The following is a 57,671-nucleotide window of genomic DNA, read 5'->3' on the forward strand; positions in this document are numbered from 1 at the left end:
TTACATTCCGAACCCGGAAGCTAAGCCTTTCAGCGCCGATGGTACTGCAGGGGGGACCCTGTGGGAGAGTAGGACGCCGCCGAACAAATTTTGGGGAAAGCCCCGCACCAGATCGTAGAAATACGGTCACGGTGCGGGGCTTTTTCGCGTTGGTGGACTGCCGGGGCCCGCCCTCGTGCGGGAGGAGTTTCGAGGCGGGCGCAGAAGAGGGGCCGCCGACCCTTTCAGGTCGCCGGCCCCGGTCACAAGCCGTCCGCCTACAGTCGCCCTGCTGCCTTCATTTCGAGATAGGCGTCGGCCAAGGCCGGGGCCAATTCGTCCGGAGTGGCGTCGACGACTGTCACGCCATGGCGCATCAATTTCTCCGCGATGTGGCGGCGCTGCTCCTGGGTCTGGCCCGCTGCGGCGGATTCGTAGACTGCGTCGATCTCTCCTCGACCCGCTGCCATCTGCTGGATGTGGGGGTCGGCAACCGAGGCGACCAGAACAGTGTGCCGTCGAGTGAGCTGAGGCAGTACGGGAAGCAGGTCCTCCTCCGTCGCCGCCGCGTCCAAGCCGGTCAGCAGGACGATCAGCGACCTGCGCGGTGCGTGGGTCAGGGCCGCCGCGCTGAGGCCACGCGCGTCCGTCTCGATCAGCGAAGGTTCGAGCGGGGCCATGGCGTTGACGAGAGCGGGCAGGAGCTCGCCTGCGGCTCGGCCCTGAACCTGGGCGCGTACCCGACGGTCGTAGGCCAGGAGGTCGACACGGTCGCCGGCTCGTGACGCGAGCGCGGCGAGGAGCAGTCCGGCGTCCATCGCGGCATCGAGCCGGGGAACGTCGCCGACGCGGCCCGCCGATGTGCGGCCCGTGTCGAGGACGATCAGGACGTGTCGGTCACGCTCAGGGCGCCAGGTGCGTACGGCGACGTTGCCTCGGCGGGCGGTGGCGCGCCAGTCGATGGAGCGGGTGTCGTCGCCCGGTACGTACTCGCGGAGGCTGTCGAACTCGGTGCCTTCGCCGCGGGTCAACACGCTGGTGCGGCCATCGAGTTCACGGAGCCGGGCCAGCCGGGACGGCAGGTGTTTGCGGCTGGTGAACGGTGGCAGGACGCGCACGGACCAGGGCACCTGGTGGCTGCCCTGCCGGGCGGCAAGGCCGAGGGGCCCGTACGAGCGGACCGTGACGCGGTCCGCCTGGCGGTCACCGCGTCGGGTCGGCCGCAGCACCGTGGACAGGCGGCTTCGTTCGCCGGCCGGGATGGTCAACCGGTGCCGGGACACGGCCTCGTCTGCGCCTGCGGGCCAGCTGCTGGGCGGCCAGGCGTCCCTGAGCTGAGCACGCAGTCGGCGCGACGACGGGTTGGTGACCGTGAGAGCGACTTCGGCCTTGTCACCGAGCCGAACTGACGTATCACCAGTTCGAGTGAACTGGAGCTTGCGCACTGGCGCGGCGCAGGCGTAGTCGCACAGAATTGCGAGTGCAAGGGGGGCGTTGACCGCCAGCATTCCGGTCCAGCCCGGGGCGAAGACGCCGACCGGGATGGACCCGAGGGCGGCCAGGAGTGCTGAGCGTCCGGTGAGGGCCATGGTGTCGCCTCAGCGGGGCACGGGGACGTGGGCGAGGACCGTGGTGATGACGGAGTCGGCGGTGACGCCCTCCATCTCGGCCTCGGGGCGAAGTTGGATGCGATGACGAAGCGTGGGGAGCGCGAGGGCCTTCACATCGTCCGGGATGACGTAGTCCCGGCCGGTGAGCCAGGCCCAGGCGCGGGCGGTGGAGAGCAGGGCGGTGGCGCCTCGGGGGGAGACTCCGAGGCTGAGCGAGGGGGATTCACGCGTGGCACGACAGATATCGACGACATAACCGGTGATCTCTGCCGAGACCGAGGTCTTGGCGACGGCGGCGCGGGCTGCTTCGAGGTCGGCGGGGCCGGCGACAGGGCGTATGCCCGCTGCCGCGAGGTCACGGGGATTGAAGCCGTCCGCGTGACGCGCCAGCACGTCTATCTCGTCCTGGCGTGAGGGCAGCGGGACCGTCAACTTCAGCAGGAAACGGTCCAGTTGCGCCTCAGGCAGGGGGTATGTGCCCTCGTACTCGACCGGGTTCTGGGTGGCGGCCACCAGGAACGGGTCGGGCAGGAGGCGGGGGGTGCCGTCCACCGTGACCTGGCGCTCCTCCATCGCTTCGAGGAGGGACGACTGTGTCTTGGGCGGGGTGCGGTTGATCTCGTCCGCGAGCAGCAGATTGGTGAAGACCGGACCGGGCTGGAAGGAGAACTCCGAGGAACGGGCGTCGTAGATCAGGGAGCCGGTGACGTCGCTCGGCATCAGGTCGGGGGTGAACTGGACGCGTTTGGTGTCGAGTTCGAGGGACGCGGCCAGCGCACGTACCAAGAGGGTCTTGGCGACGCCGGGCACACCTTCGAGCAGCACGTGGCCGCGGCAGAGGAGGGCGACGACGAGGCCGGTGACGGCGGAGTCCTGGCCGACCACGGCCTTGGAGATCTCGGCGCGCAGGGCTTCGAGGGAAGCGCGGGCGCTGTCCGGGTCCGCTGCGGTCTCCGGGGTGCGGTCGCTCATGAAGTGCGTACCTCTCTTTCGAGGGCGTCCAGTTCGTCCGCGAGGCGGACAAGTGCGGTGTCGTCGGCCGGTGTCGGGCCGAAGAGCAGGGAAAGGGGGTCACGGCCGGCGGGGAGCCGGGCGGAGACGGCCGGCACGAGGACCTCGGGATGGTGCGCCGCCGAAGCGGCCACGCCGAGGAGGGGGGCCAGTCGGGTGCGGGTGGCCGCGCGGAGGGTGTCTGCGGCGCGGTCGCGTGCATGGGCCTTGCGGTAGAGCCGGGCGCGCCCCTCCGTCGCCTCGGACGCGCGGATGGCGACCGGGAGGTGTTCGGTGACGAGAGGGCCCAGGCGGCGGGCTCGCCAGAGAGCGGCGAGTACGGCGGCGAGGGCGAGTTGGAGGGTGGCCCAGCGCCATCCGGCCGGGATCAGATCGAAGAAGGAGCGGTGGCCGCCATCGGTGGCCGATGTGTCACCCAGCGAGGGGAGGTACCAGACCAGATGCTGACGAGTGCCGAGCAGGTGGAGGGCGAGCGAGGCGTTGCCCTCTTCGTCGAGACGGTGATTGAAAAGGATGTCGGGGGCGCCGAGCAGGACGGTGTCGCCTTCGCCACGGGCGGACGTGGTCAACACGGTGGGCAGACCGTTGACCGGGTAGCAGCCGTCGGTGTTCTCGTCCGGGGCGGCGTAGCGGACTCCGCCGGCGTCGGCGCGGCCTGCCCGGTTGGCGGCGGGCTCGGTGCAGCCGGGGTCGCGCGGCTTGACGGTGGCCGAGCCCTCCGCGCGGATGCCGGGGGCGAGGACGTCCAGGGACGGCGATTCGGGGGCGATGAGGACGGTCCGGCCGCCGGAGTCGGCGGTGGCGGCGCGCAGCCGACGCTGCTGGCCCTCGGTCAGCAGGTCGGGGACCGTGATCAGGAGGGTGGTGTCGGGGCCGGCCGCGGCCGTCGCCTCGTCGAGCGTGGTCACCACACGTGTGGAGACGCCCTGCTCCTTGAGGAGTTGGGCCACGGCGCGGCTGCCGTACTCGTCGGCGGAGCGAGGGTCGAGGCTGCCGTGCCGGGTGTCGGAGTGCATCGCGGCGAGGGTGATGGCGCCCGCGATCAGGACGGCGAGGGCGAGCAGCAGCCCGCGGGTACGGGTCCACAGGTGCCGGGGCGTGGCCGATGTGGAGGTGGGGGCGGCCGTCGTGGCGGTCATCCGGCAGCTCCCTGGGCCGCGGTGCGCAGCGCGGGCTTGGTGCGTTCGAGATCCTGGTCCAGATCGCGCAGCAGGAGGTACGCCGCCTCGTCGGCGGTGCGGCCGCCGTATGTGACGTCGTCGAACGTGCGGGCTGCCGTACGCAGTCGGTCCGCGTGGCCGGGCAGGGGGCGGCCGGCTTCGGCGGCGGCCTCGTCGGCGGTCCGGCCGGGGCGCGGGTCGAGCAGGGCGCGCTCCTCGAGTGAGCGGACGATGGCGCGCATCCGTTCCTGGACGGCGTCGTTCCAGCGGCGGGCGGTGGCATGCGTCTCGGCCGCGGCGCGGTGGTCGGCGGCGCTGCGCGGGCGGTCGTCGAAGATGGTGCCGCCCGTGGTGATGGCCCGCTGTGGTGTGCCGAGCCGCCACCAGAGTGCGCCGATCAGCGCGAGGACGGCGACCACGATGACGACCAGACCGAGCGGGCCCCCGGGGGTGGCGCCGGAGGCCGAGTCGAAGATCGAGGCGATCCAGTCCCAGAACTTGTTCACGGCTCGCTGGAGGAGGCTAGGGTCGTGCTGGTGGTACGCCGGATCGGACAGTTCGCGGTGCGCGGCCTCGCGGGCCGCGTCGCGCGGAACGTCCACCGGCGGGCCACCGGATGCTCCGTTGAGCAGTCGTGCCGTTATGAAGCCCCCCGCTTCTGACACTGCATCAGCTCCCGGGGTTGGTGTGGCCGGGAATGCCTGCGGCGCGGGCCAGTTCGAGGTCGAGCGCCTCGCGGCGGATGCGCTGGTCGATGTAGAGCAGCGCGGTGACGCCACCGACGAGCGGGTAGGTGACCGCCGCCGCGATCACGCCCCCGATGCCGGAGATGATCAGGTAGGACCAGCCGAAGTCGGGGGCGTTGCCGTTGAGGATGGTGTCGAAGGAGCTGCTGTCCACCATCATCGCGATCGCGGCGAAGGGCAGCTCGATGATCATGGCGACGATCACGGCCAGGAGCCACGCGAGCATGGTGATGCCGAAGATGCGCCACCAGGAGCCGTTGGTCAGCTTGGCGGAGCGGCGCAGGGACTGGGCGATGCCCTGACGTTCCAGCATCAGGGCCGGTCCGGCGAAGATGAAGCGGACGTACAGCCAGAGGGTGACCACACAGGCGGCGAGGCCGCCGAGCGCGGCCAGGGCGGCGCCGCCACCCCCGCCCAGGAGCACTCCGGGAAGGATGCCGACGGCGGTGATCGCGGCGAACGCGACGATCAGCAGGCCGAACAGACCGCACAGGCTGAGCAGCCGCGGGCGTGCCTCGGCCCAGGCGTCACCCGGGCTCACCGTGCGGCCCAGCACGGAGCGACTGGCCACCAGGGCGAGGACGGCCGTCGTGAACAGGGTGGCGAGCTGGCCGATGATCAAGGGAGGCGTCAGGCTGAGCAGGCTGGACTGCAGCGAGTCCAGGGCCTGGTTGATGGCCTGGGCGCCGGTGGCGTGTGGGTCGATCGTGGTGGGCGTCGGCAGAAGGAACCGGGTGGCGGCGAGCTCGGCGACCTGGGCGAGCACCGCGACGGCCAGCGTCAGACCGAGCACGGTGCGCCAGTGGGCGCGGGCCGTGGAGACGGCACCGTCGAGGATCTCGCCGACACCCAGCGGGCGCAGCGGGATGACGCCCGGCTTGGCGGCAGGGAGACGGCCGTAGTTCTGGTTCCAGTTGGTGCCCGGAGGGCGGAACTGCCCCGGCACCTGTCCCCAGCCGCCAGGCCCCTGCTGGGGGCCGGCCCAGCCGGGAGGCTGCGGCGGAGGGGTGTGACTGGGGCCCGGAGAGGACCACTGGGCGGCCGGGGGCTGCTCCTGGGACCACTTCGAGGAGGCGTGGGCCCGCTCCGGCGGGTCGGAGACCGGGGGTGTGCCGGAGTTCTCGCCGTCGGAAGAGGCAGATCCGGGCGGGGCCCAGCCCGGAGAGTCGTTCACGGTCGTCCACCTCGTGGATTGGTCGCGGATCCGGCCGTACGAGCCGATTCCTTCGGGTTGACTGCCATCGTGCCATGGCGATCCCGGCCATGGACGAGCCCCTGTATCTCGTTCGCACCTTCATTTGTCGGTGGCTCACGGGGCAGACTGGGCGAATGGCTGATCAGGACGTGCGAACGACCATGGGGCCCGGACCTTCGGGGATACCTTCGCTGCGCTGGGACGAGCCGCCGGAGGGCCCCGTGCTGGTCCTCCTGGACCAGACCCGGCTGCCCGCCGAGGAGGTGGAGCTGGTCTGCACGGACGTGCCGGGCCTGGTGCGGGCCATCCAGACACTGGCGGTACGCGGAGCTCCGCTACTCGGTCTCGCCGGGGCGTACGGGGTGGCGCTCGCCGCGGCGCGCGGCTACGACGTGGACGAGGCCGCCGAGCACCTCGCCGGGGCGCGGCCCACCGCGGTCAACCTCGGGTACGGGGTACGGCTGGCGGCCGGGGCGTACCGGGCGGCGGTCGAGAAGGGCGCCGGGCCGGCGGAGGCCGGGGCGGCGGCGCTGACCGCGGCCAAGGAGCTGCACCGCTCGGACGCCGAGGGCAGTGAACGGATGGCCCGGCACGGGCTTGCGCTGCTCGACGAGCTGATGCCGGGCGGCAGCCACCGCATCCTCACCCACTGCAACACCGGCCGGCTCGTCTCCGGCGGCGAGGGGACTGCCTTCGCGGTGGCGCTGGCCGCGCACCGGGAGGGGCGTCTGAGGCGGCTGTGGGTGGACGAGACGAGGCCGCTGTTGCAGGGCGCGCGGCTGACGGCGTACGAGGCCGCCGGGAGCGGAATGGCGTACAGCCTGCTGAGCGACAATGCGGCCGGCTCGCTGTTCGCCGCCGGTGAGGTGGATGCTGTCCTCATCGGAGCCGACCGGATAGCCGCCGACGGCTCGGTGGCGAACAAGGTGGGAAGCTATCCGCTCGCCGTGCTCGCCAAGTACCACCACGTGCCGTTCATCGTGGTCGCGCCGGTCACCACGGTGGACCTCCGTACCCCCGACGGCGCTTCGATCGAGGTCGAGCAGCGTCCCGGCCAGGAGGTGACGGAGTTCACTGTCCCGCAGATTCCGGGGGGTGGCTGGGGGTCCGGTTCCGGGCTGCCCGTGGCACCGCTGGGGACGCAGGCGTACAACCCCGCCTTCGATGTGACACCGCCGGAACTGGTCACGGCGATCGTCACGGAGGAGGGTGTCCTGTCCCCGGTGACAGGCGGCGGGCTGAGCGAGCTGTGTGCCAGGTCACGCCAGGTAACGATTAGCTAATGGGATGATGACGTTTATGAAGGGACGCGTCCTTGTCGTCGACGACGACACCGCACTGGCCGAGATGCTCGGCATTGTGTTGCGTGGAGAAGGTTTTGAGCCGTCGTTCGTAGCGGATGGCGACAAGGCACTGGCGGCATTCCGTGACGCCAAGCCCGACCTGGTGCTGCTCGATCTCATGCTGCCCGGACGGGACGGCATCGAGGTCTGCAGGCTGATCAGGGCCGAGTCGGGTGTGCCGATCGTCATGCTCACCGCGAAGAGCGACACCGTGGACGTGGTGGTCGGCCTGGAGTCCGGGGCCGACGACTACATCGTGAAGCCGTTCAAGCCGAAGGAGCTGGTGGCCCGGATCCGGGCACGACTGCGCAGGTCGGAGGAGCCGGCGCCCGAGCAGCTCGCCATCGGCGATCTGGTGATCGACGTGGCAGGACACTCGGTGAAGCGGGACGGGCAGTCGATCGCACTGACCCCGCTCGAGTTCGACCTGCTGGTCGCGCTCGCCCGCAAGCCGTGGCAGGTGTTCACTCGAGAGGTGCTCCTCGAACAGGTCTGGGGCTACCGCCATGCGGCCGACACCCGCCTGGTCAATGTGCATGTCCAGCGGCTCCGCTCGAAGGTCGAGAAGGACCCCGAGCGGCCGGAGATCGTCGTGACCGTCCGTGGTGTCGGTTACAAGGCAGGACCGAGCTGAGATGACCCAAGTGGCTGGGCGCAAGACGTCCTGGGGCGGCCGGTTGCTCCAGGACGGAGCGCCCGGCGGTCCGGTGCTGCGGCTCGTCGTGCGCTGGCTGCGGCGCCCGCTGCTGCCCGCCGCGCGGCTGTGGCGGCGCAACATTCAACTGCGCGTGGTCGCGACCACCCTGCTGATGTCGCTCGGCGTGGTCGTGCTGCTCGGGTTCGTGGTCATCGGCGCGGTGCGCAACGGCCTCCTCGAAACCAAGGAGAAGGCGGCGGAGAGCCAGTCCGCCGGCGGGTTCGCGGTGGCGAAGGACAAGGTGGGCACGCCCGTCACGGGTGGCTCCGACGATCCCGCGTCGGGCGGGCGCGGCTCCGGCTCCTCGGTGAGCTGGCGCAACGACCTGGTGACCCAGCTCGCCAGCAGCGGCCAGGGCGCCTTCTACGTGGTCGCCCTCGGCTCGGCGTCGTCCGACTCGGCGTCCAGCAACCGCGGCCCGCGCGCCTCCGGGTACGTGGATCCCCGGGCCAGCGTTCCGCAGAGCCTGCGGGACGACGTCGACGCGGGCACCGGCGCGTTCAAGACGTACACCTCGATCAAGTTCACCGACGGCCAGGAGGCCGAGCCCGGGCTGGTCGTGGGCACCCGCCTCAAGGACGTCGACGGGCAGTCCTACCAGCTGTACTACCTCTTCCCGCTGGCGCAGGAGGAGAAGTCGCTCACCCTGGTCAAGACGACCCTGGCGACGGCCGGACTCTTCGTCGTGGTGCTGCTCGGGGCGATCGCCTGGCTCGTCGTGCGCCAGGTGGTGACGCCGGTACGGATGGCGGCCGGAGTGGCCGAGCGGCTCTCCACCGGCGTCCTCAGAGAGCGGATGAAGGTCACCGGTGAGGACGACATCGCCCGGCTCGGCGAAGCCTTCAACAAGATGGCGCAGAACCTCCAGGTCAAGATCAACCAGCTGGAGGAGCTGTCCCGCATGCAGCGGCGGTTCGTCTCCGACGTCTCGCACGAGCTGCGCACCCCCCTGACGACCGTACGGATGGCGGCCGATGTCATCCATGAGGCGCGTGTCGACTTCGACCCCGTCACGGCCCGCTCGGCGGAGCTGCTCGCCGGGCAGCTCGACCGGTTCGAGTCGCTGCTCGCCGACCTCCTGGAGATCAGCCGGTTCGACGCCGGTGCAGCGGCCCTGGAGGCCGAGCCGATAGACCTGCGCGAGGTCGTGCGCCGCGTCATCGAGGGCGCCGAGCCGCTCGCCGAGCGCAAGGGCACCCTGATACGCGTGTCGGGCGACGAACAGCCCGTGGTCGCCGAGGCCGACGCCCGCCGGGTCGAGCGTGTGCTGCGCAACCTGGTGGTCAACGCCGTGGAGCACGGCGAGGGCCGCGACGTCGTGGTGCGTCTCGCGGCGGCCGGCGGCGCCGTCGCCGTCGCGGTGCGGGACTACGGCGTGGGACTCAAGCCCGGCGAAGCCACCCGGGTCTTCAACCGCTTCTGGCGCGCCGACCCGGCCCGCGCCCGTACCACCGGCGGCACCGGCCTCGGCCTGTCGATCGCCGTCGAGGACGCCCGGCTGCACGGTGGCTGGCTGCAGGCCTGGGGTGAGCCGGGCGGCGGATCCCAGTTCCGCCTGACCCTGCCGCGTACCGCGGACGAGCCGCTGCGCGGATCGCCGATACCGCTGGAGCCGGAGGATTCGCGGGCCGCCCGCGAACGGGCCAAGGCCGAGGCCACGGCCGGACAGGCGCAGGGCAACCGGCTCTCCACCGTGCCGACGCCGCGCCTGGACCGTTCGGCCCTTCCGGTGCCGCCCACCGCCCCGGCGCGCCCGCGCACCACGGGGCCGGCGGCCAGCCCGGCGGGGATGCCGGGCGGCGGCGGGTCCCGGGTGGTGGGTCGGTTCGGCGAGCCGGAACACAGCGCGCGGCCGGACGCGGAGCGCGCCGACGACACGGCGGGCGGACAGCTCACGGACGCCAGTGAGCAGGAGGGATCGGCCCGTGGGCGCTGACCGGGGGAGGGCCCGCGGCAAGCTGCTGGGGCCGGTGGTGGTGCTGGGCTGCGGCTCGCTGCTGGTGTCGGGCTGTGCGTCCATGCCGAGCAGCGGCGACGTCCACTCCGTCTCGGCATCCCAGCGGGCCGACTCGCAGGTGCAGGTGTACGCCGTGCCGCCGCGGCCCGGTGCCGAGCCCAACGAGATCGTCGCCGGTTTCCTCGAAGCGATGACCAGCGACGACCCGCAGTTCGCGATGGCCCGCCAGTATCTGACCGTGAAGGCCGCGAAGGACTGGCAGGCCGACCAGGTCACCGTCCTGGCCGAAGGCCCCGATCCACAGCCCGACCGGACGGGGGACCGGGGCGCCGACTCGACCGGCTTCAGCTTCACGCTCTCCGGCAAGACCATCGCGACCGTCGACAAACAGCGCGCCTACCAGCCGGCCAAGCCGCAGGCGGCGTACAGCCAGACCATCCACCTGGTGCGGCAGAGCGGTCCCGACGGCATCAGCAAGGAGTGGCGCATCGACGCGCTGCCGGAGGGGCTGCTCCTCGGTCAGTCCGACTTCCAGCGCATCTACCGCTCCGTCAACAAGTACTACTTCGCTGCAGGACAGGACCGTCTCGTCGCCGACCCGGTGTACGTGCGCCAGCGCACCGACCCCGAGACGCAGATGAACCTCATCACGCAGACGGTGCAGTCGGTTCTCGACGGCCCCACCAGATGGCTTGAACCGGTCGTCACATCGAAGTTTCCCTCGGGAACGGCGCTGAAGGGCGACACCAAGTCCCTGGCCTTCGACGACCGCAACGCGCTGAAGATCCCGCTGAACGAGCGGGCCTCCAACGCCGGTGAGGCGCTGTGCAAGCGGATGGCCGCGCAGCTCCTGTTCACCCTGCGGGACTTGACCACGACCCGGGTCGGCTCGGTGGAGCTCGACCGGGCCAACGGTTCGCAGCTGTGTGTCCTCAGCGGCGACCAGGCCGAGACGTACGCGCCCGACCGCATGTCGACCAGTCCCGGCCAGTACTTCGTGGACGCCGGCGGCCATGTCGAGCGCATGCGCGCCGACGCGGGCTCGGACGGCTCGGGCAGCCCCGCGCACGGGGCGAGCGGTCCCGATGACGGGGACGGCTCGGACGACTCCGACTCGGTGGTGACGGAACCGGTGCAGGGCCCGTTCGGCAAGGGCGCGCAGCAGGTGCGTACGGTCGCTGTCTCGCGGGACGAGAAGCGGGCGGCCGGCGTTTCGGCGGACGGCAGGTCGCTGTTCGTGGCCCCGCTCGCGGCCGGCGGTGAACTGGTGCGTACGTCGGTGACCAGCGCCGGCAAGGACGCCAACGGTGGCCTTTCGGCGCCGAGTTGGGACGGCCGGGGTGATCTGTGGGTGGCCGACCGCGATCCGGCCAAACCGCGGCTGCTGCGGCTCGCGCAGGGCACGGGACAACCCCAGGTGGTCGACGTGGCCGGTCTCGGCGAGGGGCGCATCCAGCAGGTGCGCATGTCGGCGGACGGCGTGCGGGCCGCGCTGCTCGTCCTCCAGGGCGGGCGTACGACACTCCAGATGGGCCGGGTCGAGCGCAGTGACGACGGTGCCGACAGCGTGCTCTCGGTGGTCGGGCTGCGGCCCGCGGCGCCGCAGATGGAGGACGTGGCCGCGGTGTCCTGGGCCGGGCGCAGCCGGCTGGTCGTGGTCGGCAAGGAGGTCGGCGGGGTCTCGCAGCAGCTGCGCTATGTGCAGACGGACGGCTCCACGTCCGCGGCCGGGACTCTGCCGAGCGTCAACAAGGTGACGGATGTGGCCGCCACGGACGACGACCGGATGCCTCTGGTGGCGCATTCCCAGGAGGACGGCATCGTCCGGCTGCCGCCGGGCGCGAACTGGAAGACCGCGGTCAAGAAGGGCTCCGCGCCCGCCTACCCCGGCTGAGCCGCCAAGGTGCCCCGGAAGGGAGCGGGCTGGCCTTCCTGGGCCGGGGTGCGGCCGGTTGGCCTTCCCGGGCTGGGATGGCGGGGCGTTCAACGGGGTGGGCCTGCCTGCCCTTGATGGCCCGCGGACTGGTCCGAGCCAGGTTGTCCACAGGGATGGTCCGGGCCGCCCTGCCCGTTGTCCACAGGGATGGTCCGGTCCGCGCTGCCCGTTGTCCACAGGGATGGTCCGGTCCGCGCTGCCCGTTGTCCACAGGGGTGGCACGGTGTGGCCCCCTTGGGCACAGTGGAGGTCATGCGGGGGTGGTGGCGGGAGTTCTCCGGGCTCGTGCTGCCGACTGCCTGCGGCGGTTGCGGCGAGCAGCGGACGGCGTTGTGCGAGCGGTGCCGGTTGGCGCTGCTCGGCGCGCGGGTACGCCGGGTGCGCCCGGCGCCCGAGCCCGCCGGGCTGCCACCGGTGTACGCGGCGGCGCGCTACGAGGACGCCGTGCGGGCGATGCTGCTCGGACACAAGGAGCGGGGCGCCCTCGGCCTCGCCGGGGTGCTCGGACAGGCTCTCGCCGCTGCGGCGCGGGCGGCCGCGGGGCGAGCGGATCCCGGCGGAGAAGGGGCCGGCGGGGAGGGATTCGACGGGGAGGGAGCAGGCGGGGAGGGGTCCGAGGGGCGGGGGCCCGGCGGAGAGGGGCCCGGATGGGCGGGGCCGCTGGTGCTGGTTCCTGTGCCGTCCTCGCGGCGCGCGGTGCGGGCCCGCGGACACGACGCGACCCGCCGAATGGCCCTCGCGGCCGCCGCGGAGCTCAGGCGCACCGGGACCGACGCCCGGGTCGCCGCGGTCCTGCGGCAGCGCCGCGGCGTGGCCGACCAGGCGGGCCTGAGCGCCCCGCAGAGGCTCGCGAATCTCTCCGGAGCCCTGACGGTGGCGAGCGGGGGCGCGCGCCTGCTGGCGGGCGGCCAGGTGGTCCTGGTGGACGACCTGATGACCACGGGTGCCTCGCTCGTGGAGGCGGCCCGGGCGGTGCGTGGGCTGAGCTCGGGCGCCTCGCTCGTGGAGGCGGCCCGGGCGGCCCGGGAACCGGGGGTACGGGAACCCCGTATGGGTTTACAGGACAGAGATGGATGCCTCAGGCAGGGAATTCCGGGATTTTCACTGCCGGGACCCACGCATCATCGGCGGAGAACAGGGGAGGCGCAGAGCGATGCAGGCCAACCGCCGCCCGTGGCAGCGGTTGTCGCGGCCACTCCGGAATCGTTCGCGATAAACCGGAACTGACCGGGAATCTGCATCGTTGCAGGTAGCGAGAGGAGAGAAACACCTGACTGGAGGTACGTGCCAGTAGCGGGTGCCGACATCGCGTCGGGCGAGCTATGTTCGGTTGTGAGGAATGGCGAAAGCCCGTTCACTTAATGCACGGCTGAGCTTCGGCGCGTTTTCACTTACCCCCGACGGGGTGGGGTGGGGATCTTCTCGACGGGGGAGGAGGAGGTGATACGTCACCGAGTCCGAGGCTCCGGCACTCACCGGGGCCTGGTGCAAAAGGGAGCAGCTCCGCGTTGAGGCGGAGCGATCCGGGAACGGAGTTCTGCGTGGACATCGTCGTCAAGGGCCGCAAGACCGAGGTGCCCGAGCGGTTCCGCAAGCACGTGGCCGAGAAGCTGAAGCTGGAGAAGATCCAGAAGCTCGACGGCAAGGTAATCAGCCTCGACGTCGAGGTGTCCAAGGAACACAACCCGCGGCAGGCGGACCGTTCGGACCGGGTGGAGATCACCCTCCACTCGCGGGGTCCGGTCATCCGCGCGGAGGCGGCGGCGGCGGACCCGTACGCGGCGCTGGACCTGGCGACCGGCAAGCTGGAGGCGCGGCTGCGCAAGCAGCACGACAAGCGGTACACGCGCCGCGGCAACGGCCGGCTCTCGGCCGCCGAGGTCGTCGACGCCGTGCCGGGTGTGGCGGAGCTGAACGGCAACGGTGAGCTCGTGGCCACCGCGAAGGACGAGAGCGTGCCCACCACGAGGATCGGCACGCTCGAAGTGCAGGGCGAAGGCCCGCTGGTGGTGCGCGAGAAGACGCACACCGCGGCCCCCGTCACGCTCGACCAGGCGCTCTACGAGATGGAGCTGGTCGGGCACGACTTCTATCTGTTCGTCGACGCGGAGACGAAGCAGCCCAGCGTCGTCTACCGGCGACACGCCTACGACTACGGCGTCATCCACCTGGAGACCGACCCGCTCGCGGGCGAGGACGCGAGCGGCGCGGGCGGTGCCCTGGGCGGCTGACCCCGCCCGGCGAGAACCACGGCCGCAGCGGCCGGCCCGCGCGCTGAACGCTCGCGGACGGCGTGCCGTACCAACGAGTGGTGGTGCCCCTGGAGCGCTTGTGCGCCCCCAGGGGCACCATCGTGCGACCACTGGATCACCTTTCTGACGGCCGGGCATGAAATCATGGCGTCGCACGTCAACCGCAGCTCCCAGGAGCGTGGTTGGGCAGCACACCAACGCGGGCCACGGCCTTCAGGGGGAGGAACGATGGCGGACAGCTTCGGGCCGGTACACGGCGGTTCCCGTGCCGACAGCCCGAACGGTGGGGAGTTCGACAACGGCATGGACACCGGAGGCTCCCGCAAGGAGCCGATCCGGGTCCTGGTGGTGGACGACCACGCCCTGTTCCGCAGGGGCCTGGAGATCGTGCTGGCCGCGGAGGAGGACATCCAGGTCGTCGGCGAGGCGGGCGACGGCGCGGAAGCGGTGGACAAGGCGGCCGACCTGCTGCCGGACATCGTCCTCATGGATGTCCGCATGCCGCGGCGCGGTGGCATCGAGGCCTGCACCTCCATCAAGGAGGTGGCCCCCAGCGCGAAGATCATCATGTTGACGATCAGCGACGAGGAGGCCGACCTCTACGACGCGATCAAGGCCGGCGCGACCGGCTACCTCCTCAAGGAGATCTCCACCGACGAGGTGGCCACCGCGATCCGGGCGGTCGCCGACGGGCAGTCGCAGATCAGCCCCTCAATGGCGTCCAAGCTGCTCACCGAGTTCAAGTCGATGATCCAGCGCACCGACGAGCGCCGCCTGGTGCCCGCGCCCCGGCTCACCGACCGCGAGCTGGAGGTCCTCAAGCTCGTCGCGACGGGGATGAACAACCGCGACATCGCCAAGCAGTTGTTCATCTCCGAGAACACGGTGAAGAACCACGTGCGCAACATCCTGGAGAAGCTCCAGCTGCACTCCAGGATGGAAGCCGTGGTCTACGCGATGCGCGAGAAGATCCTGGAGATCAGATAGCGAGCGCCGCGGTCAGCGCGGCCGCCTCCTGAGGCGACCCGGCCCGCTCGATCCGTACGGCGTCGCATCCCACCCACGCGGCTGCCTCCAACAGGGCCTGGGCCATGGGCCGTACGGCCTTCGGCGAGGCCAGCGAGACCTGCCGTGCCACCAGGGTGCGACCCTCGCGCGCCGGGTCGACCCGGCCGATCAGTTTGCCGCCGGAGAGCAGCGGCATCGCGAAGTATCCGTGGATCCGCTTGGGTTTGGGGACGTACGCCTCCAGACGGTGGGTGAAGCCGAAGATCCGCTCGGTACGGGCGCGCTCCCAGACCAGCGAGTCGAACGGCGACAGCAGGGTGGTGCGGTGGCGGCCGCGCGCCACGGTGGCCAGCGCCTCGGGGTCGGCCCAGGCCGGCTTGGACCAGCCTTCCACGGTGACCGGCACCAGACCCGAATCGGCGACCACCGCGTCGAACTGCTCGCCCTTGAGCCGGTGGTAGTCGGCGATGTCCGCCCGGGTGCCGACGCCGAGCGACTGCCCGGCGAGCCGCACCAGGCGGCGTACGCACTCCGCGTCGTCCAGGTCGTCGTGGAGCAGAGCGTCCGGGATGGCGCGCTCCGCGAGGTCGTACACCCGCTTCCAGCCGCGCCGCTCGGTGCAGACCACCTCGCCGTACATCAGCGCCCGCTCGACGGCGACCTTCGAGGCCGACCAGTCCCACCACTCGCCCTTGTTCTTGGCGCCGCCCAAGTCGGTTGCCGTGAGCGGGCCTTCGGCGCGCAGCTGCTTGATCACCTGCTCGTAGACGCCGTCCGGCAGCTCGTGGCCCCAGTGCGGCCGCGAGCGGTAGGCGCGGCGGCGGAAGGCGAAGTGCGGCCACTCCTCGACGGGCAGGATGCACGCGGCGTGCGACCAGTACTCGAAGGCGTGGCCGCCGCTCCAGTACGCCTCTTCGACGGGTGTGCGGCCGATTGCGCCGAGGCGGGCGTAGGCGACGAGTTCGTGCGACCGGGCGAGCACGGAGATGGTGTCGAGCTGAACCGCGCCGAGGTGGCGCAGAACCCCGCGCACCCCGCCCCTGCGGTCGGCCGCGCCCAGGAGGCCCTGGGCGCGCAGGGCGATCCGGCGGGCCTCGTCGGCGGACAGTTCCACGGCGGGGAGCGGCAGGCTGGTCATGCTCCGCACGATAGTGGCCGCCACTGACAGCGCCCCGGGGCCGGCCCGGGATGCCGGGCGCCGTGCGCGCGAGCCGCGGCGGGTGCCGCCCCCGTGTTCCGGGCGCCGTGCACGCGAGCCGCAGCGGGTGCCGCCCCGTATTCCGGGCGCCGTGCGCGCGAGCTGCAGCTGGGCTTCCCTCACGCGCCTCCGAGCCGCTCGCCGTGCGCGCGAGCTGCAGCTCGGCTTCCCTCACGCGCCCCCGAGCCGCCCCATTTCCTTCGCAGCCCGGCACCTTCGGGGAGTCCCGTCCGTTGTCGTGACAGCAGACCTCCCGGCGCGGCCGGGTCCTCGCATACGATGACCGTTGCTGTACCCACACCCACTAGCCACTCGACCGCGCCAGGCCCGACCGGCAAGGAGACCAACCCCCGTGTCCGTCCTCTCAAAGATCATGCGTGCAGGCGAAGGCAAGATCCTGCGCAAGCTGCACCGCATCGCGGACCAGGTCAACTCCATCGAAGAGGACTTCGTCAACCTCTCCGACGCCGAGCTGCGTGCCCTCACCGACGAGTACAAGCAGCGTTATGCGGACGGCGAGAGCCTGGACGACCTGCTCCCCGAAGCCTTCGCGACCGTGCGCGAGGCCGCCAAGCGCGTCCTTGGCCAGCGTCACTACGACGTCCAGATGATGGGTGGCGCCGCGCTGCACCTCGGCTATGTCGCCGAGATGAAGACCGGTGAGGGCAAGACCCTCGTCGGCACGCTGCCGGCGTACCTGAACGCACTGTCCGGCAAGGGCGTGCACCTGATCACGGTCAACGACTATCTGGCCGAGCGCGACTCCGAGATGATGGGCCGGGTGCACAAGTTCCTCGGCCTGGAGGTCGGCTGCATCCTGGCCAACATGTCGCCCGCCGAGCGTCGCGCGATGTACGCCTGTGACATCACGTACGGCACGAACAACGAGTTCGGCTTCGACTACCTGCGCGACAACATGGCGTGGTCCCAGGACGAGCTCGTCCAGCGCGGCCACAACTTCGCGATCGTCGACGAGGTCGACTCGATCCTGGTCGACGAGGCCCGTACGCCGCTGATCATCTCCGGCCCGGCCGACCAGGCCACCAAGTGGTACGGCGACTTCGCCAAGCTGGTGACGCGCCTGACCAAGGGCGAGGCGGGCAACCCGCTGAAGGGCATCGAGGAGACCGGCGACTACGAGGTCGACGAGAAGAAGCGCACCGTCGCCATCCACGAGCCGGGCGTCGCCAAGGTCGAGGACTGGCTGGGCATCGACAACCTCTACGAGTCGGTGAACACCCCGCTCGTGGGTTACCTGAACAACGCCATCAAGGCGAAGGAACTGTTCAAGAAGGACAAGGACTACGTCGTCATGGACGGCGAAGTCATGATCGTCGACGAGCACACCGGCCGTATCCTCGCCGGCCGCCGCTACAACGAGGGCATGCACCAGGCGATCGAGGCGAAGGAAGGGGTGGACATCAAGGACGAGAACCAGACGCTCGCCACGATCACCCTCCAGAACTTCTTCCGCCTCTACAAGCGCCACGACCAGCAGGGCAAGGAAGAGCCCGGTCTGTCCGGCATGACCGGTACGGCGATGACCGAGGCCGCCGAGTTCCACCAGATCTACAAGCTGGGCGTCGTGCCGATCCCGACCAACCGGCCCATGGTCCGCAAGGACCAGTCGGACCTGATCTACCGCACCGAGGTCGCCAAGTTCGAGGCGGTCGTCGACGACATCGCCGAGAAGCACGAGAAGGGCCAGCCGATCCTGGTCGGCACCACCTCGGTCGAGAAGTCCGAGTACCTCTCGCAGCAGCTCTCCAAGCGCGGCATCCAGCACGAGGTGCTCAACGCCAAGCAGCACGACCGTGAGGCGACGATCGTCGCCCAGGCCGGCCGCAAGGGCGCCGTCACCGTCGCCACCAACATGGCCGGACGAGGCACCGACATCAAGCTCGGCGGCAACCCGGACGACCTGGCCGAGGCCGAGCTGCGCCAGGCGGGCCTCGACCCGGTCGAGCACGTCGAGGAGTGGGCCGCCGCGCTGCCCGCCGCCCTGGAGAAGGCCGAGCAGGCCGTCAAGGCCGAGTTCGAAGAGGTCAAGGACCTCGGCGGCCTGTACGTGCTGGGCACCGAGCGCCATGAGTCGCGCCGCATCGACAACCAGCTGCGTGGCCGTTCCGGCCGTCAGGGCGACCCGGGCGAGTCCCGCTTCTACCTGTCGCTCGGCGACGACCTGATGCGCCTGTTCAAGGCCCAGATGGTCGAGCGCGTGATGGCGATGGCCAACGTGCCGGACGACGTGCCGATCGAGAACAAGATGGTGACGCGTGCGATCGCGTCCGCCCAGTCGCAGGTCGAGCAGCAGAACTTCGAGACCCGCAAGAACGTCCTCAAGTACGACGAGGTGCTCAACCGGCAGCGCGAGGTCATCTACGGCGAGCGCCGCCGCGTCCTGGAGGGCGAGGACCTGCACGAGCACGTGCGCCACTTCATGGACGACACGATCGATGCCTACATCCAGGCCGAGACCGTCGAGGGCTTCGCCGAGGAGTGGGACCTGGACCGGCTGTGGGGCGCCTTCAAGCAGCTCTACCCGGTGAAGGTCACCGTGGAGGAGCTGGAGGACGCGGCGGGCGACCGGGCGGGCATCACCGCCGAGTTCATCGCCGAGTCGGTCAAGGACGACATCTACGAGCAGTACGCCTCCCGCGAGGAGCAGCTCGGCTCCGACATCATGCGTGAGCTGGAGCGCCGCGTGGTCCTCTCGGTCCTCGACCGCAAGTGGCGCGAGCACCTCTACGAGATGGACTACCTCCAGGAGGGCATCGGCCTGCGGGCCATGGCGCAGAAGGACCCGCTGGTCGAGTACCAGCGCGAGGGCTTCGACATGTTCAACGCCATGATGGAGGGCATCAAGGAGGAGTCGGTCGGCTACCTGTTCAACCTGGAGGTCCAGGTCGAGCAGCAGGTCGAGGAGGTCCCGGTCGTGGACGCCGCGCTCACCGACGGCCCCTCGCTCACCAAGGAGGACATCCCGGCCGCGCGTCCGGAGATCCGGGCCAAGGGCCTCGACGCCCCGCAGCGCCCGGACCGGCTGCACTTCTCGGCGCCGACGGTCGACGGCGAGGGCGGCATCGTCGAGGGCGACTTCGACAACGGTGACGACGAGCCGGGCCGCGCCGAGGGCGACGGCCTGACGCGCGCGGAGCGCCGCAAGGCGCAGAAGACGACGGGTGGGCGGCGCCGCAAGAAGTAGGTTGGCGCTACGACGTTCGAGGGGCTCGGCACCGGGGTGGTGCCGAGCCCCTCGACGTGCCGGCGCGGGTGGGCCGTGCGGGGCCCCTCGATCGTGTTGGTACCGGGGCGGGTGCCGGGCCTCGATCGTGTTGGCGCCGGGGTGGATGCCGGGGCCCCCAGAGGCGGGGCCGGGGTGGATGCCGGGGTCCTCAGAGGCGGGGCCGGGGTGGATGCCGGGGTCCTCAGAGGCGGGGCCGGGGTCTGGGGTGAAGCCTCCGGGGTCTGCTTTCGGGTGCGGGCCGGTGGGGGCCGGTGGCGCAGTTCCCCGCGCCCCTGGTGGGGTGGCGCCGGGCCTCGACGAGGTCGGCAGCGTTGGGCGTCGGGCAGCCGGCTGCCGGCGCTGGAGAGGCGGCCAGGCCCCCCGCATCGCCCCGCACGGAGTGGTGCCGGCGTTACGGACGGGGGCCGGCCGCCTCGTCGTTCTGCCGACGCGGGCGGTGCTGCCCCTGTTTACGCCGGGACGCGTTCGCCGCCCAGCTCCACCGCGGCGCAGCGCCAGCGCAGGTCGGCGCCCTGTTCCAGGCGGAAGGCCATGGCGCGTACCTGCTCGCCCGCCGCGATGCAGGCGGCCGCCTCGACGATGCCGCGGGCCGGCGGGGCCGCGCGGCAGGACCGTACGACGGGGCGGGCGCCGCGGGTGCGGAAGGGGGTGCCCGGGGCGAGCCGCACCAGCTGTTCGTACGCCTCACCGACCGTCAGGCCCAGCATCCAGTGCACCGGGCGTTCGCCGCTGAGCACCGCGAGCAGTTTCTGCGCGAACAGTTCGTGCGGCGTCAGTCGCTGCGGCCGTCGGCTCCCGGTACCGCCGGGCCTGCGCTGATCGTCGCGTCCTGCCGGCCCGGTCGTGGTCCTGCTCATGGCTGCCGCCCCCTTCGATTCCCATGGGTCGATACCCATGGGTAACTTCTGTTGGGGATCTTGTACGGGGACGGCGGGAGCGTCCGCAAGGACGGAAACCCGGGGTAGGTCATGTCGTACGGATTCACCTATCCGGATGAGCGGGCCGAGCGTCGCCCCAGGTGGGGACTGGTGCGGCCGGCCCGGGCGGGAGGCGGCGCCGAGGGGGCACCGGCAGCTCGAAGGGGGACTCCCACGCGTATCCTGAAGCCGTCTCCCGACCCGATGAGACGACGAGAAGAGAGCGGTCTGTCATGCGCGTGTACGTACCCCTGACCATCTCCGGTCTCGCGACGGCGCACCGTGCCGGAGAGCTCGGCCCCGGGCCGCTCACCGCCTACGCCGTCACGCCGGGCCTGCGCGAGTGGTACGTCTCGGACGACATCGAGGAGCTGGAGTACGCGGCGCTCAACCGGGCCGCTGCCGCCTCGCTGCGCCTGCTCGCCGGGGAGCCCGGCACGGTCAGGCGCCGTGTCGTGATCGCCGCCGACGTGCCGGACGACGCCGCGACGGCCGACCCGGACAGCGCCCTGGACGCGAGTTCGCTCGGCGAGGTCCGGATCACCTCGGCGGTGGCGCTGGCCAAGGCGGCCGCCGTCCATGTGGACGCGGAGGACGCGGTGGCCGACGTGACGGCCGCGGCGGACGCGCTCGGCGCCGCGGACCACGGCGACGACGACGCCCAGTTCACGGTGGACGGTGCCGAGGACCACGAGCTGCTGTGGTTCGGGGTGCAGGAGATCCCCAACCTGATCGCCTGACGTCCAGCCGGCCGGCCACCCGGTGCCGCCCAGCTCGCCCGCCACCCGCCCGCCCCCTGACCAGCCGATACGCCGGCCCGCGGTCGATTGTCAGTGGGGATGGGTACCGTTTGGGCATCGGGAACGGCATGGGGGACAGCACAGTGGATGACGTAGTGGATGACGCAGTGAACGGCATGGTGGACCGCAGGCGGATGACGGGCAGGCGCCCGGTGCATCTGGTGTGGGACTGGAACGGCACACTGCTCGACGACATCGCGACGGTCATCGAGGCGACCAACGCCGCCTTCGCACAGCTGGGCATCGAGCCGATCACGCTGGAGCGCTACCGCGATCTGTACTGCGTGCCGATTCCGCACTTCTACCGGCGGCTCATGGGACGCCTGCCCACCGACGCCGAGTGGTTGGTCATGGACGCGGCCTTCCATGAGCAGTACTGGGCGAGAGCAGACGGCTGTGGGCTCACCGAGGGCGCCGCGGAGCTGCTCGCCGCGCGCTATGCGGCCGGTCTCGGCCAGTCCCTGCTGTCCATGGCGCCGCATGAGCACCTGGTGCCGATCGTGCGCCGGCACGGCATCACCGAGCACTTCCTGCGCGTCGACGGACGTACGGGCCCTTCGCACGGCAGCAAGGCCGAGCACATGGTGCGCCATCTGACCGCACTGCGCGCCGCCGACCCGGAGATATCCGGCGAACGGATCGTGGTGATCGGGGACGCGGTGGACGACGCCGTGGCCGCGGCCGCCGTGGGTGCGCGAGCCGTGCTGTTCACCGGCGGCTCGCACAGTCGGGCCAGCCTCACGGCCGCCGGCGTCCCCGTCGTGGACACGCTCGCGGAAGCGGTGGCGGTCGCGGAGGAACTGGTCGGCTGAGGCGGCGGCCGGCCAGCTGCACGGCTGGGCGCACGGCCGGCGTCGACCAAGCCGGACGGCCAGGCGCACCGCCAGGGTCGACCACGCCCGGGCGGCCGGGCGCACGGCCGGTGTCGACCACGCGTTCGGTCGGGCGGCTGGTTCACGTCGCCGTCCGGCTGTCCAGAGTGTCCAACTACGAGCCCGTCTTTTGTACACAAGAGGCTCATGACGAGCCGGGGTGCAGGAGCGATAGCCTTGTCCCGTGATCAGCGCGATATGTCGCGGAGGCACTGCCGCCTCTGCCCTGCGCCCGGAGCGCCACGGCGCCCGGGCAGTCGCTGATCCCCTCCACCCGGAGTCAAGGCCCGAAGCCACACAATTGGCCGGTATGCGCCCGGGTATCTCTCATCGCGGCATAGCGTCGACACCGACCGGACACCCCGCGTCGTGGCGTTGCGTCGCTTCTTTCCCCTACGTCACGCAACGGCGCGCGACAGGAGCCAGAGGACATGCAGACCAAGCTGGACGAAGCCAAGGCCGAGCTGCTCGCACGGGCGGCCCGGGTAGCTGAGAACAGCCCGGCCGGGGGGCCCGGAGCCCTGGGGGACACCCCCAGGAGCGACCGGGCGGCCACGACCGAGGCCACGAGCGAGGAAGGTCCCGACCAGGGCGTCCTCCTCGGGTACCTCCAGCGCTACTACCTGCACACCGCGCCCGAGGACCTCGCCGACCGCGACCCGGTCGACGTCTTCGGCGCCGCGCTCTCCCACTACCGTCTCGCGGAGAACCGGCCGCAGGGCACCGCCAACGTCCGGGTGCACACCCCGACCGTCGAGGAGAACGGCTGGACCTGCAGCCACTCCGTGGTCGAGGTCGTCACCGACGACATGCCCTTCCTGGTCGACTCGGTCACCAACGAGCTGTCCCGGCAGAGCCGCGGCATCCACGTGGTGATCCACCCGCAGGTCGTCGTGCGCCGCGACGTCACCGGCAAGCTCATCGAGGTGCTCGACACCGCCGCCCCGACCGCCGAGCTGCCGCACGACGCGCTCACCGAGTCCTGGATCCACGTCGAGATCGACCGCGAGACCGACCGGGCCGACCTGAAGCAGATCACCGCCGATCTGCTGCGTGTCCTGTCCGACGTACGGGAAGCCGTCGAGGACTGGGAGAAGATGCGCGACGCCGCGCTGCGCATCGCCGACGAGCTGCCCAAGGAGCCGAAGGCCGGCGACCTCCTCGACGAGGACATCGACGAGGCCCGCGAGCTGCTGCGCTGGCTCTCCGTCGACCACTTCACCTTCCTCGGCTACCGCGAGTACCAGCTCACCGACGACGACTCGCTGTCCGCCGTCCCCGGCACCGGCCTCGGCATCCTGCGCTCCGACCCCAAGCACGGCGAGGACGACGCCCACCCCGTCTCGCCGTCCTTCAGCCGGCTGCCCGCCGACGCCCGCGCCAAGGCCCGCGAGCACAAGCTGCTCGTGCTGACCAAGGCCAACAGCCGCGCCACCGTGCACCGCCCGTCCTACCTCGACTACGTCGGCGTCAAGAAGTTCGACGAGCAGGGCAATGTGATCGGCGAGCGCCGCTTCCTCGGCCTGTTCTCCTCGGCCGCGTACACCGAGTCGGTGCGCCGGGTGCCGGTCGTGCGCCGCAAGGTCCAGGAAGTCCTCAAGGGCGCCGGGTTCTCGCCCAACAGCCACGACGGCCGCGACCTGCTCCAGATCATGGAGACCTACCCGCGCGACGAGCTGTTCCAGACCCCCGCCGACCAGCTGCGCTCCATCGTGACCTCCGTCCTGTACCTCCAGGAGCGCCGCAGGCTGCGGCTCTACCTGCGCCAGGACGAGTACGGCCGCTACTACTCGGCGCTGATCTACCTGCCGCGCGACCGCTACACCACGGGCGTACGCCTGCGGCTGATCGACATCCTCAAGGAGGAGCTCGGCGGCACCAGCGTCGACTTCACCGCGTGGAACACCGAGTCGATCCTGTCCCGGCTCCACTTCGTGGTCCGCGTCCCGGCCGGCACCGAGCTGACCGCGCTCACCGACGCCGACTCCGAGCGCATCGAGGCCCGCCTGGTCGAGGCCGCCCGCTCCTGGGCCGACGGCTTCTCCGACGCACTGAACGCCGAGTGCGGCGAGGAGCGCGCCGCCGAGCTGCTGCGCCGCTACGGACACGCCTTCCCCGAGGGCTACAAGGCCGACCACTCGCCGCGCGCGGCCGTCGCCGACCTCGTCCACCTGGAGCAACTCACCCACGGGCGGCGGGACTTCGCGCTCTCCCTGTACGAGCCGGTGGGCGCCGCGCCCGGCGAGCGCCGCTTCAAGATCTACCGGATCGGCGAGCAGGTCTCGCTCTCCGCGGTCCTCCCGGTGCTCCAGCGCCTCGGCGTGGAGGTCACCGACGAGCGCCCCTACGAGCTGCGCTGCGCCGACCGTACGCACGCCTGGATCTACGACTTCGGTCTGCGCATGCCGAAGAAGAGCACCGGTACCGGCGACTACCTCGCCGACGACGCCCGCGAGCGCTTCCAGGAGGCCTTCGCCGCGACGTGGACCGGCGCCGCAGAGAACGACGGTTTCAACTCCCTGGTGCTGCGCGCCGGCCTCAACTGGCGCCAGGCGATGGTGCTGCGCGCCTACGCCAAGTACCTGCGCCAGGCCGGCTCCACCTTCAGCCAGGACTACATGGAGGACACCCTCCGCGACAACGTCCACACCACCCGGCTGCTGGTCTCGCTCTTCGAAGCGCGGCTCTCGCCGGAACGGCAGAAGGCCGGCACCGAGCTCACCGACGGGCTGCTCGAAGAGCTCGACGGCGCCCTCGACCAGGTCGCCAGCCTGGACGAGGACCGCATCCTGCGCTCGTTCCTGACCGTCATCAAGGCGACGCTGCGGACCAACTACTGGCAGAAGAACGCGGAGGGCAACCCCCACGCGTACGTCTCGATGAAGTTCGACCCGCAGGCCATCCCCGATCTCCCCGCGCCCCGCCCGCAGTTCGAGATCTGGGTGTACTCGCCGCGCGTCGAGGGCGTCCACCTGCGCTTCGGCAAGGTCGCCCGAGGCGGCCTGCGCTGGTCCGACCGGCGTGAGGACTTCCGCACCGAGATCCTCGGCCTGGTCAAGGCACAGATGGTGAAGAACACCGTCATCGTGCCGGTCGGCGCCAAGGGCGGCTTCGTCGCCAAGCAGCTCCCCGACCCGTCGGTGGACCGCGACGCCTGGCTCGCCGAGGGCATCGCCAGCTACAAGACGTTCATCTCGGCGCTGCTCGACATCACCGACAACCTGGTCGCGGGCGAGGTCGTCCCGCCGGCCGACGTGGTCCGCCACGACGAGGACGACACCTACCTCGTGGTCGCCGCCGACAAGGGCACCGCGACGTTCTCGGACATCGCCAACGACGTGGCGATCAGCTACAACTTCTGGCTCGGCGACGCCTTCGCGTCCGGCGGCTCCGCCGGCTACGACCACAAGGGCATGGGCATCACCGCCCGCGGCGCCTGGGAGTCCGTCAAGCGGCACTTCCGCGAGCTGGGCCACGACAGCCAGAGCGAGGACTTCACGGTCGTCGGCGTCGGCGACATGTCGGGCGACGTGTTCGGCAACGGCATGCTGCTCTCCGAGCACATCCGGCTGGTCGCCGCATTCGACCACCGGCACATCTTCATCGACCCGAATCCGGACGCGGCGACCTCCTACGCGGAGCGCCGCCGCCTGTTCGACCTGCCGCGCTCCAGCTGGGCCGATTACGACAAGGAGCTGCTGTCGGCGGGCGGTGGCATCCACCCCCGCACCGCCAAGTCGATCCCGCTGAACGCGCACATCCGCGAAGCCCTCGGCATCCCGGCCGGCGTCACCAAGCTGACCCCGGCCGACCTGATGCAGGCGATCCTGAAGGCCCCGGTCGACCTGCTGTGGAACGGCGGCATCGGTACGTATGTGAAGTCGTCGGCGGAGTCCAACACCGACGTCGGCGACAAGGCCAACGACGCGATCCGCGTCAACGGCGAGGAGCTGCGGGTCAAGGTCGTCGGCGAAGGCGGCAACCTGGGTCTCACCCAGCTCGGCCGCATCGAGTTCGACCGCAAGGGCGGCCCCGAGGGCGACGGCGGCAAGATCAACACCGACGCCATCGACAACAGCGCCGGTGTGGACACCTCCGACCACGAGGTGAACATCAAGATCCTGCTCAACGGGCTCGTCACCGACGGCGACATGACCGTCAAGCAGCGCAACAAGATCCTCGCGGCGATGACCGACGAGGTCGGCCACCTGGTGCTGCGCAACAACTACGCGCAGAACGTGGCGCTGGCCAACGCGGTCGCACAGTCGCCCTCGCTGCTCCACGCCCACCAGCGCTTCATGCGCCGTCTGGGCCGCGACGGCCACCTGGACCGGGCCATCGAGTTCCTGCCCAACGACCGCCAGATCCGCGAGCTGCTCAACACCGGCAAGGGGCTCAGCCAGCCCGAGCTCGCCGTGCTGCTCGCTTACACCAAGATCACGGTGGCCGACGAGCTGATCCACACGGTGCTCCCGGACGACCCCTACCTCGCCAAGCTGCTGCACGCCTACTTCCCCGAGCAGCTTCGCGAGAAGTTCACCGAGGCGGTCGACGGGCACGCGCTGCGCCGCGAGATCATCACCACGGTGCTGGTCAACGACACCGTCAACATCGGTGGCTCGACCTTCCTGCACCGGTTGCGCGAGGAGACCGGCGCCTCGCTCGAAGAGATCGTGCGGGCGCACGCCGCGGCCCGCGAGATCTTCGACGTCAACCAGGTGTGGGACGCGGTCGAGGCGCTCGACAACAAGGTCGACGCCGAGGTCCAGACCCGGATCCGGCTGCACTCGCGCCGCCTGGTGGAGCGCGGCACCCGCTGGTTGCTCAACAACCGGCCGCAGCCGCTCCAGATCGCCGAGACGATCGAGGACTTCTCGGCCGGTGTCGCCCAGGTCTGGGACGCGCTCGCGGGTCTGCTCAGGGGCGCCGACCTGGAGTGGCACCAGAGCATCCTGGACGAGCTGACCGGCGCGGGTGTGCCGGAGGAGCTCGCGCGGCGGGTCGCCGGGTTCTCCTCGGCCTTCCCGGCGCTCGACATCGTGGCCATCGCGGCCCGCACCGGCAAGGAGCCGCTCCAGGTCGCCGAGGTCTACTACGACCTGGCCGACCGGCTGCGCATCACCCAGCTCCTCGACCGGATCATCGAGCTGCCGCGCGCCGACCGCTGGCAGTCGATGGCGCGCGCCGCCATCCGCGAGGACCTGTTCGCGGCCCACGCCGGGCTGACGCAGGACGTCCTGGCGGCCGGCAACGGCATGACCTCGCCGGAGGAGCGCTTCAAGGCGTGGGAGGAGAAGAACGCGGCGATCCTGGGGCGTGCGCGCACGACCCTGGAGGAGATTCAGTCCTCCGACGCGTTCGATCTGGCCAACCTGTCGGTCGCCATGCGGACCATGCGGACGCTGCTGCGCACGCACGTCTGAGCTTCCGCAGCGGGCAGTTGACGCGGTGAAGGGGCGCCCACCCTGGGGTGGGCGCCCCTTCAGTGTCGTTCGCTGATGGTGGCGTCCCGCACCGTGGCCGTCGACGCCGTCACCGTGGCGGCCCACAGCCTGCGGCAGGAGACCAGGGCGGCCGCGAGCAGCAACGCGTTGCGGGCGGCCATCACCCCCGTGCCCAGGGCGCTGCCCGCGATGACCTCGTCGTACAGGCAGGGAAAGGCGAGTGCGCTCAACGCGGCGGCGGGCAGCAGGAGTTGGGCCACCGGCCGCTGGGTGGTGCGGCCCGAGGTGAGGCAGACGGCGGCGAGACCCAGGAGCCAGACCAGGTACTGGGGGCTGATCACCCGGCTCGTCACGGTGAACAGGAGCACCGCGCACAGCGCCGCGTCCAGCGGCACCGCCACCGCCCAGCGCCGCGCGCGCACCCGCCAGAACACCAGCCAGCAGACGGCGAGCCCGGTCAGGGCGAGGCTGAGGGTGACGAGCGCGGAGGCGTACGCGCCGGTGAACTCCATGGCGCCGTAGCGGTAGACCACCTGGCCGGGGCGGCCCGTCGCCAGGTGCGCGAGCTGGAGCGCGGTGCCGCCGAGGGACTCGATCTGGAGCCCCCGGCCGCCCTGTTGGCGCGCGAAGTCCAGGGAGTGGTCGAAGGCGAGGGCGGCCACGGTGAGCAGGACGGCCGCCGAACCGAGCGCGCCGAGCAGGGCGCGGCGGGTGCTGCGGCCGGGCGGGGCGCCCACCAGGGCGAGCAGCGGCCACACCTTGACCAGAGCGCCCAGGCCCGCAAGCGCCCCGCCCAGGCCCGGCCTGCGGCGCAGCGCGAGCAGGGCGCCCACCGCGAGGGCGGTGGCCTGGACGTCGTAGCGGGCGTACGGGATGTGGAGCAGGAGCGGGAGGCCGCCGACCCACAGCCAGGCCCCGGCCGAGCTGCCGCCGGGCCGGGCGCCGGCCCGCACCAGGGCGAGGGCGATCAGCGCGTCGCACCCGAGGGTGACGGCGGTGAAGGCCTGGAAGAAGGTGAGGAAGGGGAAGAGGGTGGGGGTCAGCAGCACCGCGCCCGCCCCCGGCGGGTACTGCCAGGTGGGGTCGCCGAAGGGGAAGGCGCCGGTGGTGAGCTGGTCGTACCAGCGGCGGTAGAGGACGTAGACCTCGCCGCTCACACCGCCGACGCCGAGCCGGTCGGTGACCAGGAGGTGGAGCATCAGCGCGCGGGTGGCGACCCAGCCGGCGGCGAGCGCGGCGTACCGGGTGCGGCGGCCCAGGGCACCCGGATCGGGCGCGGTCGCGGGGGCCGGGATGCGGACCCGGGCGGGCGGCGGGGGCATCTGAGAGGGCGTCATCGCGCGAAGTTTATGCGCGCTTTGTCCGGATTGGTGGGGCGCCGCGACGGGAGTGCGCGGAGGGCGCCCCGGTCCTCCGCGGGGCGCCCCGGGCGACGGTGATGTGTGCGGGGGCGGGCGCGCGGGGGTGCGGGGCCCTCACGGTGCGGGGCCCTCATGGTGCGGGGCCCTCATGGTGGGGCGCCCTCACGGTGCGGGGCCCTCATGGTGGGGCGCCCTCACGGTGCGGCGCCCTCATAGGTGTGGGGCACTGTTGGCGCCCACACCACAGCGGTCTCGCTACTTCTTCTTCGTGTACTCCTCGTACGCGGCGAGCACCTCGGCCGTGGGGCCGTCCATGCGCAGCGTGCCCGACTCCAGCCAGAGGCTGCGCTCGCAGGTCTCCCTGATCGAGGCGTTGCTGTGGCTGACCAGGAAGACCGTGCCGGCCTCCTTGCGCAGCTCGTTGATGCGTTCCTGGCTGCGGCGCTGGAACCGGGCGTCGCCGGTGGCCAGGGCCTCGTCGATGAGCAGCACGTCGTGGTTCTTGGCGGCGGCGATCGAGAAGCGGAGGCGGGCGCTCATGCCGGAGGAGTACGTGCGCATGGGGAGCGAGATGAAGTCGTCCTTCTCGTTGATCCCGGAGAAGTCGACGATGTCGTCGTAGCGCTCGCGCACCTCCTCGCGGGACATGCCCATCGCGAGCCCGCCGAGGGTGACGTTGCGTTCGCCGGTCAGGTCGTTCATCAACGCCGCGTTGACGCCGAGGAGCGAGGGCTGGCCCTGCGTGTAGATCTTGCCCCGGGCGGTCGGGAGGAGGCCCGCGACCGCCTTGAGCAGCGTCGACTTGCCGGACCCGTTGGAGCCGATGAGGCCGATCGCCTCGCCGCGCCGGGCCACGAAACTCACGCCTCTGACCGCGTGTACCTCGCGCATGCCGGGGCTCTCCTTGCGGGAGACGATCCGGTTGAGCGCGGCGGTGGCGCTGCCCCTGCCCTTGGAGCCGGTCCCGTTGACCTTGTAGATGATGTGTACGTCGTCGGCGATCACGGTCGGTGTGCCGAGGGAGTCCGTGGTACCCCGGCTCGGGGCCTCGGCGTCCGCCATCTTCGTATCAGCCACGTCCGTACTGCTCCTCTGCCTTCCAGAAGTAGATGAAGCCCGCCGCCAGCGCGACGACCGCCCAGCCGCCGGCCACGGCCCACACGTGCGGGGGCAGCTGCTTGGCGTGGAAGCTCTTGATCATCGAGAACCGGACCAGGTCGATGTAGACGGCGACCGGGTTGAGGCCGAGGAGCCGGCCCACGATGTGCGGCAGCTTGTGGAGCTGCGGGGCGAGGTTCCACATCACGCCGGACATGTACATCCAGGTGCGCAGGATGAACGGCATCACCTGGGCGATGTCCGGGGTCTTCGCGGTGACGCGGGCCATGACCAGGGCGAGGCCCGTGTTGAACATCGACTGGAGGATCAGGGCCGGGACGAGCAGCAGCCACGAGACGCTGGGCAGCTGGCCGAAGCTCATGATGATGATCGCCAACGCGGCCAGCGAGAACAGCAGTTGCTGGAGCTGCTGGAGGGCGAGCGAGACGGGCAGCGAGGCGCGCGGGAAGTGCAGCGCCCGCACCAGGCCGATGTTGCCGGTGATCGCGCGGGTGCCCGACATGATCGAGTTGGCCGTGAAGGTCCAGATGAACACGCCCGTGACCAGCCACGGGATGTAGTCCGGGGTGCTGGACTTGTTGCCCATCAGGATGCCGAAGATGAAGTAGTACACCGCCGCGTTCAGGAGCGGCGTCATCAGCTGCCAGATCTGGCCCAGCTTCGCCTCGCTGTACTGCGCGGTCAGCTTGGCGGTGGCGAACGCGGTGATGAAGTGGCGCCGGGCCCACAACTGGCGCAGGTAGTCGGGCAGCGTCGGACGGGCGCCGCTCACCTTCAGGCCGTACTTGGCGGCCAGCTCGGCCGGGGCGAGGGCCTGGTCGCCGGTGCGGCGGCCGGGCTGCATCGGGATGGAGGCCGATGCGGCCGATGGGGCTGCGGTCGGGCGCGCAGCTGCGGTCTGGCTCACTACAGTCGCTTTCGCCGGGGCCCGGGAGGCTTCCCGGGGCGGAGGATCACCCGCCACGGGAGGATTCCCGGGGCGGGGGACGGGCGGCGACGGGACGGAACCGTATCGTCGCCACGGCGAGAGTAGGACGCGATGACGTCGCAACGCAACCGTCTCGTCGCAACGCTATGCTCAAGCCATGACCAAGACGGACCCGGAGACCGCCGCCGCCAGCCGCCCGCCGTCACGCCGCGCACCCGCCGGGGCGGCCGTGCTGCGCGAGGACGTGACGGACGCCATCCGGGGGGCCGTCTTCGAGGAACTCGCCGCGGTCGGCTTCGCCCGGATGTCCATCGAGGGCATCGCGCGGCGTGCGGGCGTCGGCAAGACGGCGGTGTACCGGCGCTGGAAGTCGAAGCTCGCCATGGTGCTCGACCTGGTGTCGGTCTTCGCCGAGCAGGGCCTCCCGGTACCGCACACGGGGTCGCTGTACGGGGACATCCGGGCGCTGCTCGCGGTGGCTTCGATGGCCCTGCGCCACCCGATCGCCTCGCAGGTCATCCCGGACCTGCTCGTCGAGTCGGTACGGCATCCGGAGATCGCCGACGCGATCAAAGCGGCGCTGCTCGACGGGCAGCAGGGGGTTGCCGTGGTGGTCGTACGGGAGGCAGTCGAGCGCGGTGAGCTGCCCCCCGGGGCCGATCCCGACCGGGCCCTCGATCTGATCGTGGGTCCGCTGTACTGGCGCCTGGTGGTGGTCAAGGGCGGCCTCCCCAAGGGCTACCTGGACGACCTGGCCAAGTCGGCCGTGGCCGCGCTGACGGCTGTCGGCTAGCCGGGGGCGGCCCGCGCCGCGGTGTCGCGTTCGGCCGGGAGCTTGGGTCCCCGCGACGCCGCGCTCCCTTGCGGCGGCAGGTCGAGGTGCCCCCGCCGGACCGCGGGCGGACACGTTCGACGCCCCGGCCCGGGCAGGCGCCCCCGGAAAAGGCCACCGGAGGCGGGCTTTTTGTGCGCCCCCTTCACGCGCCCCCGCGTTTGATCGATAATTACCTTGGTGTCGAGATAAAAACGCGCGCGAGCCAGCTATATGCGGCGCATTTAAGCAGCTATTCCCGCATGGTCTTGTTGCTGAACTTTAAGCCGTTTTGTGTGGAGGAGTGACCTTCATCACTGCGCGCCGGGGCGGAGCAGCAGTGGCGGGGGCGCGGACCTCGTGCGTGCCGTTGACTCAACGCCTGCCGCACCCCCCGTTCCGCCACGCGCCCGCTCACTTCACCGCCCCGGCCATCACCCCCGACACGAACTGCCGCTGGAAGGCGAAGAAGACGGCGAGAGGGATGACCATCGAGACGAAGGCGCCGGGTGCGAGGACGTCGATGTTGTTGCCGAACTGGCGCACCTGCTGCTGCAGGGCCACCGTGATCGGCGGGTGCTTGGAGTCGGCGAAGATCAGCGCGACCAGCATGTCGTTCCAGACCCACAGGAACTGGAAGATGCCGAGCGAGGCGATCGCCGGGCCGCCGAGCGGCATCACGACCCGGGTGAACAGGCGGATCTCGCCCGCGCCGTCGAGCCGGGCGGCTTCGAGGAGCTCCCTGGGGATCTCCGCGAAGAAGTTGCGGAGCAGGAAGATCGCGAAGGGCAGGCCGAAGGCGACATGGAAGATGATCACGCCGACCGTCGTCTCGAAGATCCCGATCTGCCCGAAGAGCTTGGCGACCGGCACGAGGGCGACCTGTACGGGCACGACGAGCAGGCTCACGACGACCATGAACCACCAGTCGCGTCCGGGGAAGTCCATCCACGCGAACGCGTAACCGGCGAGCGAGCCGATGACGACGACCAGCACGGTGGCCGGGACGGTGATCGCGACCGTGGAGAGCAGGGAGTTGGTGATCGTGCTGTTGTCCAGCAGGTTCGCGTAGTTGTGGAAGGTGAACTGGGACGGATCGGTGAACGTCTTCCACCAGCCGGTGGAGGCGATGTCGGCGGGGCTGCGGACCGAGGAGAGCAGCAGCCCGACGGTCGGCATCAGCCAGAAGAGCCCCACCAGGATGAGGAACACGCGCAGGACGCCGCCGCCCGCCCGCGAGACGATGCGCGCGGGCAGCGACTGCCGCGCCTTGACGATCCCTTCGGCAGCGGTCATCGCTTGGCCTCCCTGCGCATGCGCCGGATGTTGAAGAGCATCACCGGGATCACGAGGAGCAGCAGCAGGACCGCGATCGCGCTGCCGATGCCGAGGTCCGCCTCGGTGCCGAAGGAAGAGCGGTAGAGCTGGAGGGCGAGGACGTTCGCGTCGGCCTGGCTGGAGCCGGGCGCGATGATGAAGACCAGGTCGAAGATCTTCAGGACGTTGATCATCAGCGTGACCAGGACGACCGCGAGTACCGGCGCGAGGAGCGGGACGGTCACGCGGCGGAACACCTGCCACTCGTTGGCGCCGTCCACCCGCGCCGCTTCGAGGAGTTCGCGCGGAAGGCCGGCGAGGCCCGCCGCGATGAGCACCATGGCGAAGCCGGCCCACATCCAGATGTACGAGCCGATGATGGCCGGCGTGACCAGGGCCGGGCCCAGCCATTCGACGCCGTTGTACGGGGCGTGGAAGTTGCTCTCGGGGAGCCGGAGTTGAGACCCGTCGGCCGAGGCGGGCAGCGTGAACGTACCGTCGGCCGCGGCGGTGGCCGAGGCGACCACCTTGCCGTCCCGCACCGCCTCGACCTTCATGCCCTTGAGGCCGAGCTCCTTGGGGTCGATGACGGACGGGTGCCCGCCGCCGCCCTTGGTGAAGTCGAGCCAGACCGTGCCGGTGACCTTGCCCGGGGTGCTGGGGGCGGCCTTCGCGGGCGCCGCCGACGACGGCATCGTGTCGGCGGCGACCCCGACCAGGGGCAGCAGCACGGGGGCGCCCGCACTCACCGAGCCCCGGGTGATGAACGCGCCGCCGCCGCCGTCCTTCAGCGGGGCGGTGGGCAGCGGGTGCGCCTTCGGGTATCCGGCCGCGTCGGTGAACGTGTCGTGTACGCCCACCACCACGGCGTTGGCGACCCCGCGCGCCGGGTCCTGCTCGTACACGAGGCGGAAGATGATGCCCGCGGCGAGCATGGAGATCGCCATCGGCATGAAGACGACGAGCTTGAACGCCGTTCCCCAGCGCACCCGTTCGGTCAGCACGGCGAAGATCAGACCGAGGGCGGTGGCGATCGTCGGGGCACAGACGACCCAGATCGCGTTGTTCTTCACCGCGGTGCGGATGGTGTGATCGGTGAAGAGGGTCTTGTAGTTGTCGAAACCGGCGAACGAGTTCCCGGACTGATCGAAGAACGATCGATAGATCGAGAATCCGATCGGATAGACGACGAGCGCACCGAGCAGTACGAGCGCGGGCAGCAGGAACACGGCCGCGATCCACTTGCGTGTGGCGGTGACGCTCTTGCGGGTCCTGGGCGCGGGGGGCGTGGCGGGAGGCGGGGCCCCTCCCGCGGTGGCGCCTCCCGCCGTGGCGGTCGTCATCGCCGGATCAGTTCTTGAACGCCGCGGCCGCGTCGGCCTCCAGCTTGGACTGGGTGCCGGTGACGTCGGACGGGTTCTTCAGGAAGTCCTGAAGGTCCTTCCACTCGCCCTTGCCGGGGGTGCCGCCGAAGGACTGCGGGGCCTGGTCCGACATGTCGAAGCGCACGTTGTCACCGGCGCCGATCAGCGCCTTGGCGATGCCGCGCTGCACGTCGTTGGGGTACGCGCCGAGGTCGAGGGCCTTGTTCGGCGAGATGAAGCCACCCGACCCGGCCGCGATCTTCGCGGCGTCCGTCGAACCCAGCCAGGTCAGCAGCGCCTGCGCGCCCTTGGTGTCCTTCAGGGCCACCGCCGCGTCGCCACCGGTGACGACCGGGGCCTTGTCGCCGACCGCGGGGAAGGGGAACGCCTTGGCGTCGGTGCCGACCTTGGCGGAGGTCTCCGCGATGTTGACGGCGGCGAAGTCGCCCTCGAAGACCATGCCCGCCTTGGGCTGGTCGCCACCGGTGAAGGTCTGGGTGACGGAGGCGGGGAACTCGGTCTGGAGCGCCCCGTTGGCGCCGCCCGCGATCAGGTTCGGCTTGCCGAAGAGCTGGGCGAGCGTGGTGAGCGCGTCCTTGACCGACGGGTCGGTCCACTTGATCGTGTGCTTGGCCAGCTGGTCGTACTTGTCGGGGCCGGCCTGGGAGAGATAGACGTTCTCGAACCAGTCGGTGAGCGTCCAGCCGTCCGCGCCGCCCACCGAGACCGGGGTCACGCCCGAGGCGGAGATGGTGTCGGCGGTGGCGAGGAAGTTCTTCCACGTGGCGGGCGGGGTGGCGCCCGCGTTGTCGAAGACCTTGGTGTTGTACCAGACCAGGGACTTGTTGGCGGCCTTGAAGTACACCCCGTACTGGGTGCCGTCGACGGCGCCCAGGTCCTGCCACACCTTCGAGTAGTTCGCGGCGAGCTGCGCCTTCGCCTCGGGTCCGGCCGGCTTGGCCCACTTCTTCGCCACGGCCTGCTGGATCGCGCCGACCTGGGGGAGCATCGCCACATCGGGCGGGCTGCCGCCGGCGATCTTCGTGCCGAGGAAGTTGACGATCGGGTCCTGGGCGGGGACGAAGGTGACGGTGGCGCCGGTGCGCTTCTCGAACTCCTTGAGCACCTTCACGAAGTTGGCCTGCTCGGCCCCCGTCCACACCGCGGCGACCTCGATCTTCTCCCCGTCCAGCTTGGGGAGTTGGACGCTGCCGGCCGGTGTCGTGGTGCTGCTCGCGGACGGCGTGCTCTTCTTGCCGTCGTCGCTGCTGCCGCAGCCGGCGGCGCTCAGCGCGAGACCGCCGACGGCCACGACGGCCAGCAGGGTGCGGCCGGTGGTGCCGGTGCGTGTACCGACGCGTGTGCCGGTGGGCGTGCCGGCGCGTGTCCCGGTGCCTGTGGTGGTGCGGCCTGTGCGAGTGGTGCGCATGCGTGCCCCGTCTCTCCCGTGCGCGTACGAACCGCCGCGCCCGGTGACGCAGGCGCCGCCGCTCTCGTCCCGAGCGACAGTCCTACGCCGGGTGCACGGGTGCCGCAATACCGCCTTGCCCGTCACCCTGATGATCGTGATGGGCTTGTGACGTTGGGTAATGCGGGATGTCCCAACTACCCTCCATTACTGCCGTGTTGATCACCGGCGCGCGCACCACCGCCGGGCGCCCGCCCCAGGGAGTGTCTCCACTGCGGCGTCACCCGCCCCGGGGAGTCTCCGCACGGCAGCGTCGTCCGTCCTGGGGGTGTTCGCACAGCAGCGTCGCCCGCCCAGGGGGGTGTCCGCACAGCAGCGTCGCCGGCTCATCGGCCAGACGGGACGTTGCAGACACGATCTAGGTCAGCGGCGCCACGGGCGGTGCGTTGACCAAGGAGGCCGCGCGGTCGAGGGCGCTCGCCAGCAGGGCGAGGTCGGTGGGGCCGTTGCCGAGCTCGCGGACGGGGCGGCGGGCCGGCGGGTCGCCCATCCGCTCCCACTCCAGGACCACGACCGTCGGCCGCTGCGTCGCGGTGCGCGGTATGCGCCCGGTGACCCGGCCGCCCTGGAACGGGACGGACACCCCGTCCGCCTGGTGGAGCCGGCCGCGGCCCGGGGACGGCTCGTCCGGCGACGGTGTGGCGGGCGGCGCGTCGAGAACCACCCGGTGCCGGGCGCCGCGCGCGAGCTCGGTCTCGGCCGTGCGGTCGGGCCGGGCCGAGGTCGCCACGAGGTGGACCCCGAGCCGCTCGCCGTCCCTGGCCACCGCTTCGAGGGCCCGCACGACCGAGCCGGCGGCCGGCCGGCCGGGGCTGCCGAGGGCGGGCGCGACCAGCGCGTCGAGATCGTCGACCAGGACCACCAGGCGAGGCAGCGAAGGTCCCTCTTCGGTGCGGCTGCGCGAGACCGGGCGCAGCCGCAGGGTGCTGCTGCCCGGCGGGTCGAGGTCGCCCCGGCTCTCCGCGGCGGGCGCCGGACGCTGGCCCACCAGGCGTCCCGCGACCTCGCGCTGTGTCTGCCACTGGGCGAAGCCGAGCCCGCCGAGCAGCTCGGCCCGGCGCTTCAGCTCGGCCCCGAGCGCCTGGGCGAACTCCCGCATCCGGACCGGATCGGAGGCGATCAAGTGCGTGGACACGTGCGGCAGTTCGGTGCAGGGGCGCAGCCCTTCGCCGCGCTCGCCGCCCGCGCCGTCGACCAGGATCATGCCGAGCCGGTCGGGGCGCGTGCCCGCCGCGAGCGAGGCGGCGGCGGCCCGCAATAGCTCCGTACGCCCGCTGCCGGGGGGCCCTTCGATCAGGAGGTGGGGCCCGTCGGACGCGAGGTCCACACCGACCGGGCCGCGCGGCCCGGTGCCGAGCACGACCGCGCCGTCGGGTGCCGACTCCCAACGGGCCATCAGGGAGGCCGGGGTGGCCCGCGCGAGCCCCAACTCGTCCAGGAGGCGCGAGGTCGCGGGCAGCGAGGAGGTGATGCGCCCGGCCGTCGACGCCGAACCGTCGCTGGTGCGCAGCGGGGCGAGGGCACGGGCGAACCGCTCGGCCCAGGGGCGCGACACCGCGTCGACCGTCGCCACCGTGCCGTGTCCCGCGGGGCGTCCGCCGGCGATGCGGACGAGCCGCAGGGCGGTGGCCACATCGCCGCTGAGCAGGGCGACCGCGCCGCACTCCCGGAAGGCGAGCGAGGCCGCGCACGCCGTCTCGTACGTGGCGTCGACGGGGGACGCGGGGGACGCGGCCGGGGTGTCGGCCAGGCACAGCAGATGGATACCGGCGGCGGAGCCGGCGGCGGCGAGCCGCGCGGTGGTCTCGCGCAGCGGGGCCGAGCCGGGGTCGCCGTCCACCACGACCACCGTGAACGGGCCGCGGTGGCCGGCGGCCGCCTCGGCCACCGCCGCCCGGTCCGCCGAGGCCCAGGCAGGACCGAGCGGGCCCGCGTCGAGCCGTCTGACCAGCTCGGAGGTGCGGGCCGTCGCCTGATCGCGGTCGTAGGCGAGGAGCAGCCGGCAGTCCTGTCCGTGGGCGGGGCGCACCTGGGGGAGCCAGCCGAGCCACTCCCATTCGGCGGTGCGCGTCTGGAGGCCGCGCGCCCGGTCGGTGCTGATGAGGACGATCTCCAGGGTGGCCGGCGCGTGCAACGCGGCGAGCTGGGCGATCACCGAGCGGGCCAGGCCGGCCAGCCGCTCGCGGGGCCCCGCGAGGCCCAGCGAGCCGGCCTCGCGCAGCCCCACCGTGACGGGCACGGCCGCGAGCTCGCCCCGGTCGGCGGTACCGACCCGCACGGCGAGCGCCTCCGGATGGCCGGGCTCGCGCTCCCACAGGCGGGGGCCCGGGCCGAGCGCGGTCAGCAGCAGCGCGGCCGGGTCGGGCCAGCTCTCCGGCGCGGGCTCGACGGGGTGGTGCGGCGGCTCGGCGGGGGCCGGTTCGGGCACGGCCTCGCCGCGCCCCCCGGTCAGCCGCCGCGCCCAGGCCCCTATCCCGCCCCGCCTGCGGCCGGCGTCGGTCTGCCCGGCGCGGGCGTGCTCGATGCCGTCCGTCCCCGGCAGGGTGCCCTCGGGCAGCCGGGTGCCGCGCATCGGAGTGCCCTGACGTCCGCCGGGCCGCGCCTCGCGCCGGTCGTCCTCGCCGTCGTGCCCGTATCCCTGGGGCGCCCCGAGCTCGTCGCCGCGGGCGCCGTACGGGTCGTCGTACGCGTTCTCGTACGGCTCCCCGTGCGGGTCCGTACCCCAGGAGGCCGCGCGGGGAGGTGGTGCGGTGGAGGCGGCGCCGGACCTCGGGCCCGTATCGGAGGGAGAACGCGGGCCCGTACCGGAAGACGAACGTGAGCCCTCGCCCGAAGACGAACCTGAGCCCTCGCCCGGAGAAGACCGCGGGCCGGCGCCGGAAGAAGGGGGAGCGCCGAGGGCGGTCGGGCTGCCGTGGGCCGGGGTCGCGCCGAAGGCGGTCGGGTTGCCGTGGGCCGGGGTCGTGCCGAAGGTGTACGCGGTGTCGCCCGGCGCGGGGGGCGTCGATTGGGCTGTCGCGCCTGCCCGTTGGGTGCCCGGAGCATGGTGGGACGCCGGGGCCGGGGTGACGCGCAGATGGCCCTCGCCGTCCGGCGTGGTCGCCAGCGACGGCTCGGTCTCGGGGCCGCCCGGCGCTAGCCGCAGCGCGGACTCGCCGATCCGCAGCAGCGCCCCGGGGGCGAGCCGCACCGGGCGCGCGCCGATCTCCCTGCCGTCGACACGGGTGCCGTTGGTGGAGTCCAGGTCGGCGACGCTCACCCCGCCGTCCTCGCCGACGGTCACCGTGCAGTGCCGGCGCGACACGTCCGGATCGTCGAGCGCCACATCGGACTCGGTGGAGCGGCCGATCGCGATGCGGCCGCCGTGCAGCAGATGGACACCGCCCGCGTCGGGCCCCGCCACCACGTGGAGCCGGGCCGGGGCCGGGCCGTCGCGGGCCGGCTCGTCCTCCGGGGGAGCGCCGAGCGAGAGCACCGCGCCGTCGACAAGCGGCGGCTCGCCGAGCACGCGGCGCTGGGCGTCGAGCCGCTCACGGCCCGCGTACAGCACCACGGAGGCGCCCGAGACCTCGGCGCCCGAGGCGGCCGACGCCAGGCCGGAGACGACGGCCGCGAGTGCCGTCCCCGCCGGGGCGGTGACGAGCACGTCGCAAGCGCGCGCCACAGCGTGGCCGCTGCGCGGCGCGAGGACGGTCAGCCGGATCTGCATCGCCTCGGCGGTCCCTTCTGCGCGGGGGTACCAAGAAGGGGGACCAGCCCTGTGATTCCCCCCACCCGGCACACAATTCGTGCTGAGGGCATCCTCGCACCTGCCACTGACAACACGCCCGTCGCCCACCTCGAATTGATCTTGATTGGTCGGGCGGCGACGCAAATGTGGACGGAAAAGTGGCTGGTTACGACCGAGTGGGGCATCCGCGAGGGATGCCGGGCACGACCGTTCGGCAACCTTCTGTGCGAAGAGCGCGTCTTTCCGGAGAAGCACCGGACTGACACCGGGGAAGCACCGGAGAAGCATGAGAAGACGGTGAACAACCTGGTGGCGCCGGAGCCACGACCCGTCGCCGCCCCCAGGAGCGGCACTAGAGTGGGCCGGAAACCCACAGCAACCGACGCGAGCAGCAGGGAGCGCATGACGTGCGGCCGGTAGGCAGTAAATACCTGCTTGAGGAGCCGCTCGGACGCGGCGCCACGGGCACCGTCTGGCGAGCCCGCCAGAGAGAGACCGCCGGCTCCGAGGCATCCGTCGCGGGCGAGCCGGGCGAGACCGTGGCGATCAAGGTCCTCAAGGAGGAGCTCGCCAACGACGCGGACGTCGTGATGCGCTTCCTGCGCGAACGCTCCGTGCTGCTGCGGCTGCGCCACGACAACATCGTGCGCACCCGCGACCTGGTGGTCGAGGGCGATCTGCTCGCCCTGGTCATGGACCTGATCGACGGCCCGGATCTGCACCGCTACCTGCGCGAGAACGGCCCGCTCACCCCGGTCGCCGCCGCCCTGCTCACCGCGCAGATCGCCGACGCGCTCGCCGCGAGTCACGCCGACGGCGTGGTGCACCGCGACCTGAAGCCCGCCAACGTCCTCCTGGACGAGCGCGACGGCGTGATGCGGCCGATGCTCACCGACTTCGGCATCGCCCGCCTCGCCGACTCCCCGGGCCTGACCCGTACGCACGAGTTCGTGGGCACCCCCGCCTATGTCGCGCCCGAGTCCGCCGAGGGCCGCCCGCAGACCTCCGCCGTCGACATCTACGGCGCGGGCATCCTGCTGTACGAGCTGGTCACCGGCCGGCCGCCGTTCGCGGGCGGTACCGCGCTCGAAGTGCTGCACCGGCATCTGAGCGAGGAGCCGCGCCGGCCCACCACCGTGCCGGCCCCGCTGTGGACGGTCATCGAGCGCTGCCTCAGCAAGGACCCGGACCGGCGCCCGAGCGCCGAGAACCTGGCGCGCGGGCTGCGCGTCGTCGCCTCCGGCATCGGCGTGCACTCCACCCCGGCCCAGGTCGAGGCCGCCGACGGCGTGGGCGCGCTGCTCGCGCCCGACCCGGCGCCCGCACCGGTCCCGGACGCGCCGGGCGCGGCCGACCCGACCCAGGTGCTGCCGACCAACGCGGCCTCCTACGACCCGGCCGCGCGCACCTCGGTGCTGCCGCAGACCGGCCAGGGCCCGAACGCCGACCCGACGGCCGTCATGCCGCCGGTCCCGCCGGGGCAGCCCGCGTCGCAGGATCCGCACCCCTGGCAGTCCCAGCTCCAGGCGGCGCGCGACCGCAACGAGCAGACCCAGGTCGGCTACCTCTCACCCGACCAGGACCCGCTGCGCCGCCGCCCGCACCGCCAGCCGCAGCCCCCGCAGGGGTTCGGGCAGCAGGGCCAGCAGCAGGGCCAGCAGCAGGGCTACGACCAGCAGGGTCAGCAGCAGGGCTACGGCCGCCAGGGCGGTCAGCCTCCGCAGGGCTACGGTCAGCAGCGCCCGCCGCAGGGTGGACAGCGCCCGCCCCAGCACCAGCAGTACGCCCCGCAGCCCCAGCCCTACCAGCAGCCCCAGCAGCAGCACGCGCCTCAGCGGCAGCAGTACGCGCCCCCGCCGCAGCCCCAGCAGCCGCAGGCCCCCGCGCGCGAGCCGAGGGAGCCCCGCGAGCCGCGCCGGCGACGCAGCCCCAACCGGATGCGGATCCCGGGCCTCGGCTGTCTCAAGGGATGTCTCTTCACCTTCGTGCTGCTCTTCGTGGCCGGCTGGCTCATCTGGGAGCTGACCCCGCTCCAGGACTGGGTGGCCCAGGGCAAGAGCTACTGGCAGGCGATCGGTGACGGAATTTCGACGGTATCCGGCTGGATCAAGAGCATCGGCAACTCCACGGGCCAGTGATCACCGGCCCGTGGACGGGCGGGGAATGCCCCGGCCAGGACACGACTTCGTGGATTTGTCGACTTCCAGAGGGTGATTTCGGCGCCGGAAGTGAAGGTTGGCGTCCCGGCCGCGTAGCCTCAGCGTGCACAGCCAGCCGCTGAGGGAGCAGTCTTGGCACGGAACATCGGCAGCCGGTACACCGCCCACCAGATCCTGGGCCGGGGGAGCGCCGGCACCGTGTGGCTCGGCGAGGGGCCCGAGGGCCCCGTCGCCATCAAGCTGCTGCGCGAAGACCTCGCGGCCGATCAGGAGCTGGTCGGACGCTTCGTGCAGGAGCGCACCGCCCTGCTCGGCCTCGACCACCCACATGTGGTGGCCGTCCGCGACCTGGTGGTGGACGGCAACGACCTCGCCCTCGTCATGGACCTGATCCGGGGCACCGACGTCCGCACCCGTCTCGACCGCGAGCGCAGACTCGCCCCCGAAGCGGCCGTGGCCATCGCGGCCGACGTGGCCGACGGGCTGGCCGCCGCGCACGCGGCGGGCGTCGTGCACCGCGACGTCAAGCCCGAGAACATCCTCCTGGACATGCAGGGACCGCTCGGCCCCGGCGGCGCCCATCCCGCGCTGCTCACCGACTTCGGCGTCGCCAAGCTCATCGACACCCCGCGCCGCACCAAGGCCACCCGGATCATCGGGACCCCGGACTACCTCGCGCCCGAGATCGTCGAGGGCCTCCCGCCGCGCGCCGCCGTCGACATCTACGCCCTCGCGACCGTCCTGTACGAACTGCTCGCCGGCTTCACGCCGTTCGGCGGCGGCCACCCCGGAGCCGTCCTGCGCCGCCATGTGACCGAGACCGTGGTCCCGCTGCCGGGCATCCCCGACGAGCTGTGGCAGCTGATCGTCCAGTGCCTCGCCAAGGCGCCGGCCTCCCGCCTGCGTGCCTCCGAGCTCTCGGTCCGGCTGCGCGAACTGCTCCCCCTGGTCGCGGGCATGCCCCCGCTCGACGTGGACGAGCCGGACGCCGAGGGCGAGGAGGACGAGGAGCCGTACGAGGACCCGTATCCGACCACCCCCGCCACCCCCCGCCGCGGCGCGGTCCCGCTGGTGCCCGGGGCGCCGCACGACTCCGCGAACCGCGACACCCACACCAGCATGCGCGTGCCCGCCCCCGACGAGCTGGCCGGCGGCCCCCTCGGCACCGCCCGCGCGCCGCGCCCCGCGGGCGCCCCCCGGCCGGGCTCCGCCCGTCACCGCGCCGACCAGGTGCGCAGGCGCCGCCTCGTCCTGACGACGGCCGCGGTCGCCCTCGCCGCGGCGGTCGGCGTCGGCGGCTGGCTCGCCCTGAGCGACGACTCCGGTACGCAGTCGCCGCCGCAGGACACCAAGAACTCGGCGCCCGTCGCTCCCTAGGCCGTTCCCCGCGCGGCCCAGGACCCCGCCGGGCGGCCCGCGATCCGATGGCCCGGGGAACGCCGGAGCGCGCAGCCGTTACGCTGGACCCGTGGCAGTCGTCGATGTATCCGAAGAGCTGAAGTCCCTGTCCTCGACCATGGGGTCGATCGAGGCCGTCCTGGACCTCGACACGATGAGGGCGGATATTGCCGCGCTCGAAGAGCAGGCGGCCGCCCCGTCCCTCTGGGACGACCCGGAGGCGGCGCAGAAGATCACCAGCAAGCTCTCGCACCTCCAGGCGGAGCTGCGCAAGACCGAGGCCCTGCGCTCCCGGATCGACGACCTCGCGGTGCTCTTCGAGCTCGCCGAGGAGATGAACGACCCGGACACCCGCACCGAGGCCGAGGCCGAGCTGGAGTCCGTGCGCAAGGCGCTGGACGAGATGGAGGTCCGTACCCTCCTGTCCGGCGAGTACGACGCTCGTGAGGCGCTGGTCAACATCCGCGCCGAGGCCGGCGGCGTCGACGCCTCCGACTTCGCCGAGCGCCTGCAGCGCATGTATCTGCGCTGGGCCGAGCGGCACGGCTACAAGACCGAGGTGTACGAGACCTCGTACGCGGAAGAGGCCGGCATCAAGTCGACCACCTTCGTGGTCAGCTCGCCGTACGCCTACGGCACGCTCTCCGTGGAGCAGGGCACGCACCGCCTGGTGCGCATCTCGCCCTTCGACAACCAGGGCCGCCGTCAGACGTCCTTCGCTGGCGTCGAGGTGCTGCCGGTCGTCGAGCAGTCCGACCACGTCGAGATCGACGAGTCCGAGCTCCGCATCGACGTGTACCGCGCGTCCGGCCCCGGCGGCCAGGGCGTCAACACCACCGACTCCGCGGTCCGCATCACGCACATCCCGACCGGGATCGTGGTGTCCTGCCAGAACGAGCGCTCGCAGATCCAGAACAAGGCCAGCGCCATGAACGTCCTCCAGGCCAAGCTCCTTGAGCGCCGCCGCCAGGAGGAGCAGGCGCTGATGGACTCGCTCAAGGGCGACGGCGGCAACTCCTGGGGCAACCAGATGCGTTCGTACGTCCTGCACCCGTACCAGATGGTGAAGGACCTGCGCACCGAGTTCGAGGTCGGCAACCCGCAGGCGGTGCTCGACGGCGAGATCGACGGCTTCCTGGAAGCGGGCATCCGCTGGCGCAAGCAGCAGGAGAAGTAACCCCCGCACGCGGGTCCCTCACGCACCCGAAGGCGCCGGCCTCCTCATCGGAGGACCGGCGCTTTCCCGTTGTGGGGGTTGTGTGCGCCTCCGGCGGCGATTCGGTACGCAGTGCCGTGTGAGCCACGGCGCCACCGCCGAATTCGCTGGCGCAAGCGGTAATTGAGCCACTCAGCGCTTTGTCGACATCGGAACTCCCCGACGGGAGACGTCAGTTCGGGGTTTCTGTCACAGTCGTATTCCCGTACGCCCGGCAAGTGAGTCGATTTCGGACATTGCGTGCGCAACGACCTTGACGCCCTCTTTAAAACTGGCAAAGCTAACGCGCGGCACGCGTAACTCTGGGGCGTGTGTGACGGGGAGGGGCCTCACGGTTCGCCCGATGTTGCCGCCCCGGGCGCTGCTCCATGACGAGATCGGCTACTGGGGGTAGCAAGCAAATGACCAAGAACACGCGGGTCCGCTTCGCGCGGATAGCTGCCGGTGCGGTGATCGCCGCCGGCGCGTCCTTGACCGCCGCGGGCGCGGCCCAGGCCGTCGGCTCCGACGACAGCACCCCGCCCACCATCACCCTCGGCGGCACCTGCGGCCCGATTGACCCGCTGTGCAGCACCACGGGCGGCTCGGGTTCCTCGGGTTCGAGCTCTGAGGGTTCGTCCGGTTCGAGCTCCGAGGGTTCCTCGGGTTCCAGTTCCGAGGGTTCTTCGGGTTCGAGCTCCGAGGGTTCTTCGGGGTCCAGCTCTGAGGGTTCTTCGGGTTCGAGCTCCGAGGGTTCCTCGGGGTCCAGCTCTGAGGGTTCGTCCGGTTCGAGCTCCGAGGGCTCTTCGGGGTCCAGCTCTGAGGGTTCGTCCGGTTCGAGCTCCGAGGGTTCCTCGGGGTCCAGCACCGAAGGGTCGTCCGGTTCGAGCACTGAGGGTTCCTCGGGTTCGACGGGCAGCACCGGCTCCACCGGCTCCACCGGTTCGACGGGCAGCACCGGGTCCACCGGGAGCACCGGCTCGACCGGTTCGACGGGTTCCACCGGATCCACGGGCTCTACGGGCTCGACGGGCAGCACGGGCTCGACCGGCTCGACGGGCAGCACGGGTTCCACCGGCTCGACGGGGTCCACGGGCTCGACGGGGTCCACCGGTAGCACCGGCTCCACCGGCAGCACGGGCTCGACCGGCACCACTGGGTCAACCGGCTCCACGGGCTCGACCGGCACCACCGGATCCACGGGCACCACCGGTACCACCGGCACGGGCACCAGCCCCGACACCGTCGGGTCGCAGCCCGTCGAGCAGGGCCAGCAGAAGGAAGAGCTGGCCGCGACCGGTGCGGGCGGGACCACCTTCCTGATCATCGGCGCCGCGACCATGATCGCGGGCGGCATCGGCTTCCGCTTCATGCCGCGCCTGGTCAACGGCCGTAACGTCGCGTAACCGCTGACGGCGGCGGGCAACCCCGTCCGGGCTGCCACGCGACAAGAGGGCCCCGGGTGCGATCACGCACCCGGGGCCCTCTTCGCGTACGGCTATGACGTGTCCGTGTCCGTGGCCGTGTTCATGTACGGCTACGACGTGCGGACCGCCGCTCGGGCGGTCCCGATGGGCCGGTCAGACGGTCTGGTGGGCCAGCAGGGCGAGCGCCCCCACCAGCACGATCAGCAGTGTGACCAGCATGGCGGGGCTCAGGCCCCCCCACTGGTTCTCCTGCTGCAGGCGTTCCCGGTTCGCCCGGCAGACGCGACAGCGGCCCTCGCTCACGGGCGCCGCGCAGTTGGCGCACACCAATCGGTCATAGGTCATGCGCTCTCCTCCTCCCGCGCGGCGGAGCCGGCGCATACAACGGTCAAACCGCTATCTCTCCGCTCAACGCTCAGGGAAACGCAACCGTTCCCCCTACCACTGTGCCAGCTCCCGCGCGTTTCGGCGCGCCCGTCCGGATACGCTCCCCTGGCCCGCTCCACCCCCCGGGGCATGACCCACGGGACATAAGGGGCATCCCCGGACGGGGCCTGCGCGGGCTCGTCCGGTTCGCGTAAGGTCACGCACACCTATACTCCCGGCCGACCCGTGGTGCACCCGTGATCCGATTCGACAATGTCTCCAAGACCTATCCCAAGCAGAACCGACCAGCCCTGCGGGATGTCTCCCTCGACATCGAGAAGGGCGAGTTCGTCTTCCTCGTCGGCTCGTCCGGTTCCGGGAAGTCGACCTTCCTGCGGCTCGTCCTGCGTGAAGAGCGCGCCAGCCAGGGGCAGGTGCACGTACTCGGCAAGGACCTGGCCCGGCTCTCCAACTGGAAGGTGCCGCACATGCGGCGCCAACTGGGCACCGTCTTCCAGGACTTCCGGCTGCTGCCCAACAAGACCGTCGCGGAGAACATCGCGTTCGCCCAGGAGGTCATCGGCAAGCCGCGCGGCGAGATCCGCAAGGCCGTTCCGCAGGTCCTCGACCTGGTCGGGCTCGGCGGCAAGGAGGACCGCAGGCCCGGTGAGCTCTCCGGTGGTGAGCAGCAGCGCGTGGCCATCGCCCGCGCCTTCGTCAACCGGCCCATGCTGCTGATCGCGGACGAGCCGACCGGCAACCTCGACCCGCAGACCTCCGTCGGCATCATGAAGCTGCTCGACCGGATCAACCGGACCGGCACGACCGTGATCATGGCGACGCACGACCAGAACATCGTCGACCAGATGCGCAAGCGCGTCATCGAGCTGGAGTCCGGCCGTCTCGTACGCGACCAGGCGCGCGGCGTCTACGGCTACCAGCACTGAGCGCCGTAGAGCACTCGTCGAGCACTGAAAGGCTGAAATCGTCGCCATGCGCGCCCAGTTCGTACTCTCGGAGATCGGGGTCGGTCTCCGCCGCAACCTGACCATGACGATCGCCGTCGTCGTGTCCGTGGCCCTCTCACTCGCCCTGTTCGGCGGGACGCTGCTGATGCGGGACCAGGTCGACAGCATGAAGGACTACTGGTACGACAAGGTCAACGTCTCCCTCTTCCTGTGCAACAAGGCGGACGCCGAGACCGTCTCCCAGTGCGCCAAGGGCGCCGTGACGGCGCAGCAGAAGAAGGACATAGAGGCCGATCTCAAGAAGCTCGACATCGTGCAGAGCGTGGTGTACGAGTCGCAGGACGAGGCGTACAAGCACTACAAGGACCAGTACGGCTCCACCCCGGTGGCCAGCTCCATCACGCCCGACCAGATGCCGGAGTCCTTCCGGGTCAAGCTCAAGGACCCGCAGAAGTACAAGGTGGTGGCGACCGCCTTCGCCGGCCGCGACGGCATCGAGTCGGTGCAGGACCAACGCGGCACCCTGGACACCCTTTTCAAGATCCTCAACAGCATGAACGTGGCCGCGCTCGTGGTCATGATCATCATGCTGACCGTGGCCGTGATGCTGATCGTCAACACGGTGCGCGTCTCGGCGTTCAGCCGCCGGCGTGAGACCGGCATCATGCGGCTGGTCGGCGCGTCCAGCTTCTACATTCAGGCCCCGTTCATCATGGAGGCCGCGTTCGCCGGGCTGCTCGGCGGCATAGGAGCGGCCGGACTCCTCGTCCTGGCGCGCTACTTCATGATCGATCACGGTATGTCGCTGGCGCAGAACCTGAGCCTCATCAAGTTCATCGGCTGGGACGCGGTGCTCGCCAAGCTCCCGCTGGTGCTCGCCTCCAGCGTCCTGCTGCCCGCCGCGGCGGCCTTCCTGGCCCTGCGCAAGTACCTGAAGGTCTGACCCCGCGGGCTTCCTAAACCCGCGCGAGTCCCTGAAGGTCCGACCCCACGTGTGACATACGCCCCGGGCGCCGTAGGAGCAACTCTCCCTACGGCGCCCGACGCTTGTCCTAGACTCGGCGCCATGCTCGGCCCGGACCTCTGTCCCAGGCCCCGCGGTGTGCGCCGCGGGGCTGCTCTGGCGTTGGTCCTCGTGACCGTCCTGGCGAGCGCCGCCGCCACCAACTGCCTGCCGAGCGCCGCGCGCAGGCCCGCCGCGTTACCTGCCGGGTCCTCCGCCGCCCGCGACGTGGACGCACGGCAGGGGCACACGACCCGGGGTGGCGACCGCACCGCCGAGGACGTGACGCGCGCGGCCGCCGAGGCCGAGGCCGACGGCAAGTCGGGCACCCGGGCCGCCGAGGAGGCGGTGGGGCGCAGCGGCGACCGCTGGGGCGCGGTGTACGACAAGGCGGAGTACGAGCAGTACGCGGACGCCCTCGAAGGCCGCTACACCGGCGTCGGGCTCTGGCTCGCCGTCACCGGTGACGGCAGGACCGAGGTGACCCGCGTCCAGGCCGGCGGACCCGCCGCCCGCGCCGGCATCGAGCCCGGCGACGTCCTGCGCAGCGTCGACCACTGGTCCGCGGACGGCCAGCCCGTCACCGAGGCCGTCGCACGGCTCCGCGGGGACGCGGCCGGCAGCAAGGTCGTCGTCGGCCTGAGCCGGGGTGACCGCCGCTGGACCCGGACCCTGGACCGCGAGGTCCTCGCCGCCGAGGACGTGACCGTCACCAACCTCTCCGCGAAGGCCGTCGTGATCAAGGTGGCGGCCTTCACCAAGGGCTCGGGCGGGCAGGTGCGCAGCGCGGTGCGCCGGGCCCCGAAGGGCGCCGGGATCCTGCTCGATCTGCGGGGCAACAGCGGCGGCCTGGTCACCGAGGCCACCACGGCGGCCTCCGCCTTCCTCGACGGCGGTCTGGTCGCCACGTACGACGTGCACGGCCGGCAGCACGCGCTGTACGCGCAGAGCGGCGGCGACGGGGCGCGCCCCCTGGTGGTGCTGATCGACGGCGGCACCATGAGCGCGGCCGAGCTGCTCACCGGCGCGCTCCAGGACCGCGGCCGCGCCGTCACCGTAGGCTCGCGCACCTTCGGCAAGGGTTCGGTCCAGATGCCCACCGGGCTCGCGGGCGGCTCGGTGGCGGAGCTGACCGTGGGCCACTACCGCACCCCGGCAGGACACGGTCTCGACGGCTCGGGCATCACCCCGGACCTGCCCGTCACCGAGCACGCCCTCGAGCACGCCGAGACGGTCCTGAGCGGCCTCGGCGGCGCGACGTAAACCGCTTGCGCGGGGGTGAGAAAATGGCCGCACTATGGCTAAGAACACGGGCAAGGACAAAGAGAAGGACAGCAAGCGCAAGCTCGTCGCGCAGAACAAGAAGGCGCGGCACGACTACCTCATCATCGACACCTACGAGTGCGGTCTCGTGCTCACGGGCACCGAGGTGAAGTCGCTGCGCCAGGGCCGGGCGTCGCTGGTCGACGGGTTCGTGCAGATCGACGGCGGCGAGGCGTGGCTGCACAACGTGCATGTGCCGGAGTACGCGCAGGGCACATGGACCAACCACAGCGCGCGGCGCAAGCGGAAGCTGCTGCTTCACCGGGTCGAGATCGACAAGCTGGAGTCGAAGTCGGGGGAGTCGGGTCACACGATCGTGCCCCTCGCGCTCTACTTCAAGGACGGCCGCGCCAAGATCGAGATCGCGCTCGCCAAGGGCAAGAAGGAGTACGACAAGCGGCAGACCCTGCGCGAGAAGCAGGACCGGCGCGAGACGGACCGGGTCATCTCGGCCGCCAAGCGCAAGGAGCGCGCCAGCCTGCGGTAGCGCCCCACCTGGCCCGCGACGGCCGGCAACGGCCCTGTCACCCGGCCCGCGCGGAATGGGCTGGCACCCTCGGGCGTTGGTCACGTACGATGGCACTGCACCTCAGCGAAGGTGCGGCACCACCTTGAAAAAACAACATGGGGATGATCGGTTTCGACAGCGGATGTCGAAGCAGGGGAAGCGTGTCGAGGAAGCGGCAATGATCTCGTAAACCATATGTCGCAAACAATAATCGCCAATACCAAGCGCGATTCCTTCGCCCTCGCTGCCTAAGTAGCGACTTGCGAAGTGTCAGCCCGGGGCTGTTCCCGACCCGGATCCTGGCATCAGCTAGGGAACTAAACTTCTAGATCCGGTCACGGGGTCTAGGAGGAAATCAAACAGTGGCTGGGCCCGTCGGCGACTTGTTCGCGTGATTGCCGGGGCCGAGAAAATCGCAGCGAACTGCACACGGAGAAGCCCTGTTTTTGCACCGTTGGACGCGGGTTCGATTCCCGCCATCTCCACCGTCGAGGAGAACCGGAATGTCCCGGATTCTGCTCGCCCCATGTAGGCAGAGGCCCGGTCGCTTTCGAGCGACCGGGCCTTTGTCGTACCCGCGGGCCGGTGCTCGGACCGTACCCGCGTACTCGCGGGCCGTGCCCGGGCCGTGCCGCGGGAGGTCAGACCGCGGGCTGCTGTCCGGTCAGCATGCCGAGGAGCTGGTCCATCTCGTTGCGCCAGATGCGATGCACGTTCATACGGGTCGGCTTCGGCTGGCCGGGCAGCTGGCAGCGGAACGAACTCCACAGCGTGTTCCGACGGACATCGCTGATCATCTGCATCGCCTCGTGCGGCGGAATCGCCGTGACGAGCTCCTGCGGGCGGTTGCTCATCCGGCTCGCCCGGTGCAGCAGCACGGCCTGCTGGGTCACGGTGATGAAGTAATACGTCAGGAACGCCTGGCCTATGACGCCGATGAGGCTCATCAGCCACACGCTCGGGCCGGCTATCGCCTGGATCGTGACGATCGAACGGTCCTGCGGATTGGCCTGCGCGATCGCCTCGGCAACCTGCCGTTGAATCGTCGACTTCTTCATGGCCATGGGGATCGGCCTTTCCTGACACAGGGTCATACTCAAGCGAAGGGGGACGCCCGCTCATCCGCGGGGCGGTGCAGCGTACCGCCCGCGTCCGGCGGCGCTCACCACCAGGGCGAGGGACGCCGCGCAGACCGGGACCAAGTAGCCCATCCCCGCGCCCGCTTGCTCGACGAGCTGCCCGCCGAGCGCCGATCCCGCCGCGATGCCGGCGAGGATCGCGGTGACGGCGAGGGTCATGCCCTCGTTCAACTGGCCCGGCGGGGTGAGCCGCTGCACCAGGGTCATGCCGGTCACCATGGTGGGCGCGGTGGCGGCGCCCGCGCACAGCAGGGCCGCGGCGAGCACCGTCAGCGAGCCGCCCGTCCGCGCCGCGAGCAGCGGCAGACACATCAGGACGCTCATGGCCCCGACACACACGATGAGCCGCCCCGGCACGTTCCGCGCGGGGCGCACCGTGCCGTAGACGAGCCCCGCGGCGCCGGACCCGGCGGCCTGGAGCGCGAGTACGGCGCCCGCGGCCGAGCGGTGGCCCAGCCCGTCGGCGTACGCGATCGTCGCGATCTCCAGGGCGCCGAAGACCGCGCCGGTGGCCAGGAAGACGGCGAGCAGAGACGCGAACCCCCGTGTGCGGACCGGGGAGTTGGCGGCGCCCGTACGGGGTGAGGGGGGCGGCTCGGTCGTGCGCTGCGCGGCGAAGAGCAGCACGCCCGTCATGAGCAGGACCGCCCCGACGAGGGTGCCGGCCTCGGGGAACAGGGCCGAGCACAGGAACGCGGCGGCGACCGGCCCGGCCATGAAGCAGAGTTCGTCGGCGGCCTGCTCGAAGGAGTTGGCGGTGTGCAGGGCTGCCGCGTCCCCGGGCGAGGAGCCCGGGTGCAGATGGGCCCAGCGGGCGCGGGACATGCCGCCGGTGTTGGGGGTGGTGGCGGTCGCGGCGTAGGCGGCGAACAGGGTCCAGTCGGGGGCGCCGAAGCGTACGCACAGGAGCAGGGCGAGCGAGCTGAGCACCGCGATCGCCGTGGCGGGCACGGCGATGCGGGCCTGGCCGTACCGGTCGACGAGCCGGGCCGTCCAGGAGGCGACGAGGGCGGTCGCGGCGAGCCCGGTCGCGGTGACCGCACCGGCCAGCGCGTACGAACCGCGCGCACCGGCGATCATGATCACGGCGCTGACGCCGAACATGCCCATGGGGAGCCGGGCGACGAGATTGGCCAGGGTGAAGGCGCGGGCGCCGGGGGTGCGGAAGAGGCGTATGTAGGGGTTGGGGCGGCGGGGGAGCAGAGACGTTCGCGGCATGCGCCGATCCTTTCCGGGGCGGCGCACGGCGGTCCAACACCTGGTGAAAGCCCATTCACGCACTCTTGTTGTCAACAGGTCCGATGCTGTTGACTGCCCGCGTGCCCCGCGACGCCGACCCCCGCCTGCTGCGCTGCTTCGTCGCCGTCGCCGAGGAGCTGCACTTCACCCGCGCCGCCGCCCGGCTCTTCGTCGCCCAGCAGGCCCTGAGCCGTGATGTCCGGCGTCTGGAACGGGAGTTGGGCGCCGAACTCCTCATGCGCACCACCCGCGCCGTGGCGCTCACGGCGGAGGGGGAGCGGCTGCTTCCGTACGCCCGCCGGGTGCTTGCCGCCCACGACGAACTGCGGGACGCGTGGGCGGCCCCGGGGGAGGAGCGGCCGCTCCTGGTCGATGTCTCGGCGCCCGTCGGCACCGGCGCGCGGGTGCTCGCCGCGGCCCGCGCCGAGGCGCCCGGGACCGAGTTCGTGGCCCGCTACATCAGCGGCCTCACCGGCGCCGCCGCCGAGATACTCGCCGGACGCCTCGACGTCTCGTTCGGCCGGTCGGCCGGACTCGACCCGGCGGTCCTCGCGGGCCTGCACCACCAGCCGGTGCGCTTCGAGCGGATGGCGGTGCTGCTCGACGCGGACCACCGGCTCGCGCGCCTGGCCGAGGTGCCGCTCGCGGAGCTCGCGGGCGAGACGCTGTACGTGGCGGCGGGCAATCCGGCCACCCTCGAATGGACCGACCTGGCCCGGCGGCTCTTCGCGGGCCGGGGCATCGAGGCGGCCGCGCCGTTCCCGGAGATCGCGGGCGAGGAGGAGTTCGTACGGCTGGTGCGCAAGCGCGGCTGGTCGGTGCTTGCCAGTACCGACTTCATGAAGGTGCCCGGCATGGTGGTGCGTCCGCTGACCGCGCCCGTGCCGCTCGCGCCGGTGTCGATGGTGTGGCGCAGAGGGCTCGCGCACCCCGGCGTCGGCGTCCTGCGACGGGTCGCGGCGGAGGCCGCGGCCGCGCACGGATGGCTGACGAGGCCCCCCGGAAGCTGGCTTCCCGAGCCCGACTTGTCCCTGATGGTGGTCGATGCCCCGGATGTGGGGCGGCTAGGGGAAACATCACGCGATACGTGAACACGTGTCCACAGCGGCGTGCGCTACATTCAACGCCCGGGTGCGGCGGGATAGTGGGGGCGCGAGGAACGGGTGGGGTTTCCCTGTTCCGGATGTGGCGCCCGGGAGTCGTGCGCGCAACCCGCGGAACACATCAGGGAGTGCGTACGAACATGGACAGTCGGATACAGAGCGGGCCGGGCGGTCAGCCCCGCACCGGCCACGCGGCCAAGGAACACCCGAAGCACGACGCCACGATGCAACTGGGCGTCTTCGCCGAACAGTTGATCAAGCCCGGGACGACGGAACGGGCGACGGACCGGGCGACGGCCGGGCGCGAGCCGGCGGACCGGACGGTCAGGATCGAGACCCTGGACCGGATGGCCGGGACCGGGCAGACGGACCGGATGGTCAAGGCCGAGCGGACCGACCGGGCACCCGAGCCGGTGGAGCGCTCCGCGACGCAGAAGATCCCCGTCTTCCGGCCGCTCGCCGCCATCCCGAGCCAGCGGGGCCACGACCGTCCCGTTTTCGTCGACGCGAGCGGACGCCGCGGCAAGAAGCTGCGCTGGCTCGGCTGGGCCTTCGGGCTCGCCGCCTTCGGCTTCGCCGTGGCGCTCGTCGGCTCGCTGCTCGGCGGCAGCTCCAGCGCCCCCGGCCTGACGATCCCCGACGGCAAGGCCGACGCCGTGACGGCCCCGCCGAAGGCGACCGCCTCGCAGGCCGCCAAGGCCCCGCAGCCCAAGGCGTCCCCGAAGAAGATCGTGGCCCCCACCCACAGCGTCCCCAGGGCGCCGTCGCCCAAGGCCTCCAAACTCTCCAAGCCCTCCCAGTCCGCCGGGGGTTCGCACAGCGCGACCCCCGCCACCGGGCACAGCCCGGTGAAGACCAAGGCCTCCCCGCCCGTCGGCGCCTCCACCAAGCCGACCGGCCACGTCGTGGCCCCCTCCGGCGGCAGCACCGGCGCCTGACCTTCGCCGTACCGGCCCGCCCGCAGCGGCCGGAACCGCATCCCCACGCCGCCGGCCCGTCCGGCGCACCAGCGAACGCCGGGCCGTCCGGCGCGTGAACACCGCCGGCCCCACCGGCTCCCGAGCAACGCCGGCTTGACCGGCTCCCGAGCAACGCCGGCTTGACCGGCGACTGAGCACCGCCTCGACGGCCCGCCCGCAGCGGCCCGGACCGGCGGCCCTGTGCACCAACCCCGTACGGCCCGCAACGGCGTACCGGCCCGAAGGCGTAACGACACCTGCCATGAGAACCACCCAGGCCAAGCCGCGGCCGACGCGGCGCAAGCGGCTGCCCATGCGGTACCTGCTGCCGCTCCTGCTCCTCGTCGCGCTCGTCGCGATGCTGATGCTGCGCGGCTATGTGCACAGCGAGATCTCCGCGGACCACCGCGTGCGCGACCCCGCACCCACCGACAAGGTGCCGGAGAAGATCATCGACGGTGGTCCGGTCATCGACGCGCGCAACCCCGACAAGCCGGCCAGCCTGGAGATCCCGGACCACAAGATCGTCCTCACCTTCGACGACGGCCCGGACCCCACCTGGACCCCGAAGGTCCTGGACGAGCTGAAGAAGTACCACGCGCACGCCGTCTTCTTCGTCACCGGAACCAACGCCTCGCGCTACCCGGACCTCATCAAGCGCATGGTCGCCGAGGGCCACGAGGTGGGCCTGCACACCTTCAACCACCCCGACCTGTCCTACCAGTCGAAGTCCCGGATCGACCGCGAGCTCTCCGAGAACCAGCTCGCCCTCGCGGGCGCCGCCGGCGTGCACAGCTCGCTCTTCCGGCCGCCGTACTCCTCCTTCGCCGACGCCATGGACAACGACACCTGGCCGGTCGTGCAGTACGTCGGAAGCAAGGGCTACGTCGTGGCGCTCGACTCCACCGACAGCGAGGACTGGCAGCGGCCCGGCGTCAAGAAGATCATCCACAACGCGACCCCGGAGGACGACAAGGGCGCCATCGTGTTGATGCACGACTTCGGCGGCGACCGCTCGCAGACCGTGGCCGCGCTCGACAAGTTCCTGCCGGACATGCAGGAGTCGGGGTACACCTTCGTCAACCTCACCACCGCGCTGGGAGCGCCGAGCGCCCTGACCCCGGTCACCGGCATGGACCTGTGGAAGGGCGAGGCGTTCGTCGGCGCCGTGCAGGTCGCCGAGCACACCACCGACTTCCTCGTCGTGGGCCTCGCCGTCATCGGCGTCCTGGTCTTCGCCCGCTTCGGTCTGATGCTGGTGCTCTCCTTCGTGCACGCCCGCAAGGTCCGCAGACCGGACTTCCGGTGGGGGCCGCCGGTCACCGAACCGGTCTCGGTGCTCGTGCCCGCGTACAACGAACGTGAATGCATCGCCAACACCGTTCGTTCGCTCATGGAGAGCGACCATCCGATCGAAGTGATCGTGATCGACGACGGTTCCAGCGACGGGACCGCCGACATCGTCGAGGCGCTCGGCTACCCCAATGTGCGCGTGGTGCGCCAGGAGAACGCCGGTAAGCCCGCCGCCCTCAACAACGGCATCGCGCACGCCCGTTATGAACTCGTCGTGATGATGGACGGCGACACCGTCTTCGAGCCGTCGACCGTACGCGAACTCGTGCAGCCCTTCGGCACCACGCGCGTCGGCGCCGTGGCCGGCAACGCCAAGGTCGGCAACCGCAACTCGCTCATCGGCGCCTGGCAGCACATCGAGTACGTGATGGGCTTCAACCTCGACCGCCGCATGTACGACCTGATGGGCATCATGCCCACCATCCCCGGCGCGGTCGGCGCCTTCCGCCGCCAGGCACTGGAACGGGTCGGCGGCATGAGCGAGGACACCCTCGCCGAGGACACCGACATCACCATGGCCATCCACCGCGACGGCTGGCGGGTGGTCTACTCCGAGAACGCCCGCGCCTGGACCGAGGCCCCCGAATCCGTCCAGCAGCTGTGGTCGCAGCGCTACCGCTGGTCGTACGGCACCATGCAGGCGATCTGGAAGCACCGAGGCGCCATCAAGGACCGCGGCGCCTCCGGCCGCTTCGGCCGCTTCGGCCTCCCGCTGGTCGCCCTGTTCATGGTGGTGGCCCCGCTGCTCGCGCCGCTCATCGACATCTTCCTGCTGTACGGGATCGTCTTCGGCAAGACCGAACAGACCATCGTGGCCTGGCTCGTCGTCCTCGCGATCCAGGGGGTGTGCGCGGCGTACGCCTTCCGGCTCGACAAGGAACGCCTCACCCACCTGCTGTCCCTGCCGCTCCAGCAGGTCCTGTACCGGCAGCTGATGTACGTGGTGCTGCTCCAGTCCTGGATCACCGCGGTGACCGGCGGCCGGCTGCGCTGGCAGAAGCTGCGCCGCACCGGCGTGGTCGAGGCACCCGGCAACCCGGCCGAGCGGAAGGTCGCCCGATGAGCTCCTACGTGGAGGTGCCGGACGCGGTGGCGACACCGCCCGCCCCGGCACCCCGGACGCCCGTGCGCGACCGGTACTTCGACTTCCTGCGCGCCCTCGCCCTGTTCCGGGTGGTGCTCTACCACCTGATGGGCTGGGCCTGGCTGCCACTCGCCTTCCCCTCCATGGGCGTGATGTTCGCGCTCGCCGGCAACCTGATGGCCCGCTCCCTGAAGCGGCCCGCCGTGCAGGTCGTCCGCGGCCGCATGCGCCGCCTCCTGCCGCCGATGTGGCTGCTCGGCGCGGTCGGCATCACCGGCATGCTCGCCCAGGGCTGGGGCCCCGACTCCGACGGGCACCCCGCCTGGTGGTGGGGGCACCTGCTGTTCTGGGTGGTCCCGCTCAGCGACCCGCCGTACGGGGCCGACCTGCCCGGCATCCACCACATCCTCGGCGACAACTGGGGCGCCAACCTCGCCGAGCCGCTCTGGTACCTGCGCGCCTACCTGTGGTTCGTGCTGCTCTCGCCGCTCTTCCGGGCGATGCTCCGCCGCGCCGCCTGGCCGACGATCCTCGCACCGGTCGCGCTCTCCGCGCTCCTGGAATTCGTCGACCTCGGCCTTCCCGAACGCATCGACTCCGCGCTCACCGACTTCGCCACCTTCGGCGCCTGCTGGATCCTCGGCATGGCCCACCAGGCGGGCGTCCTGCGCAAGATGCCGAACTACCTGGTGCCCTCGCTCGCGCCCATCGTCATGGCGGTCGGCTACGGGTGGGCGGTGCACGGCGGGTTCTCGATCACCGGGTCCACGGAGCTCGACTCGATCCCGCTCGCCCAGACCCTGTGGTCGCTCGGCGCGGTGCTCCTGCTGCTGCACATCAGCCCCTCGTGGGCCCAGTGGCCGGCCCCGCTGCGCCGCTGGGACCGGCTGATCACCCTGCTCAACTCCCGTGCCGTCACGGTCTATCTCTGGCACAACCTGTGCATCCTGGTCGCCGCCACCGTCTGGGACGACCTG

At 71.4% G+C, this 57,671-nt stretch carries 41 protein-coding genes, 1 rRNA gene and 1 other RNA gene (1 of these 43 running past the window's edge); 25 read left to right on the forward strand and 18 right to left on the reverse strand.

Features of this window, described 5'->3' with window-relative positions; all coding sequences use genetic code 11:
* Window positions 1–85 (forward strand): 5S ribosomal RNA (gene rrf / locus AB0D31_RS24165); the annotation flags it as partial.
* A gap of 172 nt (window positions 86–257) precedes the next feature.
* Here rrf and AB0D31_RS24170 read toward each other — a convergent pair.
* From AB0D31_RS24170 to AB0D31_RS24190, 5 genes are read right to left on the reverse strand one after another with little or no spacing between them, the layout of a single operon-like run.
* A complete protein-coding gene (locus tag AB0D31_RS24170; RefSeq protein WP_362726723.1) occupies window positions 258–1,568 on the reverse strand; it encodes a DUF58 domain-containing protein in 1,311 nt (436 codons plus the stop codon).
* 9 nt (window positions 1,569–1,577) lie between these two features.
* Window positions 1,578–2,561 (reverse strand): MoxR family ATPase, encoded by a 984-nt coding sequence (locus AB0D31_RS24175; RefSeq protein WP_362726726.1) that lies wholly within the window; start codon window positions 2,559–2,561, stop codon window positions 1,578–1,580.
* Window positions 2,558–3,739 carry a DUF4350 domain-containing protein gene (locus AB0D31_RS24180; RefSeq protein WP_362726729.1) on the reverse strand — a complete coding sequence of 394 codons (1,182 nt, stop codon included), beginning with the start codon at window positions 3,737–3,739 and terminating at the stop codon, window positions 2,558–2,560. Before AB0D31_RS24180 ends, AB0D31_RS24175 begins: the two co-directional genes overlap by 4 nt.
* Entirely contained in the window at window positions 3,736–4,425 is a 690-nt protein-coding gene (locus AB0D31_RS24185; RefSeq protein WP_362726731.1) for a DUF4129 domain-containing protein, read from the reverse strand. Before AB0D31_RS24185 ends, AB0D31_RS24180 begins: the two co-directional genes overlap by 4 nt.
* A gap of 4 nt (window positions 4,426–4,429) precedes the next feature.
* Window positions 4,430–5,680 (reverse strand): glycerophosphoryl diester phosphodiesterase membrane domain-containing protein, encoded by a 1,251-nt coding sequence (locus tag AB0D31_RS24190; RefSeq protein ID WP_362726734.1) that lies wholly within the window; start codon window positions 5,678–5,680, stop codon window positions 4,430–4,432.
* Between the two features lie 155 nt (window positions 5,681–5,835).
* On the opposite strand from AB0D31_RS24190, the gene mtnA reads away from it, so the two are divergent.
* The 7 genes from mtnA to AB0D31_RS24225 all read left to right on the forward strand — a co-directional run bounded on the left by mtnA (window position 5,836) and on the right by AB0D31_RS24225 (window position 14,873).
* A complete protein-coding gene (gene mtnA / locus AB0D31_RS24195) occupies window positions 5,836–6,984 on the forward strand; it encodes an S-methyl-5-thioribose-1-phosphate isomerase (RefSeq protein ID WP_362726736.1) in 1,149 nt (382 codons plus the stop codon).
* A gap of 4 nt (window positions 6,985–6,988) precedes the next feature.
* Window positions 6,989–7,678, forward strand: coding sequence for a two-component system response regulator MtrA (gene mtrA / locus AB0D31_RS24200; RefSeq protein WP_189389435.1), 690 nt, complete (start codon window positions 6,989–6,991; stop codon window positions 7,676–7,678).
* Between the two features lies 1 nt (window position 7,679).
* Window positions 7,680–9,677, forward strand: a complete 1,998-nt coding sequence (gene mtrB, locus AB0D31_RS24205) for an MtrAB system histidine kinase MtrB (protein WP_362726738.1) — start codon at window positions 7,680–7,682, stop codon at window positions 9,675–9,677.
* Window positions 9,678–9,759: 82 nt separating this feature from the next.
* Window positions 9,760–11,592, forward strand: coding sequence for an LpqB family beta-propeller domain-containing protein (locus tag AB0D31_RS24210; protein WP_362726834.1), 1,833 nt, complete (start codon window positions 9,760–9,762; stop codon window positions 11,590–11,592).
* A 294-nt stretch (window positions 11,593–11,886) separates the two neighbouring features.
* The gene (locus AB0D31_RS24215) at window positions 11,887–12,861 is read left to right on the forward strand and encodes a ComF family protein (protein WP_362726741.1); all 975 of its coding nucleotides are present in this window, start codon (window positions 11,887–11,889) and stop codon (window positions 12,859–12,861) included.
* 314 nt (window positions 12,862–13,175) lie between these two features.
* Entirely contained in the window at window positions 13,176–13,865 is a 690-nt protein-coding gene (gene raiA / locus AB0D31_RS24220; protein ID WP_362726744.1) for a ribosome-associated translation inhibitor RaiA, read from the forward strand.
* 249 nt (window positions 13,866–14,114) lie between these two features.
* On the forward strand, window positions 14,115–14,873 hold the full coding sequence (locus AB0D31_RS24225) for a response regulator transcription factor (protein WP_362726746.1): 759 nt from the start codon (window positions 14,115–14,117) through the stop codon (window positions 14,871–14,873).
* Here the strand turns inward: AB0D31_RS24225 and AB0D31_RS24230 are convergent.
* Window positions 14,866–16,023 carry a crosslink repair DNA glycosylase YcaQ family protein gene (locus AB0D31_RS24230; RefSeq protein ID WP_362726836.1) on the reverse strand — a complete coding sequence of 386 codons (1,158 nt, stop codon included), beginning with the start codon at window positions 16,021–16,023 and terminating at the stop codon, window positions 14,866–14,868. The genes AB0D31_RS24225 and AB0D31_RS24230 overlap by 8 nt on opposite strands.
* 421 nt (window positions 16,024–16,444) lie before the next feature.
* On the opposite strand from AB0D31_RS24230, the gene secA reads away from it, so the two are divergent.
* Complete coding sequence (secA, locus tag AB0D31_RS24235; RefSeq protein WP_362726749.1) at window positions 16,445–19,297, forward strand: preprotein translocase subunit SecA; 2,853 nt, start codon at window positions 16,445–16,447, stop codon at window positions 19,295–19,297.
* 491 nt (window positions 19,298–19,788) lie between these two features.
* Here the strand turns inward: secA and AB0D31_RS24240 are convergent, their stop codons facing one another.
* Entirely contained in the window at window positions 19,789–20,196 is a 408-nt protein-coding gene (locus AB0D31_RS24240) for an Rv3235 family protein (RefSeq protein WP_362726752.1), read from the reverse strand.
* Window positions 20,197–20,489: 293 nt separating this feature from the next.
* On the opposite strand from AB0D31_RS24240, the gene AB0D31_RS24245 reads away from it, so the two are divergent.
* The 3 genes from AB0D31_RS24245 to AB0D31_RS24255 all read left to right on the forward strand — a co-directional run bounded on the left by AB0D31_RS24245 (window position 20,490) and on the right by AB0D31_RS24255 (window position 27,351).
* On the forward strand, window positions 20,490–20,996 hold the full coding sequence (locus AB0D31_RS24245) for a hypothetical protein (protein WP_362726755.1): 507 nt from the start codon (window positions 20,490–20,492) through the stop codon (window positions 20,994–20,996).
* A 194-nt stretch (window positions 20,997–21,190) separates the two neighbouring features.
* Complete coding sequence (locus AB0D31_RS24250) at window positions 21,191–21,868, forward strand: haloacid dehalogenase-like hydrolase (protein ID WP_362726839.1); 678 nt, start codon at window positions 21,191–21,193, stop codon at window positions 21,866–21,868.
* A gap of 491 nt (window positions 21,869–22,359) precedes the next feature.
* Complete coding sequence (locus tag AB0D31_RS24255; RefSeq protein ID WP_362726758.1) at window positions 22,360–27,351, forward strand: NAD-glutamate dehydrogenase; 4,992 nt, start codon at window positions 22,360–22,362, stop codon at window positions 27,349–27,351.
* A gap of 59 nt (window positions 27,352–27,410) precedes the next feature.
* On the opposite strand, the gene AB0D31_RS24260 is transcribed toward AB0D31_RS24255, so the two are convergent.
* The 3 genes from AB0D31_RS24260 to AB0D31_RS24270 all read right to left on the reverse strand — a co-directional run bounded on the left by AB0D31_RS24260 (window position 27,411) and on the right by AB0D31_RS24270 (window position 30,696).
* Window positions 27,411–28,709: a glycosyltransferase 87 family protein gene (locus AB0D31_RS24260; protein ID WP_362726760.1), complete on the reverse strand. Its 1,299-nt coding sequence runs from the start codon at window positions 28,707–28,709 to the stop codon at window positions 27,411–27,413.
* Window positions 28,710–28,988: 279 nt separating this feature from the next.
* A complete protein-coding gene (locus tag AB0D31_RS24265; protein WP_362726842.1) occupies window positions 28,989–29,795 on the reverse strand; it encodes an ABC transporter ATP-binding protein in 807 nt (268 codons plus the stop codon).
* Window positions 29,796–29,802: 7 nt separating this feature from the next.
* Window positions 29,803–30,696 (reverse strand): ABC transporter permease, encoded by an 894-nt coding sequence (locus tag AB0D31_RS24270; protein ID WP_362726845.1) that lies wholly within the window; start codon window positions 30,694–30,696, stop codon window positions 29,803–29,805.
* A gap of 241 nt (window positions 30,697–30,937) precedes the next feature.
* On the opposite strand from AB0D31_RS24270, the gene AB0D31_RS24275 reads away from it, so the two are divergent.
* Entirely contained in the window at window positions 30,938–31,573 is a 636-nt protein-coding gene (locus tag AB0D31_RS24275) for a TetR/AcrR family transcriptional regulator (RefSeq protein WP_362726763.1), read from the forward strand.
* 432 nt (window positions 31,574–32,005) lie between these two features.
* Here AB0D31_RS24275 and AB0D31_RS24280 read toward each other — a convergent pair whose 3' ends face one another.
* The 4 genes from AB0D31_RS24280 to AB0D31_RS24295 form a co-directional block, all read right to left on the reverse strand.
* Complete coding sequence (locus tag AB0D31_RS24280; protein WP_362726766.1) at window positions 32,006–32,887, reverse strand: carbohydrate ABC transporter permease; 882 nt, start codon at window positions 32,885–32,887, stop codon at window positions 32,006–32,008.
* Window positions 32,884–34,251, reverse strand: coding sequence for a sugar ABC transporter permease (locus tag AB0D31_RS24285; protein WP_362726768.1), 1,368 nt, complete (start codon window positions 34,249–34,251; stop codon window positions 32,884–32,886). Before AB0D31_RS24285 ends, AB0D31_RS24280 begins: the two co-directional genes overlap by 4 nt.
* A 7-nt stretch (window positions 34,252–34,258) precedes the next feature.
* Window positions 34,259–35,701 (reverse strand): ABC transporter substrate-binding protein, encoded by a 1,443-nt coding sequence (locus AB0D31_RS24290; RefSeq protein WP_362726771.1) that lies wholly within the window; start codon window positions 35,699–35,701, stop codon window positions 34,259–34,261.
* Window positions 35,702–36,098: 397 nt separating this feature from the next.
* On the reverse strand, window positions 36,099–39,449 hold the full coding sequence (locus tag AB0D31_RS24295) for an FtsK/SpoIIIE domain-containing protein (protein WP_362726774.1): 3,351 nt from the start codon (window positions 39,447–39,449) through the stop codon (window positions 36,099–36,101).
* 428 nt (window positions 39,450–39,877) lie between these two features.
* Between AB0D31_RS24295 and AB0D31_RS24300 the strand changes: the two genes are divergently transcribed.
* The 3 genes from AB0D31_RS24300 (at window position 39,878) to prfB (ending at window position 44,204) form a co-directional block, all read left to right on the forward strand.
* Window positions 39,878–41,608 carry a serine/threonine-protein kinase gene (locus AB0D31_RS24300; protein ID WP_362726777.1) on the forward strand — a complete coding sequence of 577 codons (1,731 nt, stop codon included), beginning with the start codon at window positions 39,878–39,880 and terminating at the stop codon, window positions 41,606–41,608.
* Window positions 41,609–41,761: 153 nt separating this feature from the next.
* Window positions 41,762–43,006 (forward strand): serine/threonine-protein kinase, encoded by a 1,245-nt coding sequence (locus AB0D31_RS24305; protein ID WP_362726780.1) that lies wholly within the window; start codon window positions 41,762–41,764, stop codon window positions 43,004–43,006.
* 91 nt (window positions 43,007–43,097) lie between these two features.
* Entirely contained in the window at window positions 43,098–44,204 is a 1,107-nt protein-coding gene (gene prfB / locus AB0D31_RS24310; RefSeq protein ID WP_362726783.1) for a peptide chain release factor 2, read from the forward strand.
* A 319-nt stretch (window positions 44,205–44,523) separates the two neighbouring features.
* Here the strand turns inward: prfB and AB0D31_RS24315 are convergent, their stop codons facing one another.
* Together AB0D31_RS24315 and AB0D31_RS24320 are read right to left on the reverse strand one after the other, a co-directional pair.
* A complete protein-coding gene (locus AB0D31_RS24315) occupies window positions 44,524–45,594 on the reverse strand; it encodes a hypothetical protein (RefSeq protein ID WP_362726786.1) in 1,071 nt (356 codons plus the stop codon).
* A gap of 208 nt (window positions 45,595–45,802) precedes the next feature.
* Window positions 45,803–45,994: a hypothetical protein gene (locus AB0D31_RS24320; protein WP_362726788.1), complete on the reverse strand. Its 192-nt coding sequence runs from the start codon at window positions 45,992–45,994 to the stop codon at window positions 45,803–45,805.
* Window positions 45,995–46,272: 278 nt separating this feature from the next.
* On the opposite strand from AB0D31_RS24320, the gene ftsE reads away from it, so the two are divergent.
* The 5 genes from ftsE to ssrA all read left to right on the forward strand — a co-directional run bounded on the left by ftsE (window position 46,273) and on the right by ssrA (window position 50,305).
* Entirely contained in the window at window positions 46,273–46,962 is a 690-nt protein-coding gene (gene ftsE, locus AB0D31_RS24325; protein ID WP_362726791.1) for a cell division ATP-binding protein FtsE, read from the forward strand.
* A 46-nt stretch (window positions 46,963–47,008) separates the two neighbouring features.
* Entirely contained in the window at window positions 47,009–47,926 is a 918-nt protein-coding gene (gene ftsX / locus AB0D31_RS24330; protein ID WP_362726794.1) for a permease-like cell division protein FtsX, read from the forward strand.
* A gap of 123 nt (window positions 47,927–48,049) precedes the next feature.
* A complete protein-coding gene (locus AB0D31_RS24335; protein WP_362726796.1) occupies window positions 48,050–49,249 on the forward strand; it encodes a S41 family peptidase in 1,200 nt (399 codons plus the stop codon).
* 34 nt (window positions 49,250–49,283) lie between these two features.
* Window positions 49,284–49,796 carry an SsrA-binding protein SmpB gene (smpB, locus tag AB0D31_RS24340; protein WP_362726799.1) on the forward strand — a complete coding sequence of 171 codons (513 nt, stop codon included), beginning with the start codon at window positions 49,284–49,286 and terminating at the stop codon, window positions 49,794–49,796.
* Between the two features lie 139 nt (window positions 49,797–49,935).
* Window positions 49,936–50,305, forward strand: a transfer-messenger RNA (tmRNA) gene (ssrA, locus tag AB0D31_RS24345).
* A gap of 153 nt (window positions 50,306–50,458) precedes the next feature.
* Here ssrA and AB0D31_RS24350 read toward each other — a convergent pair.
* A complete protein-coding gene (locus AB0D31_RS24350) occupies window positions 50,459–50,881 on the reverse strand; it encodes a hypothetical protein (protein WP_362726802.1) in 423 nt (140 codons plus the stop codon).
* A 54-nt stretch (window positions 50,882–50,935) separates the two neighbouring features.
* A complete protein-coding gene (locus AB0D31_RS24355; protein ID WP_362726804.1) occupies window positions 50,936–52,174 on the reverse strand; it encodes an MFS transporter in 1,239 nt (412 codons plus the stop codon).
* Between the two features lie 101 nt (window positions 52,175–52,275).
* Here AB0D31_RS24355 and AB0D31_RS24360 point away from each other — a divergent pair, with 101 nt between their 5' ends.
* From AB0D31_RS24360 to AB0D31_RS24375, 4 genes are all read left to right on the forward strand, one after another.
* Window positions 52,276–53,286 carry a LysR family transcriptional regulator gene (locus AB0D31_RS24360; RefSeq protein WP_362726807.1) on the forward strand — a complete coding sequence of 337 codons (1,011 nt, stop codon included), beginning with the start codon at window positions 52,276–52,278 and terminating at the stop codon, window positions 53,284–53,286.
* 152 nt (window positions 53,287–53,438) lie between these two features.
* Window positions 53,439–54,236 carry a hypothetical protein gene (locus tag AB0D31_RS24365; protein WP_362726810.1) on the forward strand — a complete coding sequence of 266 codons (798 nt, stop codon included), beginning with the start codon at window positions 53,439–53,441 and terminating at the stop codon, window positions 54,234–54,236.
* 334 nt (window positions 54,237–54,570) lie between these two features.
* Window positions 54,571–56,673, forward strand: coding sequence for a bifunctional polysaccharide deacetylase/glycosyltransferase family 2 protein (locus tag AB0D31_RS24370; RefSeq protein WP_362726848.1), 2,103 nt, complete (start codon window positions 54,571–54,573; stop codon window positions 56,671–56,673).
* Window positions 56,670–57,671, forward strand: the 5' portion of a protein-coding gene (locus AB0D31_RS24375) for an acyltransferase (RefSeq protein ID WP_362726812.1). It continues 156 nt past the right edge of the window; only the first 1,002 of its 1,158 coding nucleotides appear in the window; its start codon is at window positions 56,670–56,672; the stop codon falls past the right edge of the window. Before AB0D31_RS24370 ends, AB0D31_RS24375 begins: the two co-directional genes overlap by 4 nt.

This window comes from Streptomyces sp. NPDC048361, assembly GCF_040651795.1.
GTDB lineage: Bacteria > Actinomycetota > Actinomycetes > Streptomycetales > Streptomycetaceae > Streptomyces.

Bases quoted from the DNA above. Each gene is read 5' to 3' on its own strand.
- AB0D31_RS24250 (WP_362726839.1), top strand. From the start codon at position 21,191: ATGACGGGCAGGCGCCCGGTGCATCTGGTGTGGGACTGGAACGGCACA.
- AB0D31_RS24295 (WP_362726774.1), bottom strand. From the start codon at position 39,449: ATGCAGATCCGGCTGACCGTCCTCGCGCCGCGCAGCGGCCACGCTGTG.
- AB0D31_RS24270 (WP_362726845.1), bottom strand. From the start codon at position 30,696: ATGCAGCCCGGCCGCCGCACCGGCGACCAGGCCCTCGCCCCGGCCGAG.
- AB0D31_RS24290 (WP_362726771.1), bottom strand. From the start codon at position 35,701: ATGCGCACCACTCGCACAGGCCGCACCACCACAGGCACCGGGACACGC.
- AB0D31_RS24265 (WP_362726842.1), bottom strand. From the start codon at position 29,795: ATGGCGGACGCCGAGGCCCCGAGCCGGGGTACCACGGACTCCCTCGGC.
- mtrA (WP_189389435.1), top strand. From the start codon at position 6,989: ATGATGACGTTTATGAAGGGACGCGTCCTTGTCGTCGACGACGACACC.
- AB0D31_RS24245 (WP_362726755.1), top strand. From the start codon at position 20,490: ATGCGCGTGTACGTACCCCTGACCATCTCCGGTCTCGCGACGGCGCAC.
- AB0D31_RS24180 (WP_362726729.1), bottom strand. From the start codon at position 3,739: ATGACCGCCACGACGGCCGCCCCCACCTCCACATCGGCCACGCCCCGG.
- mtnA (WP_362726736.1), top strand. From the start codon at position 5,836: ATGGCTGATCAGGACGTGCGAACGACCATGGGGCCCGGACCTTCGGGG.
- ftsX (WP_362726794.1), top strand. From the start codon at position 47,009: ATGCGCGCCCAGTTCGTACTCTCGGAGATCGGGGTCGGTCTCCGCCGC.
- AB0D31_RS24370 (WP_362726848.1), top strand. From the start codon at position 54,571: ATGCGGTACCTGCTGCCGCTCCTGCTCCTCGTCGCGCTCGTCGCGATG.
- AB0D31_RS24240 (WP_362726752.1), bottom strand. From the start codon at position 20,196: ATGAGCAGGACCACGACCGGGCCGGCAGGACGCGACGATCAGCGCAGG.
- AB0D31_RS24320 (WP_362726788.1), bottom strand. From the start codon at position 45,994: ATGACCTATGACCGATTGGTGTGCGCCAACTGCGCGGCGCCCGTGAGC.
- AB0D31_RS24335 (WP_362726796.1), top strand. From the start codon at position 48,050: ATGCTCGGCCCGGACCTCTGTCCCAGGCCCCGCGGTGTGCGCCGCGGG.
- AB0D31_RS24285 (WP_362726768.1), bottom strand. From the start codon at position 34,251: ATGACGACCGCCACGGCGGGAGGCGCCACCGCGGGAGGGGCCCCGCCT.
- AB0D31_RS24225 (WP_362726746.1), top strand. From the start codon at position 14,115: ATGGCGGACAGCTTCGGGCCGGTACACGGCGGTTCCCGTGCCGACAGC.
- AB0D31_RS24355 (WP_362726804.1), bottom strand. From the start codon at position 52,174: ATGCCGCGAACGTCTCTGCTCCCCCGCCGCCCCAACCCCTACATACGC.
- AB0D31_RS24280 (WP_362726766.1), bottom strand. From the start codon at position 32,887: ATGACCGCTGCCGAAGGGATCGTCAAGGCGCGGCAGTCGCTGCCCGCG.
- AB0D31_RS24275 (WP_362726763.1), top strand. From the start codon at position 30,938: ATGACCAAGACGGACCCGGAGACCGCCGCCGCCAGCCGCCCGCCGTCA.
- AB0D31_RS24255 (WP_362726758.1), top strand. From the start codon at position 22,360: ATGCAGACCAAGCTGGACGAAGCCAAGGCCGAGCTGCTCGCACGGGCG.
- AB0D31_RS24350 (WP_362726802.1), bottom strand. From the start codon at position 50,881: ATGGCCATGAAGAAGTCGACGATTCAACGGCAGGTTGCCGAGGCGATC.
- AB0D31_RS24215 (WP_362726741.1), top strand. From the start codon at position 11,887: ATGCGGGGGTGGTGGCGGGAGTTCTCCGGGCTCGTGCTGCCGACTGCC.
- mtrB (WP_362726738.1), top strand. From the start codon at position 7,680: ATGACCCAAGTGGCTGGGCGCAAGACGTCCTGGGGCGGCCGGTTGCTC.
- AB0D31_RS24315 (WP_362726786.1), bottom strand. From the start codon at position 45,594: ATGAAGCGGAAGCCGATGCCGCCCGCGATCATGGTCGCGGCGCCGATG.
- AB0D31_RS24365 (WP_362726810.1), top strand. From the start codon at position 53,439: ATGGACAGTCGGATACAGAGCGGGCCGGGCGGTCAGCCCCGCACCGGC.
- smpB (WP_362726799.1), top strand. From the start codon at position 49,284: ATGGCTAAGAACACGGGCAAGGACAAAGAGAAGGACAGCAAGCGCAAG.
- AB0D31_RS24175 (WP_362726726.1), bottom strand. From the start codon at position 2,561: ATGAGCGACCGCACCCCGGAGACCGCAGCGGACCCGGACAGCGCCCGC.
- AB0D31_RS24170 (WP_362726723.1), bottom strand. From the start codon at position 1,568: ATGGCCCTCACCGGACGCTCAGCACTCCTGGCCGCCCTCGGGTCCATC.
- AB0D31_RS24260 (WP_362726760.1), bottom strand. From the start codon at position 28,709: ATGACGCCCTCTCAGATGCCCCCGCCGCCCGCCCGGGTCCGCATCCCG.
- AB0D31_RS24210 (WP_362726834.1), top strand. From the start codon at position 9,760: ATGCCGAGCAGCGGCGACGTCCACTCCGTCTCGGCATCCCAGCGGGCC.